Genomic DNA, 56648 nt, shown 5'->3' on the forward strand with positions numbered 1-56648 from the left:
CGTTGGCGACGGATCATGGGGGTTTTGAGACGCGGGGTCAGGATCTGGGTATCGTTAATGAAGTCCCAGCCATAATAGCCTTTCAGACACAGGGTGCCCTGATTGTTTTTCCCCATGGCCGCTTCGGCGCCGACGACCATGCCGTCGTCCGTAACCAGCCGCAGCTTACAGCCAGCGGCGCAGTAGGGACAGACGGTGGTGACTTTTTCCATCGTGTGACTCCTTAAAAATAGTACGGCAACAGATAGATAAAACGGCTGTTAATTCCGAGGGTAATGGCGTCCTGGATGGCGGGAACCGCCATCAGGGCCATCATCAACAGTGCAAAAAGCAGACGTTGCGACATAGACATAATCACTCCTGGCCGTCAGCGGCGGTTTGACCTTTCTGTACCTTGCGCAGCAGCAGCCACATGCGCACCGTACGCACGGCCATGTTGCGGGCAGCCGCGCTCGGCGGCGCCGGGTCCGGTTCCGGGACATCGTGAGAAATACGGAACGGCACGCTGCCGTTCAGCGTCAGGTTGGCGACAATCGCCGTCAGGGTGCCGATAGTGATGCCGCTGTGCAGAAACAGCTGCATCATTGGCGGGAACTGGGTAAACAGATTCGGCACCAATACCGGCATCATGCCGAGACCAAGGGTGAGTGCGACGACCATCCCGTTGTTATTGTTGCGATAGTTGACCTGACCAAGAGTACGAATACCGGAAACGGCAACCATGCCGAACATAACGATACCGGCGCCGCCGAGGATCGGTTTCGGAATCAGTACCACTAGCGCCGCCATTTTGGCGAAAATGCCCATCAGCATCAGAATGACGCCGGAGACCGACACCACGAAGCGACTGCGTACGCCGGTCAGGCCAATCAGGCCGACGTTCTGCGCGAAGGCCGCGTAGGGAAACAGATTGAAGAAACCGCAGATTGTCGTCGCCAGTCCGCAGGTATTCAGGCCATTACGCAGCATGCTGGCCGTGACCTGTTTACCAACGATATCGCCGGTGGCCATGATGGACGACATGGTTTCGACCATCACCACCACCATCACCATCGACAGCAGGGCGACCGGCACGATATGAAATTCAGGCCGGGCGAACTGCATCACCTGTGGCAGATGCAGCCACGGCGTAGCATTGACGAGGTTAAAATCCAGCGGCTTGAAGAAGCTCCATAAAATAGTGCCAATCACCAGACCGATCAGCACCGAGGTGTTTTTGACCACGCCGGTGGCGAAAGTATAAAGGTTAAGAATAATGACCAGCGTGATGGCCGCCATCAGCAGCGAGAAGAGATCGCCGAAACCGGCCATCTCGCTACTGCCGCCGCCGATCCACCCCCCCGCGACCGGCATAATCGAGAGGCCGATCAGCGTTACGATGCCGCCCATCACCACCTTCGGAAAGAAGCGAATGAGACGGCTAATCCACGGCGCGCAGCAGAGGATAAAAATACCCGAGACGATAACCGAGCCGGAGATCGCCCCGATACCGTACTCTTTACCGATAAGCACCATCGGGATCAGCGCGGCGAAAGTACAGCCCTGGATCAGCGGTAGGCGGCAGCCCAACCACTGCTTGATGCCCATCGATTGCACGATGGTCGCGGCGCCGCAAATAAACAAATCGGCGCTGATTAACAAAATAATATGCTCCGCAGGCAAACCGACTGCGTTACCCACCACGAGCGGTACCGCCACCGCCCCGGCGTACATCACCAGCACGTGCTGCAATCCATAGAGAATCATTTGCGTAATTGGCAGGACCTCATCGACCGGCGCGACAGTCGCCGTATTGCGTGAGGCCGGAATGGCAAAATCTTTCATGAAGTAGTTGTCTCCTTTACGACTTCCGCCCGTGCCGAACTGAAAGGGGAGAAGTTACGATTCGAAGGCCATTGCCTCCCTCTGCTGATGATGTTCACCAGCGTATAACGCGCACGGAGTTGCTTATGCGTTAGGAGGGTTATGCGTAAGCTGTGCCAAAAATGAGCGATGCGGCAGTGGAATAATATATTTGTGAAATCAATCACGGGTTGGCATGTTTATTTCTTGCTGGCCTGTTTAGCGCTGCGAGCGGGCATCAGAAATAAAAATGACGAATATCAGTTTGAGATATATGCAGTCTCATTTTGGTAGGCGAAATAAGCGCTAAGAAGATAAAAATGATAAAAAGTCAGGGCTGGCTTGAGATGCCATCCCGGTGATTTGATGAGCTTTTATTTATTCGAAAGTAACAGGAGAGTAATAATTTGAGCTGACTCGCAAAAATGAATAGCAGCAGAAGGTGAGCGCCCAATATCGCCCGAATATTGCAATCCATCCCTAAGACTATTCCAGAAGAATAAAAGGGAAGCAAATGAATCGATTTATTGTGGCCGATGTTGCGAACTGTATTGGATGTCATGCCTGCGAAGTGGCCTGCGTCACGGCGCATCATCAGGATGCCTGGCCGGCACAGCGCAGCGCGTTTGTTCCGCGCATCCATGTTGTCTTCCACCGGAATACCAGTACTGCGACCACTTGCCACCATTGCAACGACGCGCCTTGCGTCACCTCCTGCCCGACTCAGGCGCTGTATGTCGCCAACGACAGCATCCAGTTTACCCAGTCCGAGTGTATCGGTTGCAAAAACTGCGTTGTCGCTTGCCCATTTGGCGCAATTGAGATGGTGGCCAGCGGGGAAGATGGCCCGCACCTGGCGCAAAAATGCGATCTTTGTCGCGAGCGCCCCTCCGCAGAACAGGCCTGCGTGGCCAGTTGCCCGACTCAGGCGCTGCGCGTAATGGACGAGAGCGGGCTGAAACGGTTGCAGCGGGAAAGACAAATCCGCTCTGCCCAGGGGCAGCCGCTGGCCGAGCGTCGTGGCGCAAGGCGCGAAGCGTTCCTGGATAAAGCGCCGCGGGTGGGGGCGAAGAAGCTTGCCGCGGAGGAGCGAAAAGGGCATTTTGCCGAGATCTACCAGCGCCTTAGCGAATGTGATGCCGAATATGAAAGCGAGCGTTGCCTGTACTGTGCGCAAAAAGCCTGGTGCAACTGGACCTGCCCGTTACACAACCACATTCCCGATTTCATCAAACTGGTACGTGAGGGAAAAATTATTGAGGCCGCAGAACTCTGTCATCAAAGCAGTTCGCTGCCGGAAATTTGCGGCCGGGTCTGCCCACAGGACAGGCTATGTGAGGGCGCCTGTACGCTGAAAAACGAAGGCGGCGCGGTGGCGGTTGGCAATCTGGAGCGTTATATCACCGATACCGCGCTGGCGATGGGCTGGCGGCCAACCACAGGCGAGGTCGCGCGGCGTCGGGAGCGTGTGGCTATTATCGGCGCCGGCCCGGCGGGACTGGGCTGCGCGGATATTCTTGCGCGCGCTGGGGTGCAGGTTGATGTTTTTGATAAACATCCTGAAATTGGCGGGCTACTGACTTTCGGCATTCCGTCTTTCAAGCTGGAAAAAACGGTAATGGCGCTGCGGCGCGAGATCTTCAGCGACATGGGGATTCGTTTCCATCTCAATCAGGAAGTGGGGCGCGACGTGGACTTTAGCGAACTGCTGGCTAACTACGATGCGGTCTTTTTAGGTGTCGGCACCTACGGACTGATGGGCGCGGGTCTCGATGGCGAAGACGCGCCGGGTGTTATTCAGGCGCTGCCGTTCCTGATTGCCAATACCCGTGAGGTGATGGGTCTTGAAGAGAGCGCCGAATATCCGTTAACCGACATTAAGGGGAAGCGGGTGGTGGTGCTGGGCGGCGGCGATACGGCGATGGACTGTTTGCGCACCGCGGTGCGTCGCGGAGCCGAGAGCGTGACCTGCGCCTATCGTCGCGATGAGTTAAGCATGCCGGGCTCGAAAAAAGAGGTGGTGAACGCGCGAGAGGAGGGCGTGGCGTTTCAGTTTAACGTTCAGCCGCAATATATCCTGCGTAACCGTAAAGGCCAGGTCAGCGCCGTCGGGATGATCCGTACCGAAATGGGTGAACCAGGGCCGGATGGCCGCCGCCGCCCGCGGCCAATTGCCGGTTCAGAATTCGAACTCCCGGCCGAAGTGCTGGTGCTGGCGTTTGGTTTCCAGGCCCACGACATGCCTTGGCTGCGGGGGCACGGCATCAAACTTGACCGCTGGGGGCAGATTGTGACGGGCGGCAAAGGTCGCGGCACCACGCAGACCAGCCATGACAAAATCTATGCCGGCGGCGATGCGGTACATGGCGCCGATCTGGTGGTGACGGCAATGGTTGCCGGGCGCCAGGCCGCAAGCGAAATGCTGGCGCGATTTGACCATAAGGAGCGGTGATGACCCATTTTATTCTTGCCAGTTCACAGGCCTGTATCGGCTGTCGTACCTGCGAAGTCGCCTGCGCACTGGAGCATGTAGCGGAAGGGGCGGAATTTCATCCGCGATTGAAGGTGATGCGACTCGATGCGTTGAGCGTGCCGGTGATGTGCCATCAGTGTGAGAACGCGCCATGCGTCGGGGTCTGTCCGACCGGCGCATTAGCGATGGGCGCCGAGCGGGTCGAGGCCGATGCCGGGCGCTGCATTGGTTGCCAGAGCTGCGTCGTCGCCTGCCCATTTGGCGCGATTACTATCGAGACATCGGCGGCGCATCCGCCGGTTATTGTGAAGTGCGATCTCTGCGAGCAGCGAGAAGATGGCCCGGCCTGTGTATCGGTGTGCCCAACGGCGGCAATATCGCTGATGACCGGTGAGGCCCTGGCGGCGCTGCAGAAACAGAGAACTATCGCCAGCGCTAGCTTGTTGAGCTTGTAAGCGACCCCCGGATGGCGACGCGCTGCGTCTTATCCGGGCTACCCAACGATGTTCCTGCGCTATTTATAGCCCCGCTAGAAGCCAAAAAATAAACCCGGTACAGCGACCGGGTTTTGTTTTTGCGTGATGGGTTTACGGCAACGCATCCATCCGCTGCCACATCTTCTTCGCCACCTTCCGCGCTTCGGCGAAAATCGTATCGCAATCAATAGCGAACTGCCGATCCTCATAGACCATGACGCCATTTACCATCACGCTATGAACGTGGCTGGCCCCCAGACCGAAGGCGATATGCCCGGCGAGATTCGCCGCCAGCAGCGGCGTCGGCGGAATATAATCGCTGATGGTTAAATCCGCCTTATAGCCTGCCTCAATACGCCCAAAACGGTCGTTAAAGTTGCGGCTAAGCAGCGTGTTACCGTTGCTTAATGCCCGCGCAAAGCTATCCGGCCAAAGCGGCCCGCCGGCATCGCGGTGTTTAAAGAAAGCGAACTTGAGCTCTTCGAACATATCGGAGCCGATGCCGTCGGTGCCCAGCGCCAGGTTGCGAAACGCCGTCAACTGCTGGTTATAACCAACGTGGTTGTTCATGTTAGAGCGGGCGTTATGGACAAGGAAACCATCACGCGCGTTCAGCAGTTCAATATCAGCTTCCGACAGATACAGCCCGTGCGCTACCAGCGTTTTACTATCGATGAGATCGAACTCCGCCAGACGTACCAGCAGATCTTTACCGTAGTGATGGTGGCTATGAGAAACGTCGTAACGGTCTTCCGCCATATGAATATGCAGGCCGCGCCCGGTTGTTTTTAATGCTTCGCGAAGCATTAATAGCCCCTCATCAGGAACCGTAAACGGCGCATGGGCGCCGATATGCGCTTCTACCAGATACGGCTCGTCGCCGCTTTCCCGCGCCCGATCGATTTCGCGGGCAAAACGGATATTTTCCTCCACGCTTGCCTGAAGTTCCTGCAGGCCGCCGTTACGGTCGGTGGTTTCAAAGCAGGTCATGCCGCGCAGGCCTACCTTGATGAAAGCGTTACGTAACTGACTTAATGACCCAGCGATATAGTTTGGCGACGCGCTGTGGTCAATGACGGCGGTGCAGCCGCTGCGAATGGCCTCCAGCGAACAGATAAGCCCGCTGTAGTATAAGGATTCCTCATCCAGCGCGCGGTCGAGCCGCCACCACAGATTTTTCAGCGTCGAGATGAAATCGGGACTCGGCGCAATATTGGCCTGAATCCCGCGCGACAGGCCGGAATAAAAATGGTTATGCGAGCAGACCATCCCCGGCATCACCAGCCGGCCGCGCATTTCTTTAATACGCGCCTGCGGATAACGCGGGCTCAGGTTCGCGCCTGTTTCGAGAATTCTGTCATTTTCGATGACGATATCGACACCTTCTTCCACTTTTGCCGGGTGAAGCTGGGCAAGAGTGGCATTTTTAAGCACTAAGATACTCATACTTCGACGGCTCCCAGCAAATAGTGATGATGTTGATGAACGTGGCTGATGATGCGGCACATGGCATCCAGCTGCGGCGGTACTTCAGCGAACTGACCCTGAGTATCGATTTCCAGCTGCCAGATCAGATCGTCCTGGCGGACATGAACCCGCAGCTGTTCCACGAGGAAACCCGGATTACTGCTGTTGTTGAAATCCTGTTCGAGGCTAAAAACGGTGACTTTGTCTTTATAAGGCTTGCCTTGCCATGGGCAGAACTGCGCGCAGTTGCCGCATTCGTTGCAGTACGCATCGAGGTGCAGCGTCTGGAAGCGGTTGTCGAACCCCGGTACCGCAATTGAGACATTGGCGCGGTTCGGGCAGACATCAACGCACTTGCTGCAGACGTAATTACATTCGAGGCAGCGTTCCGCCTCCTGCGCGACAAAAGCATCGCGGTCGTCTTTATCAACCTGAGCGATAGCAATGGTCCCTTTGCGGCGGTAGATGTCCGCGGGATCGACGTTATTCCACTGTTTATCGCCGAAGTGGCTGCGGATATTCTCGCGCTTAAGGATTGCATCGCTGGCGCGACGGGCGTTGCCTATCGCCGAGACGATTGAAGAAGGGCCACGCTGTACGTCGCCAATCAGGAAGACGTTAGCCAGACGGCTTTCGCCATCAGCGTTAACTTCAGGCCAGCCGTGGTCGTTGAGCGGGATCCCCATAGCCGCCAGCGCTTCGCCATCCTGCTGTTCACCGATGGCGGTAATCAGCGTATCGACCTGCAGCGTCCAGGTTTCATCGGTGGGCATTGGGCGACGTCGACCTTGTTCATCAGGCTCACCGAGGGCCATGGTGCGGACGGTCAGCGTGCCGTCAGCGGCGAAATGCTCCGGGTTACTGAGAAAACGGAACGTAACGCCATCCTGGAGGGCTTCTTCGTACTCCTCGCGCCATGCCGGCATCTCCTGCTGGGAGCGGCGATAAATCACCGTCGCTTTCTCAACGCCCGGGATGCGCAGCGCCGCGCGGGCGCAGTCCATTGCGGTGTTACCCGCGCCGACAATGGCCACGTGTTTACCTACTTTCAGGCGATCGCCGTGGTTGAACGCCCGCAGGAAGTTGAGCGACTTATGAATATTCGGATTGTCGCCGCCAAGCTTCACGCCGCTGTTTTTGTCGGTGCCGGTGCCGATCAGTACATAGCGATAACCCTCCTGACGGAGTTTTTCGACGGTGAGATGCGGGTCGCAGCCGTAGACAATGTTGACGCCGTGATTAACAACGAACTCAATATCCTGCTGGATAAGTTCAGCGGGAATGCGGAAATGCGGAATGATATTTTTTACCACTCCGCCCGCGTTGGCTTCGCGTTCAAAGAGCGTGACCGGGTGGCCGGCGCGGGCGAGGAAGTAGCCCGCCGCCAGCCCCGCCGGGCCTGCGCCAATCACCGCAACCGGATTTCGGCTGCCGGAACCTGCCGGTTTATGCCAGCGGCGTTGGTATTCCGGCCAGCCTTTCTCAAGGGCGATTTTTTTCAGCTCGCGGATATTTAACGCGCTGTCATAATCAAGACGCGTACAGTTGTACTGGCACTGGTGATCGCAGATGTGACCGGTAATCGCCGGCAGCGCGTTACGTTGATAGATAAGCTCCAGCGCATCGGCATAGCGCTGTTCGCCCATCAGGCGAATGTATTCCGGAATATCCTGTTTGATGGCGCAGGCGCTGACGCAAGGGGCGACGTAGCAGTCGGTTAACGGCAGCGGCTCGCCAACGTCGATGCGATCGTCAGGCTTCCAGTGTTTTTGCGTGTACTCCATGCTGACCGCTTTTTCCGCCAGCGCGTTCAGGCGCTTGACGTCGACCTGATTCATCTCCCAGCCATCGGCCTGCTCCAGCTCGCGCATGCACTGGCTAAGACGCAGATAACCACCGGGTTTTAGCAGATCGGTCGCCATGGTAATGGGGCGGATCCCGGTTTCAAAGATATCGCGAATATTGAGCTGGCTGGCGCCGCCGGAGTAGGAGATCGGGAGTTTGCCGTCGAATTCACGCGAGAGCAGCGCCGCAACGTTGATGGAGAGCGGGAACAGCGCGCGGCCGGACATATACATCTCATCGCCGGGCAGTGCGCCTTTATTGTTGACCGTGCCGAGGGTGTTGGTCAGCTTCACGCCGAAGCCAAGTTGTTTACTTTTCGCCAACGCCATCAGGCGCGTCAACATTTCCAGCGCCTGGCCGATTTTAAGATCGTGTTCAAAAGATTCTTCATTCAGACCGATATAGTCAAAGCCGCAGGTGTCGAGAATTTCGCGTACCCGCGGGTAGCCCAACAGCGTCGGATTGAGCTTCACGAAGGTGTTGAGCTGTTTCTCTTCCAGCATATAGCGGCAGATGGCTTCGATTTCATCTGGCGGGCAACCATGCATGGTAGAGAGGGTAACCCCTTGTACCAGTTTTGCAGGAATGCGTTCCGCGAGCGTCGCCAACCGTGGGCGAATATCATCCAGCGACAAGCGGGTGAGGAAGGCGTCATCATGCAGCCAGCGGTTCAGCGTGTCGCGGTACTGGGTAAATTTTGGCTGCCCGGCGGCGTTCATCATATTATCGATAAACTGCTGCATCGGCGGTTGCTTGATCCCTTCCAGGTTATAACCGACGCTCATATTGAAAATAAAGGACTTACCGTTCTTCGCCGGCGTGAACGGGAAAACCTCTTCCAAAAGATGCAGAATAAACCATGCTTTAAGATACTCATCCCACGCTTTTTGCAGCGTAAATTCCGTAGACCATTCGGTGTTAAAGCATTCGTCTTCAGCATCGATGCAGGGTTTTTCCAGCTCAAGCCGGTCGAGGATCTGTACGGTTTTCAACTCGATAAATCGCCCACCGGTGAGCCAGGCGGTGATGATGTTCTGCGCCAGTTGGGTATGTGGCCCGGCGGCGGGGCCGATTGGGGTGGCGCAGCTTTCGCCGAAGACGCTTACCCGGCGTTGGTTGGCAGGCGAATAGAACTGCTGCTCAGGAATACCAAAAATGGAATGGTGTTGTTGATACTCATCGAAAATGCGCGTCAATAATTCCTCAAACGGGACGGGACGCATGATATCCCCCATAACCCTCTCCTTTATTTGTGCAATCAAATTTGCCGGTTAGTAGTGCTTATTCCGACGGATAGTCAAGGAGGAGCAACAATCGAACCAGTTATTAAAGGCAGAAGGTTTGAATAATTAAAAATGTGAGAGAGATCTAAAGAACACCTGGCTTTGTGAATAGGCTCACGCTATGGTAATGAGAATTAAAATCACTCTATATTTTTATCCGGCGGGATTTCTCAAAATAAACGGCGAAATATCACAATGATAATTTCCCGACAAAGGCATGATTAATCCTGGTTTTGCAGGCGAATAAAATCAGCAGGGGTATCGATATCCCAGACCATTTGCGGAAAATCTAACTCCAGGCAGCGATGGCGGCTTTGTAATAACCGTTTGCGCATTGAGTCTGGTCCATCGAGAGTGATAAGTTGGCGCAAGTGCGTGCCGGCAATAAGAATGGGATGGCCCGGTACGCCTTGATATTGCGGAAGAAGAGCGCTGTCTCCGCGATGTTGCCACAGCCGCTGGAAAAGTGCAGCCGGCAGGCAGGGTAAATCGCCGAGGGTGATAAAACAGTAGTTGTTTCGCACCTGGCTTGCGCCGGCGCAAACAGAAGTAAACAGACCCTGCTGATAGTTGGGATTATAAACCAGGGTTATTTGCGGATGCGCCGAATAGCGTTGATGTAACTCCTCTGCGCGAAAACCGCTCACCAGAATAATACGCGAGCAGAATTGCAGGGCATTTTTTATACTTGCATCAAGTATTGTCGTTCCGCGCCAGGGTAACATCATTTTCCACTGTCCCATCCGGGAGGACAATCCGGCGGCGGTAATAATACAATCGACCTGTCTCATACTCCTCCCTGAATAATGGAATCCTGGCCAGCGCATGGAAAATATACCGCATATGCAATCGCTGTTTTGTGATTTAGGCGTAAATGATGGTCCGCTGCTCATTTCCGCCGTCGGCGCGGGAGGCAAAACCAGTACCTTAATGTGGCTGGCGCAGCGTTTTCTTGAGTCTGGCCGGCGAGTTCTGCTCACCACGACCACCCATATGTATCTCCCGGCATCACTACCTGTGGTGATTTGCCGCGAACCGCTGGCGCTGCCTGTCGAGGTTTGGCAGCGGCCGCTGCAGGCCTGTTACGCCTCATGGCTCGCCCCTGCGGGTAAGGTTCGTGGGTTTAGCCCGCAACAGCTTGATGCGCTGGTTGCCGCGGGGCGCGTGGATGTGGTGCTGGTAGAAGCTGACGGGGCTCACGGTTTCGCCTTAAAAGCGCCAGCTGAGCACGAACCTTGCATACCTCAATCCTGTTGCTGCGTTATTGCCGTCATGGGGGCCTGGAGGCTCGGGCAAAACGTTGGGCCAGCGACCGTTCATCGCTGGCCCCTTTTTTCCCGGATCACCGGCGCGGCGCCGGATACGGCGCTGAGTTGGCCAATGCTGCATCGCTTAATTACGCATCCGCAGGGAGCGTTTAAAGGCGTTCCGCCATCCAGTCGCCGGATCCTGCTGCTGAATCAGCTTTCTCAAAATGAGAATTTACCGGAGGAGGCGCTGTTGCAGCAGTGGGGGATTAACGCCCTGTGGGCGGGAGCGGTACAAGAGCAACCCGCGATAACGCGACGACGAACAACAGAGTGACGCCCCGGCTTGGGCGCATAGCGGATATCCATTGAGGTTGTTATGAATATTTTCTCTGAAGCGGCAAAACTCGAAGCACAGAATCGCCCGTTTGCGCTGGCGCAGATTGTCGATAGCCGCGGCTCAACGCCGCGCCATTCGGCGCAGATGTTAATTCGTGAAGATGGTTCGATAGTCGGCACCATCGGCGGCGGCATGGTTGAGCGCAAAGTGATTGAACAGGCGCTGGAAGCGCTCAGCGAAAAAGCGTCGCGCATGTTTCATGGGCGGATGGCGCGCAGCGGCAGCGATGCGGTCGGCTCCGATTGCGGCGGGGCGATGTCGGTCTATATTAGCGTACATGGCCTGCGCCCGCGTCTGGTGCTGATCGGCGCCGGGCACGTGAACCGCGCGGTGGCGCAAAGCGCGGCGCTGCTCGGTTTTGAGGTGTCGGTGGCCGATATCTATCCAGAGAGTCTGAACCCCGACTATTTTCCGCCGGCAACGCAGTTGCTGCATGCCGAAACCTTCAGTGAGGCGGTGGAAAATCTGGCGATCCGCGGCGATGACTTTGTGTTAATCGCCACCAATAACCAGGATCGTGAAGCGCTGGATAAACTGATTGAACAACCGGTCGCCTGGCTTGGGCTGCTGGCGAGCCGCCGTAAAGTCCAGGTGTTTTTACGCCAGCTGCGGGAGAACGGCGTTGCCGCAGAACATATTGCCCGCCTGCACGCGCCGGTCGGCTATAACATTGGCGCCGAAACGCCGCATGAGATAGCGATTAGCATTCTGGCGGAAATCCTGCAGGTAAAAAATCGTGCGCCAGGCGGCCTGCTGATGGCGGCTGCCACGCCTGCGCAGCAGCAGTTGGTCGCTATTCGCGGCGCCGGCGATATCGCCAGCGGCGTGGCTCTGCGCCTGTGGCATGCCGGGTTCAAAGTGGTGATGCTGGAAGTGGCGAAGCCGACGGTTATCCGCCGTAGCGTCGCTTTTGCCCAGGCAGTCTTCGACGGTGAAATGACGGTAGAAGGGGTGATGGCGAAGCGGGTGTCATCCGCTCAGGAGGCCATCCGGGTAATTGAAAATGGCGTGATTCCGGTATTGGTGGATCCGCTGTGCGAATCGCTGACTGAACTGCGCCCTGTCTGCGTGGTGGATGCCATTCTGGCGAAAGAGAATTTTGGTACGCAACGAGAAATGGCGCCAGCGGTTATTGCGCTGGGTCCTGGTTTTTGCGCCGGCGTGGATTGCCATGCGGTGATTGAAACCAATCGCGGTCATTGGCTGGGGCAGGTGATTTACGATGGCAAAGCGCAGGAGAACACCGGGGTTCCAGGTAATATTCTTGGGCATACTTCCCGGCGGGTGATCCGCGCGCCGGGGGCCGGGGTGATGCGCGCGATGGTGGCGCTGGGTGATATTGTTAACGAAGGCGATATCATCGCCACCGTCGGCGAGGCCGAGATTATTGCGCCACTAAGCGGTATGGTGCGTGGTTTGCTCAGCGATGGGTTAGTGGTTGATAGCGGCTTTAAAATTGGCGATATCGACCCGCGCGGCGCCAGCGCCGATTTTACCAGCGTCTCCGATAAGGCGCGCGCCATTGGCGGCGGGGTGCTTGAGGCGCTGATGACGCTGATGAATAAAAGAGTAAAAGAGAAGAGTGAGTTATTGTCGGTGGCGTAGATAGCAGCACGAAACCGGTGTTGATGGCCTCAAAATCCCCGGTGGCGCTACCGCTTACCGGGGCTACATTCGGTGCCTTTTTACCCTTCAATGACCGTTCCGGTTTTTCCTTCAATCCCTTCTTTGGCTTTATTTAATACGGTGATGAGCGCTTTGCGTCCCGGACGTGAACGGGCGAATGACGCGGCGGCCTCAACTTTCGGCAGCATTGACCCCTTAGCGAAGTGGCCTTCACGAATGAACTGCTCGGCATCGCTGAGCGACAGCTTATCCAGCCACTGCTCGTTGGGTTTGCCAAAGTTGATCGCCACTTTCTCGACCGCGGTCAGGATGATCAACATGTCGGCGTCGATCATCGCCGCCAGTTTAGCGCTGGCCCAGTCTTTATCAATTACCGCGCTGGCGCCGCGCAGATGATTGCCTTCGCGGATTACCGGGATCCCGCCGCCGCCCGCGGTGATCACCACGTGGCAGGCGTCCATTAGCGCTTTGACCGTCTCTTTCTCAATAATATCAACCGGCTGCGGCGAGGCGACAACCCGGCGATAGCCGCGTCCGGCATCTTCTTTCATGATGTACCCCTGACGCGTCAGCTGTTCCGCTTCCTGTGCCGTGAAAAAAGAGCCGATAGGTTTGGTCGGATTTTTGAACGCCGGGTCGTTGGCGTCGACTTCCACCTGGGTGATGATTGTCGCCACCGGGATATGCATCGATCGCGACAGCAGCTCCTCGCGCAGGGCGTTTTGCAGGTCATAGCCGATATAACCCTGGCTTAGCGCCACACAGACCGACATGGGCAGCATCGGGGTATGGGCCTCGGTTTTGGCAGCGGCTTCGAAGGCAAGGTTAATCATCCCAACCTGCGGGCCGTTGCCGTGGGTCACGACTACCTGGTGGCCCTGGGCTATCAGGTCGACGATGGCCTGCGCGGTTTGTTTGACGGCCTGCATTTGCCCGGCCAGATCCTCGCCAAGCGCGTTACCGCCGAGGGCGAGTACAATTTTCTTACTCATGAATGCCTCACTTAAGATGTGGTTCCGCTGACCGGAAGGTGAGCGGTAGAAAAGGGATCGCGGCGTAAGAAGCGCCCTTGGCCAGCGCTGCCGGTAAAGGTGCCATTATCAAAAATGACCCGACCATGCGATAAGGTCTGGCGAATCGCGCCCTGGCAAATAAAGCCCTCCCAGGGTGAATAGTCGGCGTTGTCATGCAACATCTCATGGCGGATCGTGGTGGTGCGCTGTGGATCGATAATGACGACATCGCCGTCTGCGCCGGGCGCTAATCGTCCTTTTTTCGGCCACAGGCCAAACAGCTTCGCGGGAGTGGCGCTGGTTAGCGCGACGAAACGCTGCGCTGAGATCCGCCCGGTCATGACGCCGTGGGAAAACATGAGCAACAGGCGGTTTTCCACCCCCGGTAGGCCGTTCGGACAGCGGCTGAAATCGCCTCCGGAGAGCTGCTGGCGTTGGGCCATCGAGAAAGTGCAGTGATCGGTCGCCACCACGTCGATCGAACCATCGGCGATACCACACCACAGCGCATCATTGTTGCTGGCGTTGCGCAGCGGCGGGCTTAACAGATATCCCAGCGCGTCTTCGCGTTCATAGCACCGGTCGTCAAGCAGCAGATATTGTGGACAGGTTTCAATCCACACCGGCTGGCGCCGCCGCTGGGCGAGACGCAGATAATCCAGCCCCAGGCCGTTGGAGAGATGAACGATATACAGCGGCGCGTTGTCGGCGAGCTGGGCGAGGTTGATCATTCGCGCGATAGCCTCCGCTTCACACTCCAGCGGGCGGCTAAGGGCGTGGTAGCGCGGCGCGGTTTTACCGGCCGCCAGAAATTCGGCCCGTTTACGGGCGATAGCGGCGTCGTTTTCCGGATGAACGGTGGTTAGTGCGCCGGCGCGGTGGAGATGGCGCATCGCCTGAAGCACTTCATCATCGTTCAACTTATACTGGTAGGTCAGGTAGAGCTTGAAGCTGCTAATCCCGGCTTCAACCATCATCGGGATTTCATCGAGGATGGCATGGTTGATATGCTGGATAACGCCGTGAAAACTGTAGTCGATCACCGCTTTGTAGGCAGCATATCCGTGATAGGCCTCTAGCTGATGACGAAGGCGGCAGCCGGCGGGGCCGAAGCCCATATGATCGACGATAGTGGTGGTACCGCCGCAGGCGGCGGCGCGGGTGCCGGTGAAGAAATCATCGCAGCTGCGGGCATGCCCGGTATCAATATTAAAATGAGTATGAACGTCAATGCCGCCGGGCATGACATAGCAACCTGCGGCATCGATAGTCTGGCAAGGTTCGGTCGGGGTAATCCGTTCGGCGAGCTGGCTGACCAGGCCGTTTTCAATGAGCAGATCCTGTTTTGCCTGGCCGTCGGCGTTGACCACGATGCCGTTTTTAATCAGTACGCGCATAAAAACTCCAGACTCCCGCCGACGCGCGGCGGGAGGAATAACCGAACGAACTTACTCCGTTGCCAGCCAGCTCAGCGGGATTGCGGCGTACATCGCGGCGCAGGTCACCAGATGCTGTTTCCAGGTTTTTTCATTTGGCGCATGGGCTTCCGGCTCTTTACCCGGACCGAAACCGATAACCGGGATGCCGTGACGGCCCATGATGGAAACGCCGTTGGTGGAGAAGGTCCACTTGTCGACCACCGGCGCTTTACCGAACAGCCCTTCATAAGCGTTGCAGAGCGCGCGCACGGTGAAATGATCCTCTTCCACTTTCCAGGTCGGGAAGTAGCATTCCGTTGGATAAACCAGCCCGGTCCATGACGGACGCTCATAGTTGTACATTGAGACCACGGCGCCGGCCTTCTGCACGGCAGGCAGGGCGCGGATTTCATCCAGCGCGCCTTCCCAGGTTTCGCCCCAGGTCAGACGGCGGTCGATAGAGACCGCGCAGCTGTCGGCAACCGCGCAGCGGCTTGGCGAGGTGAAGAAAATTTCTGAAACGGTGAGGGTGCCTTTACCCAGGAACTCATCGTTGCCCAGGTTATGGGAGAGCTCCTGCAGCTCGTTAAGAATCGGCCCCATTTTGAAAATCGCATTATCGCCGCGCTCCGGCGCCGAGCCGTGGCAGCTGACCCCCTGAACATCGACACGAATCTCCATACGCCCGCGCTGGCCGCGATAGATTTGGCAATCCGTCGGCTCGGTACTGACCACGAATTCCGGGCGAATGCCGGACTGTTCGATGATGTACTGCCAGCACAGACCGTCGCAATCTTCCTCCTGAACGGTACCGGTCACCAGCAGGGTATATTCATCTTCCAAACCGAGATCTTTGATGATTTTTCCAGCGTAGACCATCGACGCCATCCCGCCTTCCTGGTCAGACGCGCCGCGCCCACCGATCAGTTCGTCGGTTTCCATTCCCTGATAGGGGTCAAAGGTCCAGTTCTTGATGTTACCGATGCCAACGGTATCGATATGCGCGTCCATGGCGACCAGTCGCGGGCCGTGGCCGATATAGCCCAGCACGTTGCCCATCGGGTCGATCTCGACTTTATCGAAGCCGACTTTTTCCATCTCTTCTTTAATACGATGCACGACGCGTTTTTCGTCACAGCTTTCGCTGGGGATGGCGATCATATCGCGCAGGAAGCGGGTCATATCCTGCTGGTAGTGGTTTGCTTTTTCGACAATCAGTTTGAAAGGAATGTGCTTAGCCATGAATTAACTCTCCGGTCCTGGTTTCCCGCTTCGCGGGATGAATATGTTGAATAAGTTGAACGTTTATTGTGCTGCCGGCAGTTTGCCTTCCCAGACGACCTCGCGGTAATGCTGCACGTCGGTGTCGCCTTCAGTGCTGATGACCAGCACCACGGAGTGAGTATCAAGCCCCAGCTTGTTCATTAGCGCCTGGCGCTCGGGATGGAAGTGGACGGCGGCCAGCGTCCCGAGCCCGACGGCGCCGGATTCTCCGGAGATAACCCGGTGGTCATTGCCGACAGGATTACCGAGTACGCGCATACCGAGGGCGGCAACGGCATCCTGGCAGGAGATAAATTGGGTGGCGCAGTTGCGCAGAATTTCCCAGCCCAGCGGGTTAGGTTCGCCGCAGGCTAGTCCTGCCATGATGGTGGCCATGTCGCCGCCGACGTTGACGATGTCGCCTTTTACCCCGGAGCGATAGATGCAGTCCGCCAGTTCAGGTTCCACAATCACCGAGTGCAAATCGCGGGCGCCGAAGACGTCGACCAGATAGCCGAGCACGCCGCCTGCCATCGCGCCGACACCCGCCTGCAGGAAGACGTGGGTAGGGCGAGCAATGCCCATCGCCGCCATCTGTTCTACCGCTTCATCGGCGAGGGTGGCGTAACCTTGCATAATCCAGGTCGGGATTTTGGTGTAGCCTTCCCATGCGGTGTCCTGTACCACTTCCCAGCCGTTTTTCTGTGCGGTTTGCATGGTAAAACGCACGGTATCGTCGTAGTTCATATCAGTAACGATACATTCCGCGCCGAGGCGCAAAATGGCATCCACGCGTTCCTGCGCTGACCCTTTCGGCATGTACACCACCGCGTTTTGCCCTAGCTGCTGGGCGGCCCAGGCGACGCCGCGCCCGTGGTTGCCATCGGTGGTCGTGGCGAAAGTCATCTTCTCTTTGATGGTGGATTTGAGGGTATCAAACGAGAAAGCGTTAATATCGAGATGGTATTTTTCGCACAACAGTTGAGCGATGGCGTAGGCGCCGCCGAGCATTTTGAAGGCGTTGAGGCCAAAGCGCTGGGATTCATCTTTTACCAGGATGTTCTTTACGCCGAACAGCGTCGCCAGTTCCTTCAGGGCATACAGCGGCGTCGGTTGGTAACCGGCGATTTTTTGATGAAAATGGCGCGCCTGTTGCGCCTGCTGACGAGAGAACAGCGGCGAAGTTTCACCGGTAAAGAAACGGTTGTCGGCAATATCCATTTTCAGCGAAAAAGCAGACATATTCTGTCCTTATCCTTCTTTGGAGTCGGGGAAGCCGGCCCGCAGACCGGCTCGCGAAGTTATTTGATGCGTTTTTGCGCGTCCTGCAGCAGTTGCTCCAGCAACTGACCGGGTTTGGCATATTTGCGACAGAGGATCATGGCGGCGATGATGTATGGCTTCCAGCTAGCCTCTTTATAGGTGGCGATACGGTATTTCTCGAACACCGCTTCGGTGACTTCGCCCTCCTCGCAGGAGACGCCGGTAATATCCGCCGGCAGGCAATGCATATACAGCGCGTCACCGTCTTTGGTGTGCTTCATCATCTCTTCTGTACAGTGCCAGTCTTTGTGATTGGCGTTCTGGGCGAGACAGGCTTTTTCCAGCGCTTTCAGCCCGTCATGGTCGTTGGCGCGCAGTAGCTCGGTGCGCTGTTCCATCACTTTGTATGGTGCCCAGGATTTCGGGTAAACGATATCGGCGTCTTTAAAGGCTTCCGCCATATCGGTGACCTGACGGAAGCTGCCGCCGGATGCCGCGGCGTTTTTCTTCGCCACTTCGATAACATCCGGGATCAGATCGTAGCCTTCCGGATGGGCGAGGGTGACGTCCATACCGAAGCGGGTCATCAGACCGATGATCCCCTGCGGAACGGAAAGCGGTTTGCCGTAGCTTGGTGAGTAGGCCCAGGTCATGGCAATTTTTTTACCTTTCAGATTTTCCAGCGAGCCGAAGTGCTCACGCAGCCAGGCCAGGTCGGCCATCGCCTGCGTCGGATGGTCAATGTCGCACTGCAGGTTAATTAATGCCGGGCGCTGCGGCAGTACGCCCTGTTTGTGACCGTCATCCAGCGCTTCGCCGACTTCACGCATATAGGCGTTGCCGGCGCCGAGGTACATATCGTCGCGGATACCGATAGCGTCAGCGCAGAAGGAGATCATATTGGCGGTTTCACGTACCGTTTCACCGTGGGCGATCTGCGACTTGCCTTCGTCGAGGTCCTGCTGCGCCAGGCCGAGCAGGTTTAACGCCGAGGCATAAGAGAAGCGGGTGCGGGTCGAGTTATCGCGAAAGACCGAAATACCCAGTCCGCTGTTAAAAACTTTGGTCGCGATGTTTTCCGCCCGCAACGTTTTCAACGCCGCGGCGACATCCAGCACCTGCTTCAGCTCGTCCGGCGATTGCTCCCACGTCAGCAGGAAATCTTTTTCATGCAGGTTAGAGTTGAGCTTATTGATATCCTTGATCAGTTCGTTAACAGTTTTCATATTTCGATCCTGGTAGTGAATGACGGCTTATTGATTGCTGTGCAGTCGAAATGACATTGATGTAAGTGGCGACGGCCAGCGCTGTATTACCACTAACAATAAGCGTGCCAGTTATAATTGAGTCGCGGTGGCTGAGCAGAAAAGCCGGAAATTATGCGAGGCGGGTCACGAAAAATGGCTTGTAACGCTCACTTGATGGAAATGAAATTCATTTGCCAGTTGTTACGGCAAATTAAATTTGAACCATCAGACAAGCGTAGATATCGATCTGCGACGATGAGTTTGTCACCAAAATGATAATTTTGACCTGCGGATTATCATATTGAGAGGAAAATGTGATACCTCTTCCATATTTTCTTTAAGCTGTAAAAAAGCGCAGGGTTGGCACCTTTTTTCAGGTCGGCCGGCGGTAGTATGATAAACGCAGAATAAAAAGAGTCGATCTTCAGCATTTTCTTTCGGCTACTGATATTAAAAGGTCAATTATGATTCCCTCCAATTCGCTATCCGTTTTAATGCAGATTCAGCCAACGATTCAACGTTTTGCCCGCATGCTCTCCAGCGTGTTACAACTCGAAGTCGAGATTGTCGACAATACGCTGTGCCGGGTCGCCGGTACCGGCGCCTACGGTAAATTCCTGGGGCGAAAATTAAATACAGATTCGCGACTTTTACGTTACATAATAGAAACAAAAAAAGAAAAGGTCGTGACTCATTCGCGTTTTGATCCCTTGTGTAAAGGTTGTACCAATAAAGAGAACTGTAAAGAGAAGGCATTTCTGGGTACCCCGGTGATTTATCAGGAACAGTGTGTCGGGGTTATTAGTCTGGTCGCCTTAACTCGCGAACAGCAGGAGCGCATTAATGACAACCTCCACGAGTTCTCAGATTATGTACGCCACGTTTCTTCAATATTTGTCTCCCGCCTGTTAGAAGACCAGGGTGGGGGAGACAATATGCTTAAAATGTTTTCCACCATGATTGAAAACATGGATCAAGGCGTGCTGGTGGTTAGCCAGGATCAAAAAGTTAAATTTGCCAATCAGGCGGCGATGAAAATCCTTGGTGCGAATCACGGCAGTATGATTGGCAAAACTATTCATTTTCGCCCGCTGACTTTTGCGCAAAATTTTATTCGCGGCCATGTTCAGCACGTGATTTCATTTGATGATAAGAAAGAACTGATTATCGGTCAGCTGCACGCTATTCAGGATCAATGGCTGTTCTTAATGGCCTTCCACCAGTCGCATTCGTCAGCCGATCTGGCGCCGTCGCAGGATGGCCCGCAGATTGAACAGATGGTTGGCGAATGTCGGCCAATGCGTCAGCTGAAAAAACTGATTACCCGCGTGGCGCCAAGCCCGTCGAGCGTGATGATCGTCGGTGAAAGTGGGACCGGCAAAGAGGTGGTCGCTCGTGCGGTGCATAAGCTGAGCGACAGACAGGCGAAGCCTTTCATCGCGATCAACTGCGCGGCCATCCCCGAGCAGCTACTGGAGAGCGAGCTCTTTGGCTATGTCAAAGGCGCATTTACCGGGGCCTCGGCCAACGGTAAGACCGGTCTGATTCAGGCGGCTAATCACGGCACGCTGTTTCTTGATGAAATCGGCGATATGCCATTAACCCTGCAGGCCAAGCTGCTGCGGGCGATTGAATCGCGCGAAATTCAGCCGGTGGGCGCCAGCCACCCTGTACCGGTCGATATCCGCATTATTTCGGCCACCAACCAGAACCTTGAGCAGTTCATTGCCGAAGGGAAATTCCGCGAGGATCTGTTCTATCGGCTTAATGTCATCCCACTGCGCCTGCCGCCGCTGCGCGAGCGTCAGGATGATATCGAATTGCTGATTCACTATTTCCTGCATCTGCACACCCGTCGGCTGGAGCTGGTCTATCCCGGCGTGTCCCCGGAAGTCATCGCCTTACTGAAGAACTACCGCTGGCCGGGCAATATTCGCGAGCTGAGTAACCTGATGGAGTATCTGGTTAACGTGGTTCCCTCCGGCGAGGTGATTGATCTTTCTCTGCTGCCGCCAAATCTTATCAGCAGCGGCAAAGTCACCGAGCGGGAAAGCACCCGGGCAGCGCCAGCCAGCGTTGCGAAAGAAGAAGAGGGGGGAACGGCGCTGGAGGAGATGGAAAAACAGATGATCCGCGACGCCCTGACGCGCTATAGCAATAAAAAGCAGGCCGCCGATGAGCTCGGGATCGGCATTGCGACGCTGTATCGCAAAATCAAAAAGTATGAGCTGGTCGGGGTTTGATAAGCCGTATCACTCTGAGAGCAACGTTTATCAAAATCGCCGATCGTTATTGATCTGGCAACGAAAATGCCCTTATACGCGGAAAAGAGAAAATCACTACCGCTGATTTTCTCTTTTTTTACGCCTTTGAACTTCATCTCATTAGTCCTTATCCGCTCTGCTTGCTCGCTTCAGTCACCATTTTCTGTTCGTTTTTTCAGCGGCTGGCATTGTTCTTGCCTTTACCGTTTGCCATCGGCTGCTGCGATAGCCGGCAAACAAACATGATAAGGACAGGAACATGGTGCAGATAAATGAGAATCTCGCGACTCCGCCCGTTTCATCGTTGAGTCGTTTTTTTGCTAAGCCCCGCATTATTGCTAAACCTGGATTTAACCGCTGGCTGGTCCCACCCGCGGCGCTGGCGGTGCATTTGTGCATTGGTATGGCCTACGGCTTTTCCGTCTATTGGCTGCCAATGTCGCAGCTGATCGGCGGCAGCGCGCCGCTGCAGTGTCCGGTCGATATGTCGTTCTGGCAGCAACTGGTTACCCGCCAGTGCGACTGGAAAATTTCCCTGCTCGGCTGGACCTATACGCTATTCTTCGTTTTTCTCGGCTGCTCCGCGGCGCTCTGGGGAAGCTGGCTGGAGAAGGTTGGCCCGCGTCTGGTGAGTTTTGACGCCACCCTCTGCTGGTGCGGCGGCCTGCTGCTGGCGACCGCGGCAATCTATTTTCATCAGCTGTGGCTACTGTGGTTGGGCGCCGGCGTGATTGGCGGCATTGGCCTGGGGCTTGGCTATATCTCGCCGGTCTCAACGCTGTTGCGCTGGTTCCCTGATAAGCGAGGGATGGCCGCGGGAATGGCGATCATGGGCTTCGGCGGCGGGGCGCTGGTGGGAGCGCCGCTGGCGAATTGGCTAATCAATTTTTTCGCCGATGGTCAGGAAAGTGGGGTATGGCAAAGCATCCTGGCGCTGGCGGTGATTTATGCGCTGTTCATGCTCTGCGGCACTTTTGGTTACCGTCTGCCGCCAATGGGCTGGCATCCGCGCGGCGCGAAGGCGCAGCAAGCCATCAGCAAACAGCCAACTATTCAGGTTCACGTCAGCGTCGCGTGGCGTACCCCGCAATTCTGGCTGCTGTGGCTTGTGCTGTGGCTCAACGTTACCGCCGGGATTGGCATTCTCGGCATGGCCTCGCCGATGCTGCAGGAGATTTTTGCCGGAAAGCTACTATCCCTGGATCTGGGCTGGCAGGAACTCAATGCAGAACAACTGAAGCGCATCGCGACAATGGCGGCGGGATTTACCGGCCTGCTCAGCCTGTTTAATATTCTGGGGCGCTTTTTCTGGGCTTCTGTTTCCGATATGTGCGGCAGGAAAGCCACCTTCGCGCTGATCTTCTTTCTGGGAACCCTCCTTTACGGCACACTGCCGTTGATTAACCACGGCGGCTACGTGGCGTTTTTTGTCTGTGCGCTCTGCGTGATTATCTCTATGTACGGTGGCGGTTTCGCGACCATCCCGGCATATCTTGCCGATGTATTTGGCTCACAAATGGTTGGCGCGATCCATGGTCGTCTGCTGACTGCCTGGTCGGCGGCCGGGATCAGCGGCCCGGTGCTGGTCAACTATTTGCGCGAGTACCAGCTGGCGCAAGGCGTGGAACCCGCGAGAATTTATGACATCACGCTGCTGGCGTTGACCGGGTTGCTTATCATCGGCTTTATTTGTAATCAGCTGGTTCGGCCGATTCCGCAGAAATATGCCATGACCGCGGAGCAACAGCAGCAGGCGAGGGGGCTGTATACTATCAATAAAGACGCGCAGCTGAGCTGGGAACCGACGCCCGCGCCGCTGCTGCTGACGCTAAGCTGGCTGGCCGTCGGTATACCTTTGCTGTGGGGAATGGGCACCACCTTGCAACAAGCGGTTAAGTTCTTTATGTAGACCATCAGAGGCAAGCACCCAACGGGCAGGTTGGGTGCTTATTGCACAGCTATTATCAATTACGATTCCCATTCTGCGCTTCGGTGATACACTAGCTAAATGTGATCTTTGTCATATCGTAATTACTACAGAGAAAAGAGACACTGCTATGCAACATATCATTGAGGGCTTCCTCAACTTCCAGAAAGAGATTTTCCCGCAACGCAAAGAGCTCTTCCGCAGCCTGGCGTCGAGCCAAAACCCAAAAGCGTTGTTCATCTCTTGTTCTGATAGCCGCCTGGTCCCGGAGCTGGTTACCCAGCAGGAGCCAGGGCAGCTGTTCGTTATTCGTAATGCCGGTAATATTGTTCCCTCTTTCGGGCCGGAGCCGGGCGGCGTGTCTGCAACTATTGAATATGCCGTTGTCGCCCTCGGTGTGACGGATATCGTTATTTGCGGTCACTCTAACTGCGGCGCGATGAAAGCCATCGCCACCTGCCAGTGTCTGGAACCAATGCCTGCCGTTTCCCACTGGTTACGCTACTCCGACGCGGCGAAAGCGGTGGTAGAGAAGAAAACCTGGGCCAGCGAAACCGATAAAGTGAACGGTATGGTGCAGGAAAACGTTATTGCCCAGTTGAACAACATTAAAACGCATCCGTCGGTTGCGGTTGGCCTGCGCGACAAAACCCTGCGTCTGCACGGCTGGTTCTATGATATTGAAAGCGGCGATATTCGCGCGCTGGATAAAGACACCAAAACCTTCGTCTCACTGTCGGAAAACCCGGAAGTCTACTTCGAATAATATCCCCCAGGGCAAGGAAGCCCTGTGCATCGTTATAAATAATTCATGAACCCATCTCATAGGTCTGTTCGTTTTTGCCTGGCTAATCAATCCCCTGCCAACTTTCTATAATCTTTTTCTCCTGTCGATACTTTCCGTTTGGAGAACAAACGATGCAAAACCCATTGAACTCGCGCCAACAGGCGCTGATCCCGGTTGCCGCCCTGGCCGCTGAAGGCAATATCGAGTCGCTGGGCCCGGCGCTGGAGACCGCGCTGGATACCGGCCTGACGATAAATGAATTAAAAGAGACGCTGGTGCAGCTGTACGCCTACTGCGGCTTTCCGCGTAGCCTGAATGCGCTCTCCTGCCTGATGAGGGTGATAACCGAGCGCCAGGCGCGAGGCGTTATTGATAACGAGGGTGCGACAGCGGCCCCGTTACCGGAGAACTGGGATAGCCTGCAGGCCGGTAGCCGTAATCAGACACAACTGGTAGGGCAGACGGTCAGCGGGCCGCTATTTGATTTTGCGCCAGCCATCGACTGCTATCTGAAGGCGCATCTGTTTGGCGATATCTTCCAGCGTGACGTCCTGGATTGGCCTACGCGCGAGCTGGCGACGATCTCAATGCTGGCCGCACTAACAGGCGTGGAAAGCCAGCTGAAGAGCCATTACGCGATTAGCCTGCACAACGGGCTGACGGCGCAGCAGCTGCGTGGATTTATTGACGTGCTGGAGACAAAAGTCAGCGCCGAAATAGCGGAAAAGGCCTCGGCGGTACTGGAGCAAGTGGCAGGTAGTTGAAGCATCGGGGGAGAGGACAACGACATTGTCGTAGCTGAAAAACAGCGCGGCGCGCCAGAGATAAAGTCTGGCGCGTCACACTCGCACTCGCACTATTATTTGCTCAGTTCCGCAGTCATATAGACGCGGTTATTGAACTGGGCGCTGGTAATCTTATAAGACGCGCCTTGCTCGGCAGCCTGGGCGGCAATTTTCGCTTCCGCACGGTCGAGGGTTGAAGCGGTTGCCGTCACGCTCTGGGCAAAAGCACCGAATGACATCAGGGACAGCACGGTAACTGCAGCAAAAGTTTTGATGGATTTCATGGTCATATTCCTTAAAGATTTTGTTTGGTGAGGAGCGCTGTTGCTCCGATGTGATAAGAATAGAACCAATGATGATTGTTTAAAATCGAAACAATTTGCCTATCTTGTTCAAAATCACTGATGTTGTGCTTGATAGCGTAGTGGATACTCCGCAAGTGGATGGGGCAGGTTCATATTGTGGCTGCCCTCAATCTCGGCAACGATGGTTTGATAACCGGCGATCCAGCGTTGCCCCTGAGCTTTGGCCTGCTGGTGTTGCAGATGGTTCATCATCATTTCCATAGACTGTCGGTCGCGCCAGTAGTAGTTGTTGATGATTCGGCCGCTGGCAGCATCATGATAGCTCTCCATACCGATAAATCCCTCCAGCGACTGGGTATAGCGCTCGATCTCGCCGTCCAGTTGATAAAAGTCATCGTCGTACTCTCTCTTCTCAAAGATAAAACTGGTTAAAAATAGTGACATTACCTGCTCCTGTGTCTGACTTTATAGGCTGATTAGCGTGGACTGGTGGCTCAAACCGGGCATCATCTGCTCCAGCCCCCCGGTAAGCATGCGGCCGGCCTCATGCAGCGCTTCGAGCGGCATCTCTGGCAGGCTTTCCAGAATAAACCACATCTGCGGGTCGCGAGCGCTCAGGCGGGTACGAACTCCCTGTCGCCAGTTCCAGCGGCGGCAGGTCACGCCGCGATCGTCACGCCAAATGACCTCTCCCGGTTCCGGTGATTCAACGGCGGCTAAGCCTTCCTTCATCGTATCAAAGGGCTCAGAGCCGTCGGCGATGACCAGACGCGGCGCGCCGCAATAGGCGGCGATGTTCTCGCCGCCGACTGGAACGGCATACCGCAGGCTGACGGCATTGTAGAGGTCAACGACCGGGTCAATTGCCGGCATGTCGCCATCGCGAAGTACGCGTTTACGCAACGCCTCTGCGGAACAGGGCGTGCGTTTCGGTTTAGCGCCAAACGCTTTGAATACGGTAGACCATGCCGCGAGATGGTCCTCCGCCCATGCGGGATCTCCGGCTAATACCGCCTGACAGGCTGTCGCCAGTGCGGCTTCACCGATAGAAGCATCACGTAGCGGCGCAGCGTTGACGGTAATACTCAGCGCCCGAAACCCTGGGGCGATCGCGGCTAACTGTGGGCTAATTGACGGTAATGGGTGAGACATTGCATAATCCTGTAATGACTGATTTAGAGCATAATATCGACCGATGAACGATAAAGTCAATATAACGACCGATAACAGCAACGATCTAAGCCGCATTAATGAGGCAGTATCGCGGCGTATTAAGCAGTTTCGACGCGAAAAGAAGATCTCTCTCGACGAGCTTTCCCGTCGCGCCGGCGTCAGTAAAGGGATGCTGGTGGATATCGAAGGGTGTAGGGCGAATCCCAGTATCGCGCTGTTGTGCAAAATCGCTGCGGCGATGGGGGTATCGGTGGCGGAGTTTGTCAACGTTGCCAGTGAGCCGATGGTTCATCTTATCGACCGTGATGCGATTCCGGTATTATGGCGCGGCGAGCAGGGCGGCAGTGCCAGGCTGCTGGCCGGCACCAGCGGACCAGATATGCTTGAACTCTGGCAGTGGCGGATGTTGCCTGGCGAATCGTTCCGTTCACCGGGGCATCCGGCCGACACCTACGAACTGCTATACGTGACCGAGGGAGAACTCACCTTGACGGTGAATAATGACCCATATCAGGTGGCTGAAGGGTGTTCTGCGGTAGCACGTACCGATGTGCCACATGAATATTGTAATTTCAGTCAGTTGCCCGTCGTCTTTACCATGACGGTGTATGAGAAAGGGCGCTGACGCGGACTCTGGCGTAATTCTGGCTTCACCACTACGCTGAATAATTCACGCCCTGGATAGATATAGCCTCCAGGGGAATACGGTGAGCCAGAGGAAACCTTATGAGTGAAGTCAAAATTGTTGCCACGCTAACTCCCCATCCTGAATATATCGATACCATCAGAGAGGCGGCATTAGCCATGGTGCCGCCGACGCACAGAGAAGCAGGGTGCCTGCAATATGACCTGCACGAAAGCCGGGAGATCCTTGATGTCAGACAGCTTTCCCGGCAAGGAAAGATCTCATTTGTGTTTATTGAGCGTTGGCGTTCGGAAGACGATCTGAAACAGCACGTTGCGATGCCCTATCATGACGATTTTCTGGCGATTCTGGAGGGGAAACTGGAGAGTATTCAGGTACAGCGACTGATGGCGTTATAGATAAAAGCAAGAGGAAATAGGAGAAGTGCGCACCAAATCAATAATGATTGAAATGGTGCGTCCGAGTGGACTCGAACCACCGACCCCCACCATGTCAAGGTGGTGCTCTAACCAACTGAGCTACGGACGCAAATGGTGCGTTTAATTGGACTCGAACCAACGACCCCCACCATGTCAAGGTGGTGCTCTAACCAACTGAGCTATAAACGCAAATGGTGCGTTCAATTGGACTCGAACCAACGACCCCCACCATGTCAAGGTGGTGCTCTAACCAACTGAGCTATGAACGCAATGTTGTGGTGACAACGGGGACGCATATTAACGGCAGGGAGGCCGTGTGGCAAGAGGCAAACGTCACTTTTCTTGCAGAATAGACGCGTTTGCAGAACTTTTATCCATGTCGCCCATATTTTACTGATGATAAAGGATATTTCTTCAACAATCTCCTGCTCCGTTGCGTTTTTCTGCCCGGATTGGCAGGGGAGACGCTCACCGACTTTATGCTAGAGTGTGCGGCAAATAAACGACGGAGCGCAGTAATGAAAGCAATTGGCATTTTTTGTGGTTCTTCTACCGGGGAAAACCCGATTTATCAGGTTTACGCGCAACAGGTTGGCAAGGCGCTGGCGCAAGCCGGGGTGGAGCTCGTATATGGCGGCGGTAAAGTAGGACTCATGGGCGCCGTGGCAGACGCCGCATTAGAACACGGCGGGCGGGTCATTGGCGTAATGCCGCGCGGGCTGGTGGAGCGTGAAATTGCGCATAGCGGATTAAGCGAGCTGCATGTCGTTGAGAATATGCATGAGCGCAAAAACAAAATGTCGCTGCTGGCGGACGGCTTCATTGCCATGCCGGGCGGAGCCGGAACGTTGGAAGAGATTTTTGAACAGTGGACCTGGGCGCAGCTTGGTATTCATGAAAAACCCTGCGCATTTCTGAACGTGAACGGCTATTACAATCCACTGCAGGCAATGGCGGAAAAAATGGCCGCCGAAGGGTTTATGCACCGCCGCTATGCTGAGATGCTGACTTTTAGCGATGATGTACAGGAGATTTTAACCGCATTCCATCGCTATACGCCGCCGCAGCGCAAATGGCTTGAGAAGTAGCGCTATTAAAGGGCAAACCGTTTTATCGGCTTGCCCTTTTTTTTAGCGTTTCTGGTTAGCGCGCGGCGCGCTGCAGGATCACGCTTGACGGCTGACGCTGCAGGAAGCGCATGCGCAGCATCATCATGATGGCAGCGGAGGTCAGGCCGATGATAAATCCGCACCAGAATCCCGCAGGCCCCATCCGCGGCACCACAATATCGGTCAGCGCCAGCAGATAACCGCTTGGCAGGCCTAGCACCCAGTAAGCGGTAAAGGTAATAAAGAAGATCGACCGGGTATCTTTATAACCGCGCAGAATACCGCTGCCGATCACCTGGATGGAGTCGGAAATCTGATAAATCGCCGCCAGCAGCATCAGCTGTGAGGCCAGTAACACGACCTCCGGGTTATCGTTGTAAAGCAGGGCAATCTGCTTACGCATCAGGATCGTGAAAATCGCGGTGATCATCGCCATGCAGACGCCCACGCCGACGCCGGTACGCGCTGAAGTCTGGGCATCCAGCGTCGAGCCCTGGCCGAGGCGAAAGCCAACGCGGATGGTCACCGCCGCCGCCAGTGAGAGTGGCAGAACGAACATCAGCGAACTGAAGTTAAGGGCGATTTGATGCCCTGCGACATCGATAATCCCCAATGGCGAAACCAGCAGCGCCACAACCGCGAACAGCGTGACTTCAAAAAACAGCGCCAGCGCGATCGGCAGGCCTAACTGTACCAGCCGTTTTAATACCGAAAAATCAGGTTTACTGAAACGCTCAGCGCAGCGGATATCGCGCATTGAGCGCGCGCGGCGCACCCAGGCCAGCATGCTGGCAAACATGACCCAGTAGACCGAGGCGGTCGCGACGCCGCAGCCGATGCCGCCAAGTTCCGGCATACCGAAATGACCATAGATAAAAATGTAGTTCACTGGAATGTTGACCAGCAGGCCGATAAACCCCATCACCATTCCGGGCTTGGTTTTTGCCAGCCCTTCGCACTGGTTACGCGCGACCTGGAAGAACAGATAGCCCGGCGCACCCCATAGCAGAGCACGCAGATACCCCACCGCTTTGTCGGCAAGCTGTGGGTCGATGTTGTGCATCGAGCTGATGATATAGCCTGCGTTCCACAGCACCACCATTACCAGTACGGAGACAAAGCCCGCCAGCCAAAAACCCTGGCGTACCTGCTGGGCGATGCGATCGCGGCGACCGGAACCATTAAGTTGGGCGATAACCGGCGTTAACGCCAGCAGCAGACCGTGGCCAAACAGGATGGCAGGTAGCCAGATCGAGGTGCCGATAGCCACGGCGGCCATATCGGTTGCGCTATAGCCGCCGGCCATCACCGTATCGACAAAACCCATCGCCGTCTGGGCGACCTGCGCCAGAATGACCGGGATAGCCAATGCTAATAACTGACGCGCTTCTATAAAGTACTTCTGCACGTGAACACCTTTATATTGTTGTTATTTTGAGACTAAAAAAGCCGCCTTAAATGGCAGCAAGAAGAAAATACAGGAGGAATTTCCAGTCTATTGTAGCGAGGATTAGCCATTAAGCCAGTGAAAAAATGGTGGGGGCACGATGCGCGCTGGCAACCTGTTTGGTCAACTGTTATTGTTCCGCGTATATATAACGGTAATGATACCGTCACGATTCTCAACAGGAGCAAAGTATGTTTACTGGTATTGTACAGGGGACTGCGAAAGTGGTGTCCATCGATGAGAAACCGAATTTCCGCACCCACGTGGTGGAGCTGCCGGCGCATATGCTCGACGGCCTGGAGACCGGTGCTTCGGTGGCGCACAATGGCTGTTGCCTGACCGTTACTGAAATTGACGGCCCGCGAATCAGCTTTGATTTGATGAAAGAGACGCTGCGTATCACTAATCTTGGCGCTATCCATGAAGGTGATATGGTCAACGTTGAGCGAGCGGCGAAATTCAGTGATGAAATTGGCGGTCATTTGATGTCGGGCCATATTATGACCACCGCCGAGGTCGTTAAAATCCTCACCTCGGAAAACAATCGCCAGATTTGGTTTAAGGTGCAGGACCCGGCGTTGATGAAATATATCCTGTATAAAGGGTTCATTGGCGTCGACGGTATTAGCCTGACGGTTGGCGAAGTGACCCCGACTCGTTTCTGCGTGCACCTGATTCCGGAAACGCTGCAGCGCACGACGCTTGGCGTGAAAAAACTCGGCGATAAAGTGAATATCGAAATCGATCCGCAGACTCAGGCGGTCGTGGATACCGTGGAGCGCGTGCTGGCGGCAAAAGAAGCGGCGCAAAAAACCGCCGAGGAATAATTAAAAAAGCCCCCGTAGAAGCGTATTTCTGCGGGGGCTTTTTTGCGAGTCTAGCGGGCTACACGCAGGCCGTGTTCAACACCGCGCGAGAAGACGACCTGCCAGAGCTGAATATCGCGGGCGCGGAAGGCACCGGCGCAGGCATTCAGATAATAGGTAAACATGCGTTTGAAACGGTCTGAATAGTTATCGGCAATATCCGGCCAACTGGCAAGAAAACGCTCGTACCAGGCCATCAAAGTGGTGTCGTAATCGGCGCCAAAGTTATGCCAATCTTCCATCACAAAATGCTTCTCGCTGGCATCGGCAATATGGCGTACCGACGGCAGGCAACCGTTAGGGAAGATATATTTATTAATCCACGGGTCGACGTTGTGATCGGTAATTTTTGAGCCGATGGTGTGAAGCAGAAAACGACCGTTTGGTTTTAAATTGCGATCGACAACTTCAAAATAAGTGGCGTAATTTTTAGGCCCCACGTGCTCGAACATCCCGACGGAGACGATACGGTCAAAACTCTCATGGAGATCGCGATAGTCCTGCAGCAGAATATTGACATCTAATCCTGCACAGCGCTCCTGCGCCATTTTTTGTTGTTCGGCCGAAATAGTCACGCCCGTCACGCTGACGTTATAGTTTTTGGCCATGTAATAGGCCAGCCCGCCCCAACCGCAACCGATATCCAGCACTTTCATTCCCGGCTCAAGCTGCAGTTTGCGACAAATAAGATCTAATTTATCCTGCTGCGCCTGCTCCAGATTTTCGGCCTCTTTCCAGTATCCGCAGGAATATTGCATATAGGGATCGAGCATGCGGTGGAAAAGGTCGTTGCCTAAATCGTAGTGTTCTTTACCCACAATCCAGGCGCGTTTTTTACTTTGCAGATTGAACAGGCGAGCGCCAGCGATACGTAGCGTATCTTTGAAATGGTGGGGGAGTTGCTTATCCAGCCCGGCGCGCAATACCTTGTGAAAGAATATATCCAGGCGTTCGCATTCCCACCAGCCGTCCATATAGCTTTCGCCTAATCCGAGAGACCCTTCCTGTAACACACGTTTAAAAAAGAGCGGGTTTTTTACCCGGATATCGGAGGGTGCGGAACCATTGATTTCAATTCCGGCACGGCCCAATAATTCAGCTGCAATCCGGTACCAATCATCGTTTGGTACACTTACTTCTTCTATACACGATGAACTCATAGCTTCTCCATCACGCCCAAGTGATCAGAACCTTAAAACAGCGTAGACGCTTTTTTGGCTTTGTGAGAAATCTCACGAAAAAATCGTGAGGGTGCTATCCGACGTAGAACAGAGGAAGGGAGATAACCCTTGCCGAAAGGCCTTCCATGGTGAAACGGGCTGCTTCCTGCCCCCGTTAATATCTAAAAAACTTTCTATTTATGTGATGCCGGACCCAGTATAGGCCGCTAAAAACCGCCTTTCAATAAAAATATATTAGCAGGCTAATGACTGGTCCGGGATTTCCTTTAAAAAATCATCAAGCGTGAGAGGATTCGTTCACTAACTGCACGCGTCGTTGCTGCATCCAGAAACCGATGCCTGCCAGGACGATGGAAATCAACATCACGCTGGTGGTGGTCAGAAGCGGAGTGGCGATAAGGCTTGATACCAGCAGGCTTGCCAGGAAGCACAGGCCAAGCTGCAGCGTATTCTGCAGGGCGGCGGCGCGGCCGGTCGCTTGTGGAAAAGGTTTCAGCGCCTGGGCGACGACGATAGGGTAAATGCCGCCATTCACAATCGCCATGATGCAAAACGGAATCATTAGCGCAACCAGCGACGGATGAGCCTGCATTCCGGCAAGCCAGGTCGCCGCCACGCTCAGCGCAAAAACAACCAGCAGCCAGGGCAGCATCTGATGACCCTGCCATTTTTGCAGCGCCGCGCGGCAGCCGTAACCGCCGATCAGGAAGGCGATAGTTTGCGGCACGTAGCTGAGACCAATCACCGTTGGGCCATAACCCATTTCATGAAGGATAAACGGCGAGCCGGTGAGCCAGGCGAAGAAGCTGGCGGAACACGCCGCATAAATGAGCACGTTACCGCTATATTCACGTGAACGCAGCAGGGCCATAAAGGTGAGTTTTTGCGGCGTTTCGCCAGCAGGTTTGACCACCGCCTTCAGACGAAAAGCCGGCAGCATCAACAGTAAGGTGATAGCGAACAGGGTGGCGAAAATAGCCTGCCATTCCAGATGAACTAACAGCCAGCTGCCGAGTAACGGCGCCAGCGCCGGAGAGAGCCCGACCAGCGGCATGATCGTCGCGAAAATGCGGTTGGTGCGCTGGGCTGGATAGTAGTCGGTCACCATCGCCTGCCAGGTCACCGCGGCGGCGCATACGCCAATAGCCTGGATAAAACGCAGTACCAGCATCAGCGTCGCGTCGCGTACCCACAGCATCCCAAGACAGCCAAGAGCGAAGATAGCCAGCCCGGCGAGCAGAATCGGTTTTCGGCCATAGCGGTCCGACAACGGCCCCCAGAACAGCTGGCCGATCGCGAAACCCGCGAGGAATAAGCTCAGGCTGGCGCTAACCGATGCAGCAGAGGTGTTGAGGTCTTGCTGAATGGCGGCAAAGGCCGGTAGATACATGTCGGTGGCCAGAAAACCAAGCACGCTCAGGCCGCCGAGCCACACTAAAAATCCTTTCCCAGGTTGTTGCATAACGTTCTCTTTCTACTGATGCAGGTACGATGCCGCAGAGTGTAGGGAGTGTAATTCGCCTTGTGAAACGCTATTATTTGTCACATGCATTCAAAAATTTTGCAGGCAGAATATGTGGTCTGAATATTCCTTAGAAGTGGTTGATGCTGTAGCGCGTAACGGAAGTTTCAGCGCCGCGGCGCAGGAGCTACACCGCGTTCCTTCGGCGGTGAGCTATACGGTGCGACAACTGGAGGAGTGGCTGGCGGTTCCGCTTTTTGAACGTCGCCATCGTGATGTTGAATTGACCCCTGCCGGGCACTGGTTTTTGCAGGAAGGGCGTTCTGTTATCAAAAAAATGCAGATCACCCGCCAGCAGTGCCAGCAGATTGCTAACGGCTGGCGTGGCCAGTTGTCCATTGCGGTGGACGATATCGTTAAACCCGCGCGTATGCGCCAGATGATCGTTGATTTTTATCGCCATTTTAGCGATGTCGAACTGATCGTTTTTCAGGAAGTTTTCAACGGCGTCTGGGATGCGTTAGCCGATGGGCGGGTAGAATTAGCTATCGGCGCGACGCGTTCGATTCCGGTGGGCGGGCGTTACGCTTTCCGCGATATGGGGATGCTGAACTGGCACTGTGTCGTTGCCAGTAGCCATCCGCTGGCGCAGATGGATGGGCCGCTCAGCGATGATGTGTTGCGCAACTGGCCGTCCCTGGTGCGCGAAGATACCTCGCGCTCGTTGCCGAAGCGCACAACCTGGCTGCTGGATAACCAGAAGCGGGTGGTGGTGCCGGACTGGGAATCTTCAGCCACCTGTCTTTCTGCGGGATTATGCGTCGGGATGGTGCCCGGCCATTTCGCCCGCCCGCATATCGATAGCGGGGAGTGGACGGCCTTGACGTTGGAAAACCCATTCCCGGATGCTGCCTGCTGCCTGACCTGGCAACAGAGCGATGCTTCACCCGCTTTAAGCTGGCTGCTTGACTATCTTGGCGACAGCGAAACGTTGAATCGGGAGTGGCTGCGGGCGCCGGAATAACCGGCGCCGGAGGAGGGCGTTAGCGGCGATAATCGACGAACGGGCCGTCGGCTACCGAGCGGCGCTCGATAAGACGTGGATGCACCTCGATGGACTGCGACTCTTCACGTTTATTAACGATACGATCGAGCAGCATATTGAATGCCGCTTCCCCGAGCGAGTCCTTCGGCTGGTGAATGGTGGTCAGCGCCGGGCTGAAGTAGCGGGCGTTACGCACGTTATCATACCCGATCAGCGAAATGTCCTGCGGCACGCGCAGGCCCATTTCGTCGGCGGCGCAGATAGCGCCCATCGCCATGATGTCGCCGCCGCAGAACACGGCGGTTGGGCGATGCTGCTGATTAAGGATCTGCTGCATGGCGCGGTAGCCGGATTCCGGTTCAAAGTCGCCCTGCACAATCCAGTTTTCCGGCACATTGATATGCGCTTCTTTCATTGCCTGCATGAAGCCTGCCAGGCGTCCGGCGCCGGTGTTGCGTTCAAGCGGGCCCGGAATAACGCCAATTTCGCGATGGCCGCGTTCAATCAGGTAACGGCCGGCGATATAGCCGCCTTCAAAGGCATTATCGATAACCGAGTCGGTAAAGTCCGCCTTGGCTTCGCCCCAGTCCATCACCACCATCGGAATATGACGATACTCTTCCAGCATGCTGAGTACGGACTCCGGGTACTCGGAACACATCACCAGCAGGCCGTCGACGCGCTTTTGCGCCATCATAGACAAGTAGGCGCGCTGTTTTTCCGGATCGTTCCAGGCGTTGCCCAGAATTAGGGTATAGCCTTTCTGGAAGCAGCTCTTTTCTACGGATTCGATAATTTCAGCGAAATAGGCCGCTTCGCTGCTGGTGGCCAGCAAACCGATCGATTTAGTGTGATTGACTTTCAGGCTGCGAGCCACGGCGCTTGGCGAATAGTGGAGTTCTTTAATTGCCGCCCACACCGCATTGCGCGTCTCTTCCGCCACGAAACGGGTTTTGTTAATCACATGTGATACAGTTGTAGTGGAAACGTTTGCGCGTTTCGCTACATCTTTAATAGTTGCCATTACTTCTCACTCCAGACCTTGACCTGATCGTCTGATTATCGATACGTAAACGTTTGCCTATACACACCCTGTATACAATGCTCAACATTGCAACACCTGGGAAAACGACACAGAACGACAGGAAGGGGTCAATGGCCGATACGCTTTCAAATTAGCGTGGGATTTTGTCCTATCTCGAAGCAAAGGGGAAGAGCAAAAATGTGCATCACTCTAAATCCGGGAAGATTTTTGCATATTTTTGTGCAAAAATGAGCAAGCTCACTTTCTATGTGGGGATAATCAGGGGAGAAAATTGATGGACACAAATTTAAAGTTTTCGCTGACAACGACGGTTATTGTTTTGGGTCTGATCGTCGCCGCCGCGTTGACCGCGGTACTGCACTGATTCCAGCAGGGAGGGGGCTTCCCCTCCCATCCCGCCATTATTAGCAAATCTGCAAAAATCTTTTGTCATTTCGTTTACTTCTGTTTTTCTGTGATTGATGTCATGCTTTTGGCTTCTGATGTAATGCCGAGTCCTGAATCGGCCTGATGGAGTCTCTGAATGAAAATCAACTTTCCCTTACTCGCGTTGGCGATCGGTGCCTTTGGTATCGGTACCACCGAGTTTTCCCCGATGGGACTACTGCCGGTTATCGCCAAAGGCGTAGATGTTTCTATTCCGGCCGCGGGGATGCTGATTAGCGCCTATGCCATTGGCGTGATGGTCGGCGCGCCGTTAATGACGTTACTGCTGTCGCATCGCGCTCGCCGCAATGCATTGATCTTCCTGATGGGGATCTTCACCCTCGGCAACGTTCTCTCTTCAATTGCGCCGGATTACACGACGCTACTGCTGTCGCGTATTATCACCAGCCTCAATCATGGCGCGTTCTTCGGCCTCGGCTCGGTCGTTGCCGCAAGCGTGGTGCCAAAACACAAACAGGCCAGTGCGGTCGCGACCATGTTTATGGGGCTGACCATTGCCAATATCGGCGGCGTACCGGCGGCTACCTGGCTTGGCGAAACCATCGGCTGGCGAATGTCTTTCCTCGCCACGGCGGGTCTGGGATTAATTGCGATGGTCAGCCTGTGGTTCTCCCTGCCGAAGGGTAGCGCCGGCGAGCGTCCGAACGTGAAGCGCGAGCTGTCGGTGTTGATGCGTCCTCAGGTACTCTCCGCGCTGTTGACCACCGTGCTGGGCGCCGGGGCGATGTTCACGCTGTATACCTACATTTCTCCGGTACTGCATACCATTACCAATGCTTCACCGCTGTTTGTTACCGCCATGCTGGTATTAATCGGCGTCGGTTTCTCACTTGGCAACTATCTGGGCGGTAAATTTGCCGACCGTTCAGTCTCCGGAACGTTGAAAGGGTTCCTGTTGTTACTGATTGCCATCATGTTGGCCATTCCGCTGCTGGCGCAATCGCAGTTGGGTGCTGCCGTCAGCATGGTCGTGTGGGGCGCGGCAACCTTCGCGGTGGTTCCGCCGCTGCAGATGCGCGTAATGCGCGTGGCGCACGAAGCGCCGGGTCTGTCATCGTCGGTGAATATTGGCGCTTTTAACCTCGGTAACGCGTTGGGTGCGGCGGCAGGCGGCGCGGTGATTTCCGGCGGTCTCGGTTATGCTTTTGTGCCGGTAATGGGGGCGATTATTGCCGGGCTGGCGTTGGCGGTAGTGCTGTTTGGCGGGCGTTCTCAACCAGAAGAAGCGTTAGCGAATCACTAAGTTGTACTAAGAAAAAACCGCAGCGGGGCAAGCCTGCTGCGGTTTTGTTTTATGCTGCCAGGTTGGCGGCAACAAATTTCCAGTTTACCAACGCCCAGAAGTGTTCCAGATAATTAGGACGGGCATTGCGGTAGTCGATGTAGTAGGCGTGTTCCCAGACATCAACGGTCAGCAGCGGCGTCGCATCGGTAGTCAGCGGAGTGCCGGCGTTGCTGGTGGAGACGATAGCCAGGCTGCCGTCTGCGTTTTTAACAAGCCAGGTCCAGCCTGCGCCGAAGTTTTTCGCCGCGGCATCGGTGAATTTCGCTTTAAAATCAGCGAAGCTACCGAAAGATTTGCTAATCGCTGCGGCCAGTTCGCCTTCCGGCTCACCGCCGGCGTTCGGCGCCAGGCAGTTCCAGTAGAAAGTGTGGTTCCAGACCTGCGCTGCGTTATTGAAGACGCCACCTTCAGAAGAGCGAACGATCTCTTCCAGAGATTTGCCTTCAAAAGCGGTGCCTTTGATCAGGTTGTTGAGGTTGGTCACATAGGCCTGGTGATGCTTACCGTAATGGTATTCCAGGGTTTCTGCGGAAATGTGCGGCGCCAGGGCGTCTTTTGCATATGGTAATGCAGGTAATTCGAACGACATTGCTACTCTCCTTATAACTTTTTGTTTTTTCTCACATTAATTAGGTGAAAGTTCACCTGAATACAGTATTTACTGTGTAACGCTGTCGCGAGTGTTACATGTTATTGTGTTGAGAATGTTAACATTTGCTGAAGTCAGTTAAAAGACTTACAACAACAAAGGTTATTCATTGCTAACGCGACTGATTAAGCCTTCGCCAGTCTGGCGCATGACGAGCGATATGATTCGTAAAGTCCCCATCGACGCTCCTGCATACGACTAAAACGCTGCATATCCTCACCGCTTGTTATCTTTTTAAAATGCGATAAATCATTAGCTTGTTAGCATTATGCGTAATAGGAATGACTTTCATGCCCAATAATCATTGGGATCTATTTTAATTGTATGACAAATATAATTGTCTCTGCAGGCAACGGACCTCGGAGTAAGAAATCGTTATTGAACAAGCATAAAGCTCATAATTGATGGATGAAAAGAGATGGCGCACAAACATGAAATGGTCAGCGGACATATTATCCCGATCGTCATAGATATTATCGAATGGATCGAAGACAACATTTTTACCGCGCTCCCCGTTACCGCGATCTCGAGGAAATCGGGTTATTCGCACTGGTACTTTCAGCGCCAGTTTGCGCTGATTACCGGTTATACGCTGGGAACGTATGTTAGCCGACGCAAAATGACTATTGCCGCCGGTATTCTCAAACAGACGAAGGATTCGGCGTTGAGTATCTCATTGCTGCTCGGTTTTGAAGGCCAGGCGACATTCTGCCGTACTTTCCGTCGTCATTTTGGTATGTCGCCGACCAGTTATCGCCGCCACCCCGCGCAACTGGAGGAGCGAATGCAGTATCCGCTGAATCTGGAAGAGGGGGGGGATGTACAGAAGAGCGGTTTGCCGGCGCAGCGGCAAACCGAGGCCAGCGTCTCTTAACGAATGGTTTTTGGCGTCATTACGCGGCGCGCGCCGACGTAGTGGCGAACCCAATAATCTTCGCTTAAGGAGGTTATCTGAATATCACGACCGGTACGCGGCGACTGGATAAACTTACCGTTTCCAACGTAAACGCCTACATGGTCGGCGGTGCCGCGTCCACGGGTACGGAAGAAGACCAGGTCGCCGCTTTGCAGTTCATCGCGGTCAACCGGGCGGGCATCGCGCAGGTGGTACATTTCGTTAGCGGTGCGCGGAATATGAATTTTTACCAGATCTTTATAGGCGTAATAAACCAGCCCGCTGCAGTCGAAACCGGTACGCGGTGAGGAGCCTCCCCAGCGATAAGGCTTGCCCAGCTGATCCATGAGTTTATTCATTGCGGTACTTTGCGCTTTTTGCACGCGGGCTTTGTGTGCGTCGGCAATCGTCAGATTCGGCTCGTCGACAACGGGCTTACAGCGTTTTTTGTAGCCTTTACGCACTACGCATTTGCTTTTCACGTTGTTCAACGCCAGCGTCGATGCTTCGCCGGATTTTACCGTTTTCGCACACTGTTTTTTATAACCTTTGCGCAACACGCATTTTTTGGTGGCGCCGGCGGCTTGACGATTAAGCGCGGTTTGGCTTGCTGCGGTAGTGCGGGTAGGGAGCTTAGAGCTGGAGGTTTTTTTACGGGTAGTTTTAGCGGTGGATTTGGATTTATTCTGTGCCGCTTTCTTCTTACGCTCGGCGGTGGAGCCTTTTGCCGGATGCGCCTTCGGCGTAGCCGAAGCGTGCGTATGCCCTGAAGCATGCGCCAATGGCGTAAGCGAGATAGATGTAAACAGTAATGCACAGAGCGATATCGCGATTTTATTGAGCCGCGCCACTGAGCAATCCCCTGATTAAATTACAGACATATACTAATGCCTGACGGTGAATGACAAACCGGAATGATTCTAAAGCATAAAAAGCCAGAAAGTTAATACTCTTTTGTATCTAAAATGTCGTTTGGTTAACGATTGCAAAAAAATAAGTCAGAGAATCGCCGCTGCGTACAAAAAATGCGCAATCCGCCCCGCGCTGACGTCACAAAGTGATATTTTTAAGGCAACTTCAGACGACAGAAGATAAAATGTGGCGAGTGAAAAAAATGTTATTATCGGTCCTGCGTCCAGGACGCTACAATGACAAATTACTGCCGTAAAGATGTTTAAGGAAGCACGACAATGAGCACCACTTTAGAAACAATCCAACGTCAAATCGCTGAAAACCCGATCCTGCTGTATATGAAAGGTTCTCCGAAGCTGCCGAGCTGCGGTTTCTCCGCTCAGGCTGTACAGGCGCTTTCCGCTTGCGGCGAACGTTTTGCCTACGTAGACATCCTGCAGAATCCGGATATCCGCGCTGAATTACCGAAATACGCTAACTGGCCGACCTTCCCGCAGCTGTGGGTTGACGGCGAACTGGTTGGCGGTTGCGACATCATCATCGAAATGTATCAGCGCGGCGAACTGCAGCAGCTGATCAAAGAAACGGCAGCCAAGCACAGCGCTGACGAGCCGAAAGCAGAGTAATTCTTTGCAGCAAAGAAAAAGCGACTTCCCCGGAAGTCGCTTTTTTTATCGCTTATGCTTCAAGCGCAGGTAACGGCCAACCGCCAAGGCGCTTCCAGCGGTTGACGATTTCGCAGAATAGCTGGGCGGTTTGCTCGGTATCGTACAACGCAGAATGAGCCTTGCTGCCATCAAACTCCATTCCCGCGGCAATGCAGGCTTTAGACAATACCGTTTGCCCTAAGGCCAACCCGCTCAGCGCGGCGGTATCGAAGGTCACGAAAGGATGGAACGGGTTGCGTTTCAACCCGGCGCGCTCGGCGGCGGCCATCGTAAAGCTATGATCGAAAGTCGCATTATGCGCCACCATAATCGCGCGGCTACAATCGCTCTCTTTCATCCCTTTGCGGACCATTTTAAAAATGGCGTGCAGCGCATCGTATTCGCTTATCGCGCCGCGCTCAGGATCGTTTGGGTTAATTCCATTGAAAGCCAGCGCTTCCGGCTGCAGGTTGGCCCCTTCGAAGGGAGCCACGTGAAAATGCAGCGTTTCGTCCGGCATCAGCCAGCCCTGCTCATCCATCTTCAACGTAATAGCGGCGATCTCCAGCAGGGCGTCGGTTTTGGCATTAAACCCGGCGGTCTCAACATCAATCACCACTGGGTAAAAACCGCGAAAACGGCCGCACAGACCATTAAGTTGAGCGTTCTCGGACATCAGATTCTCTTAGCTGGAAAAAAGTAGCGCGCATTATGGCAAATTTTGCCGCGGCTTGCAGCAGGTAGGGATAAAACATCGGGCGCGAACGCGCCCGAATTAGCTTAGTTGCCGAGACCTTTTCCGGCATCTTTCTCTTCGATCAGCTCAATTTTGTAGCCGTCCGGATCTTCAACAAAGGCGATAACCGTGCTGCCGCCTTTCACCGGGCCGGCCTCGCGAGTGACATTGCCGCCGTTCTGGCGAATACGTTCGCAGGCTTCCGCCGCGTTGTCGACGCTCAGCGCAATATGGCCATAGGCGGTACCGAGCTCGTAGCTATCCACGCCCCAGTTATAGGTCAGTTCGATAACCGCGGTATCGCTCTCTTCGCCGTAGCCGACGAAAGCCAGCGAGTATTTATATTCAGGGTTTTCGCTGGTACGCAGCAGCTTCATGCCCAGCACGTTGGTATAAAACTCGATAGAACGTTGCAGGTCGCCAACGCGCAGCATGGTGTGAAGTAAGCGCATAATTTCCCCTATGCAGTTTGTTTTGATACATCAGAGTCTTGAGTATAGCGGCGTTGGTACGCCGCTATCAATGGAGGGATTACAGGGTTGGATAATCGGTATAACCTTCCGCGCCGCCGCCGTAGAAGCTTTCCGGGCGCTGCGGGTTTAGCGCCGCTTTCTTCTGCAGACGGGCCACCAGATCCGGGTTGGCGATGTAATCGCGGCCAAAGGCCACGGCATCGATCAGCCCTTTATTAATAAGGTCGTTGGCTTTCTCCACCGTATAGGCGCCAGCGCCGATAATCGCGCCAGGGAAACGATCGCGGACTTTCTGACGGAATTCGTCGCTATACGGCTGGCCGCCGGCCCAGTCTGGTTCGGACATGTGCAGATAAGCGATACCGCGTTTTGCCAGTTGCTCAATAAGATAGAGCGCATCGGCTTCTTCGTTCGGGCCGTTATCGACGTTCTGGAAACTACCGATTGGCGACACGCGGATACCGATACGGTCGGCGCTCCACTCTTTGCTGACGGCATCGACCACTTCGAGCACCAGGCGGGCGCGGTTCTCAACGCTGCCGCCGTACTGGTCGGTACGCTGGTTAGAAGAAGGCGACAGGAACTGGTGCAGCAGATAACCGTGCGCGGAGTGCAGCTCTACCAGATCGAATCCGACATCACGGGCATTGCCTACCGCCTGACGGAAATCATCAACGATGCCTGGGATTTCGTCCGTTTCCAGCGCGCGCGGCATTGACGTATCAACGCGAATTGCATGGCCGTTTTCATCACGCAGCGAAGTACGCGTGCCTGCGCTCAGTGCCGATGGCGCGACCGGCGCTGCGCCGCCCGGTTGCAGGCTGTTATGGGAAATCCGCCCGGTGTGCCACAGTTGCACGGCGATATGACCGTTTTCAGCATGAACGCCAGCGGTGATTTTTTGCCATGCGGCCATTTGCTCTGCGCTATGCAGGCCCGGCGCGCCGGCATAACCTTTCGCCTGGGCGGAAATTTGCGTCGCTTCGGTGATAATCAGGCCGGAGCTGGCGCGCTGACGATAGTACTCAGCCATCAGCGGAGTAGGGATGTCGCCAGGTTCGATGCTGCGCAGACGGGTCAGCGGAGCCATAAATACGCGGTTAGGTACGGTCACAGCACCGACTTTTAACGGGCTGAACAATTTAGATTCTGACATAATGACTCCTGAGTAGACCGGTCGTCTTGTAACTGGTTAAATAAAAACGCCTGTTAAACCGCAGGCGCTGCAATGATCTGTTTGGCGTGAGCAAGGGCGCTTTCCAGCGGCGTTGCGCTACGCGTAATTTTGGCCTGTAGATTGGCCCCCAACCACAACGAGTACAGCACCTGTGAAAGGGTGATAGCTTCCCCCTCAAACAGCAGGCTACCCTCCAGACGGCCTTTTTCCAGTGCTTCGCCCAATAGGGCGATAATCTGACTGGCGCCTTTATCCATGGCGGTACGCATATCTTCCGACAGGTCGCACACTTCCGCCGACAGCTTCACGGTTAAGCAGCCGCTGATAATGCCCTGTTGGCAAAACTGATTCAGCGTGTGCTGATAGTAGGCCAGCAGCCGGTCGCGGTAGTTGCCTTCGCCATGGTCGAAGTGGTCAACCAGGCGCTGCAGATAGCCGGTGTAGTGATGTTCAAGCAACGCGACGCCGAAGGCTTCTTTTGAGCGAAAGTAATGATAGAAAGAGCCTTTCGGCACTTCCGCCGTTTTCAGAAGTTCACTTAAGCCCATTCCGGTAAAACCACGATGCATGCATAGTTGTTCGCCGGTGACGAGGATGTGTTCTCGGGTATCGCATTCGCTGTGTCTGTTCATGCGGCACACTGTAGTAGACCGATTGGTCTAATGCAAGCAAAATGATCATTCTGCGAGGATAACAAACTAACAAAAGTTGCGCGCGAGCGGCAGAGCGTCTTCAATGAGAAGCAGAGAGAACAAACAGGAGATCGGTTGTGGCAGAGCAGCTTGAGTTTTTCCCGGTACAAAGTCCGTGTCGGGGAATATGTCAGTCCGATGAACGCGGGTATTGCCGTGGCTGTTTTCGTAGCCGTGATGAGCGCTTCAACTGGCAAAAACTGAGCGATGCGCAAAAACAAGAGGTTCTGCGCCTGTGCCGTCAGCGATTACTGCGTAAAATTCGAGCGGCTAAGCCGGAGCCGGCGGAAGAACCGCAGCAACCCTCACTGTTTTGAAGATAAATATGCGTATACTCAGAGCACTTTTTTGTCGAGGAAGCGTTTATGGTTCAGCGTATTGCTATGGCTCCGCAGGGGCCGGAATTTTCACGTTTTGTTATGGGTTACTGGCGGCTAATGGACTGGAATATGTCCGCCGAGGCGCTGGTCGGCTTTATTGAGCAGCACCTGGATCTGGGAATTACTACCGTCGACCACGCCGATATCTACGGCGATTATCAATGCGAATCTGCCTTTGGCGAAGCGCTTAAACGAGCTCCGCATCTACGTAGCCGAATGGAAATCGTCAGCAAATGCGGCATTGCTACCAAAGCGCGTGCGGAAAATACCATTGGCCACTATATTACTGACCGTGACCATATCATTCTCAGCGCCGAGCAATCCCTGCGCAACCTGGCGACCGATCATCTCGATTTACTGCTGATTCACCGCCCGGATCCATTGATGGATGCCGACGAGGTCGCTGAGGCTTTCCTCGCGCTACATCATAGTGGGAAAGTGCGCCACTTTGGCGTGTCTAACTTTACGCCGGCGCAGTTTACGCTTTTACAATCGCGCCTGCCTTTCACCCTGGCGACTAACCAGGTCGAGCTCTCGCCGGTATATCAGCCGCTGCTGCTTGACGGCACCCTCGATCAACTGCAGCAGCTACGCATTCGCCCGATGGCCTGGTCCTGCCTCGGCGGCGGACGCCTGTTCAACGACGAGAGCTTCCAGCCGCTGCGCGACGAACTGGCGCAAATTGCCCAGGAGCTTAACGCCGAAAGCATCGAACAGGTAGTTTACGCGTGGGTGTTGCGCCTGCCGTCGAAACCGTTGCCGATTATCGGCTCGGGGAAAATCGAGCGCGTGCGCTCGGCGATTGTCGCGGAAAAACTGCATATGACGCGCCAGCAGTGGTTCCGCATTCGCAAAGCGGCGCTGGGATACGACGTCCCATAAGCCAGATTACGCCTCCGGATGCCGCTGCCTGGTTTACACTTATCAGGGAAACAGCCAATCCGGAGGTGTTATGCAACGATGTTTACTCGCTATTTTCACTCTCGCATTTTGCGCTGGCGCTCAGGCCGCCAGTGAAGATGTCACCCTCAATCTTGTCACCAGCCAAAGCGTTGGCCAGGCCGTCGGCAGCGTTAAAATTACTGAAACCGACAGGGGACTCGAATTTGCTCCTGATTTACGCGCGTTACCGCCGGGTAAACACGGTTTTCATATTCATGCTGAAGGGAGCTGCCAGCCGGCGATAAAAGACGGTAAAGCGGTCGCCGCCGGCGCGGCGGGCGGGCATTTCGACCCGCAACATACCGGCAAACATGAAGGGCCATTAGGGGCGGGGCATCTCGGCGATCTCCCTCTGCTGGTGGTGAACGACGATGGCGTGGCTAATCAACCAGTTATTGCCCCGCGCCTGAAAACGCTCGCGGAAGTGAAGGGCAAAGCGCTGATGGTGCATGTCGGCGGCGATAATATGGCCGATAGCCCGCAGCCGCTGGGCGGCGGCGGCGAGCGTTTTGCCTGCGGGGTGATTAAGTAGCCCGTTCGGTAATGGTGCCGGCAATCGGCGCTTGTTCTAATTGCGATAGCGAGCAGTATAACCGCCAGATAATCGCCGCCAGCTCTTTAGCCGCCGGCTGATGATGGTGATTAAGGGTGTCGCAAATCCGCTGCAGTTCCAGCAACGTCGAGGCAAGTGGGCGTTGCTGGACGCCGCGTTCGCTCATGACGTCGCGTAGCAGGCTAATACACAAGTCGCGCACTTGTGAAAGCGGATCGGAGCGTGTCTCCCAATCACGTAGTTGCCACACGACATGCGAGCAGTTGAGCAGCACCACGCCCCAGCGCAGCAGCCAACGTCGCGCCAGCGCGTCCTGGCTGCTGCTTAACTGGCTAATGTGGTGATACACCAGTGACTCAAATTCGTGCTCGCTATGCTGCGGGCGGCGGCTCAGCTGATCGACGAAGTGACGCCGTAACGCACGAATATGGCGGCGGCTTTTCCGCGCATCCGAACCGGGACTGATAATCGCAAAGGCAAGCCATGCAAGACCGACGCCGATGATTTTGCTGAGATTATCATTAAGAAACGAGGCGAAGTCATAGACCGGAGGGTTGGTGACCGAAATAAACGATCCCATAAAGACGATTAACTGCCCCCATAGCCCTGCGAACTTCGGCATTTGAAGTTTTAATAATTGCATGGTGGTGAGCAGCGGGAACAGAAACAGTAAAAACTGCCACAGGTCGGTTATCTGCACCATTAAGCCAAACTTCACCACAAAGCTGAACAGCGACAACAGCACCAGGGTACGCATCAATAAGGTGAGCGATTTAAAAGGCGAAGGCGACACCGAGTACAGTACGCAGCTAATGGCGGCAAGGGTGAGCGCGGCGGCGCAGGCCTGCCATTGGGTGCTGATGCCCCAGGCACCCACGGCCACCAATGCGCAGAAGGTACGCAAGCCGTTCCATAACGCCTCCGCCTGATCGGTATGACGCGACAACGCAGGCGCCGAAGGGACGTTAAACTCGGTGATAGCGCTGGCATTCTCGATGCGGCGGATCCAGCGGCTGCTTTCGAGATAGATACGACAGAAATAGCGCAGCCGTTTCCAGAACGCCAGATGGCGATAGTCGGCGTTGGGGCCAGGAGCAAGCGGCACCAGTATCCGCGCCACGCTATAAGCAGTCGCGTGCGGGTTGGCGAGCTCGCTGAGTAGCGTTTCGAGCACCGCCCGCGTATTGCCTGGCGCATCCGGCCAGTTCAATAACATTCGCCGCAGGCTGGAGATGACGCTGGTCATTCGCAACTGCTGGTGTAGCAGATAATTCAGCAATGGATTTTGCCGTCTGAAACGGTAGTGGCTCCAGAAGGCCTGGATACGCAGCAGATTCATGGTCAGGATCTGGCCGATGACGCTTTCATGAGCGCTACGAATCGCATCGGTGGTTTCCGGCACCCACAGCAGGCTGGCATGCTCTAATAATCGGGAGTGCATATTCTTCAGTGCCGTCAGCAGCGTGACGCCATCCGAGGTACTGGGCAGGATCATCATCATGAACCCGCCGGACAATATCCCCACAATCACTTCACAGACACGCGACTGAGCGATAGTCCACAGTTCATTCGCGTCGGTAACATTTATAACCGGGAAGGCGATGATTGCGCAGGTATAGCCCGCCAGTTGAAAAGCGTAGGCGACGTTATTGGTAAACATCGCGCAGGCCCAGGTACAGAGCGCAATCCAGGCTGAGATACTGAATAAGAATAGCCACGGGTCGTTAAGGGTATGGCCCGCAAGTAGCAGGGCGGCGCAGGCGCCGAGCAGGCTGCCGGCGATACGGCCAAAACTCTTACTGATAACGCCGCCGACGGTCGGGAAGCTCACGACTGCGGCTGAGGTCATTGCCCAGTAGGGTTCATCAAGGTCCAACGCATAGGCGATGCTGAGCGCCAGACACATGGCAATGCCGTTGCGCAATGCGTAGCGCCATTGCGGGCGACTGGCCTTAAACCACGGCAGTGATTGCCAGCGCAAAGCCTGCAGCTTCATTATTGTCCGCCAATTGACACGGTACAGGTGGTACCTGAAACCAACGTGACATCCGCAGGGAGTTTATCGAACTCGATACGTACCGGTACGCGTTGCGCAAGGCGTACCCATGGAATGTTGGGTTTAATATTAGCGACCAGCGCCGAACCGCCTTCAACGCTCTGGTCAACGATGGCGCGGCCGATACTGGAGACGTGACCCTGTAACGTTTGTTTGCTGCTATAGAGAACGACCTGAGCGCTATCACCTTCGCGGATGTGACGCAGTTTGGTCTCTTCAAAATAACCCAGAACATAAAAAGAATGACTATCAACCAACGCAAATACCGGATGGCCGACGGAGGCGTAATCCCCGACTCGCGTTGACAAATTAGTGATCCAGCCATCAACCGGGGCTTTGACCACGGTTTGCGCCAGCTGCCACTGCGCATGCTCCAGCGCGGCTTGCGCTACGCCAACCACCGCTTTTGCCGCTTCATAAGTCGTATTGGCGGTATTCAGAGTGGTATTAACGGTTTCCATATCTTCAGCAGATATGAAGTTTTGCGAAAGACTGCGGCGACGAGCGACATCGCTGGCGGCTTTAGTCTGCTCGGCTTTGGCTTTAGCCAGTTCGGCTTTGGCTTTTGCCAGCTGCGCTTGTGCGTTTAATACCGAGATGCGATACGGCGTATCGTCAATACGGAACAAAACGTCGCCGGCTTTGACCAATTGGTTATCTTTAACATTCAACTGCAAAATACTGCCGGAAATCTGCGGGGTGATACCGACCTGTTCGGCGCGAATTTTGCCATCGCGCGTCCACGGAGACTGGGTGTAGTAGTTCCATACCAGCCAGGCGGCGATAATCGCAATAGCGGCAATAATTAAGGTTGAGAGATATTTTAGTTTCTTCATGAAATGAGCATCACAGGAGAGTCAGGAGAACCAGCGCCAGGCAAACGGCCAGCGCAAACAGGGAAAGGTCCATCAGCAGGGGATGCCAGATTTCGCCGGCATACATCCAGTCGCGTAGCTGACGATGAACGATTAACCAGATAAAGAAACCAAGCACGACGGCTTTAAATAACGGGGGAAAATAGATAGAAGCGCCGAACACCAGGTCCTGTAGCGACAATCCGGGAGTGTTAAGACTCAGTTTCACAAGCAAAAATCCTTTGCCGTTGCAGGGATAATGTTCTTGGTGATGAATTAGTTCACATTGTAAATCATTGTCTTGAATTTAGTGAATCAAGTAATTCATTTGTTTTGGTAATTTAAATGCTGCACACTATTCTAAAAGCAGTATAATAACTTAGCAAGCTAATTATAAGGAGATGAAATTGGAATCGCCACTTGGTTCTGATCTGGCACGTTTGGTACGCGTTTGGCGCGCGCTGATCGACCATCGCCTGAAACCTCTGGAGTTAACGCAGACGCACTGGGTCACGCTGCATAACATTCATCAGCTACCTCCTGAGCAGTCGCAAATCCAGCTGGCCAAGGCCATTGGTATCGAACAGCCCTCTTTGGTGCGCACGCTGGATCAACTGGAGGAGAAAGGGCTCATTTCTCGCCAGACTTGTGCAAACGATCGCCGGGCGAAACGTATTAAGTTAACGGAAAAGGCTGAACCGCTGATCAATGAAATGGAAGCGGTGATTGGCAAAACGCGTGATGAAATCCTTGCGGGTGTCTCAAAGCAGGAAGTCGAAACGCTACTCAACTTAATCCGTAAACTTGAAAACAATATCCTCGATCTTCAGGCAAAAGACTAGCCGGGAAAAGGGCTTTGCGTTCGCAAAGCCCTTTCTATTATTCCTGCCAGACCACCACGCGGTCGCGGCCACCGTTTTTCGCCGCGTACATAGCCGTATCCGCGCGCTTGACGCATTCCTCAGCCCCAATGCTTGAGCTTGTAACGGTGTAAACACCCATGCTAATGGTCATTCGTTCCGGCAGCGATGTCTGTCCGGCGCTGACCATCTGACGAATTCGCTCGGCTATCGCCAGCGCATCATCAGCATGGGTATTTACCAGCAGCAGGGCGAACTCTTCGCCGCCGATGCGCGCGGCAATATCATCATGGCGCACGTGCGTCCGTAATACGTCGGCGGCAAACTGAATCACCTTGTCACCCTGAACATGACCGTAGTTGTCGTTGATACGCTTAAAGTGGTCGAGATCGCTGACGATAACCGACAGCGGTTGTGTTGCTGAAACTTGCGGCAGCAGACCGTTGAGCGTGTCGTAAAAGTAGCTGCGGTTGTACAGTCTGGTCAGCGGATCGCGGATAGAGTTCTGATATGAATTGATGTATTTGTTGTTAGAGTCGCGATAGAGAAGAAAAACGTCGCTTAACAGGACGAACAGCATAAATAAGGTACTTAAGGTTTCGAACAGGCGTGCCTGATTCCATGCGATGATATGTTGGCTATTTGTCGCTGTGAGTAATACGTTTAGCGTAAACAAATAGGCGGCGCAGAAAAATGCCCCGCTGTACCAGAATATATTTCTTAGCCGGGTGAGAGTAACCAATAATACCAATGTCACTACCCAGACTAAAAAAAGCAACCAGCCCATCCAGTTATGCCATAACGGAGTAAAAGTGCTGGTGAGATCGTCGATGAAATCGATGCTTAATAATGGACTATTACTGGAATGTAGCCACGACAAAATAAGAGTGATAGCACTAAAAAGAAAACACCCCGTCAGTACTATAGTATGTGCGCCGGACGCTTGATTAAGATACTGACGAAAACGGTATATAACAATAGCGGTGATGAACAACACCGCCATCAGGATATTACGGAATGAATAAAAGATCAGTGCGTCATTTTGTTTAACAATATATTCGCTGTTGTACAATAGCCAGCCGGGATAGCTGCTCAGGGTACCCAGCATCAGCAGGGCGGAGCTGGCAAAGGCGATGGCGATAGGCATTAGATACAGGCGGTTTTTATCACACCAATATTTCATGCTCATGAAACAGGCAATAGTAATATGAAAAATCATTAATATTATTGTCAACAAAGGAAAAAGTGGTGATGAAGTCGTAGGAATACGATTAACGACTGAATGAGATAGTAAATCAATCGTAATAATTGCCAGGCTGCAGGCAAAGATATAAGCAAATAAGCGGTGCGATAACCGGTTTAAATTCAGAGGCACAGGCAAACTCCCGCGATAAAAGGGCGGATAAAAACGACGCGCTGGTCGCTAAATGAAAAACATCTTCAGGCTAACGAATTAATCAACGGGAAATATTGCGCAAACGCAAGTTGCTGTGCAGAAACATCAATAATATTGATATATGTATGATGAATGTTTTGGTGATAAATAATGAATCTGGGGAATTAATGCGACCAATTAAGGCCGCATTAGGGAGGCTTAACGCGGGGAAACCGTCACTTGACTACCGCTGCCGGCAATGGCTACGCGCTGGCCGACGGAGAACGGGGTGCTGCCCTGTTTCTGAACCACCATGATGGTATTACCGTCATCTTTGCGGATCTCCAGCTCAACGCCCTGCGTTTTGTTCATCGCGCCCTGTACGCCCTGACCGGCTACGCCGCCGGCAACCGCGCCTGCAGCAGTTGCAAGAGAACGACCGGTACCGCCGCCGATGGTATTACCAAGGAAGCCGCCGAGTACCGCGCCGCCAATCGCGCCGATAGCATTGCTGTCATCGCCGCTTTGGATCTGGACCGCACGGGTATGTACGATGGTACCGTAGGTCACGCTTTGCACCTGCTTGGCTTCTGATGCTGTGTAAACATCGCCGGATAGACCGCTGCTGCTGACGCAACCCGCCAGGGTTAAGCCAATCATCGAGACAGCCAAAACACGTAAAATCATTTATGAATCTCCTGTGTACCAAAATGTTCCAGTGAACTTCCATGTGGTCAATTATATGGCATTTAAGCGTTCGCTGGCATAGCTTCCTTATGGACTGTTTAAAAATAATAAGGTTCGCTTTAACGACGGATAAACGTAAGTACTTTACATAACAAATTGTCGCGGCAGAACTATTGTTAAAAAGTATTAGTGCGCCATAGCATTGCACGCTGCTTTATGATGCACTGATGGCACTGCAAAAGTCATGGAATGAGGGTAGGCGTATGAAATCAGGTCGTTTTATTGGCGTAATGTCTGGCACCAGCCTTGATGGCGTTGATGTTGTTCTGGCGGCAATAAATGAAAACATGGTGGCGCAGCAGGCGAGCCTCTCGTACCCCATCCCGGTCAATCTGAAAGAAGATATTTTAGCGATTTGCCAGGGGCAACAGCTGACCTTGTCGCAACTGGGGCGACTCGATACCCGTTTGGGACGGCTTTTTTCGGATGCAGTATTAGCGCTGATGCGCCAGCAAAATCTTCAGCCTGAGGATGTTGTCGCTATCGGTTGCCATGGCCAGACGGTGTGGCATGAACCGACCGGCGATGCGCCGCACACGATGCAAATAGGCGATAACAATCAGATCGCAGCGCATACCGGCGTGACCGTGGTGGGGGATTTCCGCCGCCGCGATATGGCGCTTGGCGGCCAGGGCGCGCCATTGGTTCCGGCTTTCCACCAGGCGCTGCTGGCGCACCCGGTTGAAAGACGTATGGTGCTTAACATCGGCGGCATAGCCAACCTTTCCTTGCTGGTTCCAGGGCAGCCGGTACGCGGTTACGACACCGGACCGGGAAATATGTTGATGGACGCCTGGATTTGGCGCCAGTGCGGTAAACCCTACGATAAAGACGCGCAATGGGCCAGTGAAGGCAAAGTATTGCTACCGCTGCTGCAGGATATGCTAAGCGACCCGTGGTTTGCGTTACCCGCGCCGAAGAGCACCGGTCGCGAGTATTTCAATTATGGTTGGCTGGAAAAACATCTGGCGCGTTACGCTAATCTGCGAGGGCAGGATGTTCAGGCCACGCTGACTGAACTGACGGCGGTGACCATCAGTGAGCAGGTTTTGTTAAGCGGCGGCTGCGAGCGTTTGTTAGTTTGCGGCGGCGGGGCGCGTAATCCGCTGTTGATGGCGCGTCTGGCGGCGCTGCTGCCAGGAACGGAAGTCACGACCACCGATGATGCCGGTATCAGCGGTGACGATATGGAAGCGTTGGCTTTTGCGTGGCTGGCATGGCGTACGCTTGCCGGCCTGCCGGGTAATCTTCCTTCCGTCACCGGCGCCAGCGAAGCGACCATTCTTGGCGCCATTTATCCCGCGAATCGAGCGCAGAATCAGAGTTAACTGAAGTCGCTATTTTTTATTTACCGGTAAACTGGACGAAATTCCGGGAGGGCGGTTTGCCCTCCTGACCGGGAAAGTCGAAGGCATACTCATGAAAAAATTTCTTATTGCGGTAGTTCCTTTTATGCTGGCGGGGTGTAGCTATTACAACCAATTCGTTGAACGGATGCAGACCGACACCCTTGAATATCAGTGCGATCAAAAACCGCTGACCGTCCATCTGAACAACGCTCGTCAGCAGGTGAGCTTTATCTATGATAATCAGCAACTCAATCTGACCCAGGGGCTCTCGGCTTCCGGTTCTCGTTACACTGATGGCGTTTATGTCTTCTGGTCGAAGGGCGACAGCGCCACCGTGTATAAGCGCGACCGCGCCGTACTGGACAACTGCCAGTTACAAACCGCCAAACGTTGAGATTTCCGTAGCGGGGGCGCACAATAACGCCACCCTATGACAACGATCTCAATGGTTATGTCTGATAACGACGAATTGCAGCAAATCGCGCATCTGCGCCGTGAATATACCCGTGGCGGCCTTCGTCGCCACGATCTTCCCGCTGAACCCCTGACGTTATTTGAACGTTGGTTGCGTCAGGCCTGCGACGCTAAGCTCGCCGACCCGACGGCGATGGTAGTCGCGACCGTTGATGAAAACGGCCAGCCCTATCAACGCATCGTATTGTTAAAACACTATGATGAAAAAGGGCTGGTGTTTTATACCAACCTGGGCAGCCGTAAGGCGCACCAGATCGAAAAAAATCCCCATATCAGCCTGCTGTTTCCCTGGCATATGCTGGAGCGCCAGGTGATGGTAATAGGCCAGGCAGAGCGTCTGTCGACGCTGGAAGTGGTTAAGTATTTCCACAGCCGACCGCGCGATAGCCAGATTGGCGCCTGGGTCTCCCAACAGTCCAGCCGTATCTCCGCTCGTGGGATCCTGGAAAGTAAATTCCTCGAGCTTAAACAGAAATTCCAGCAAGGCGAAGTCCCGTTGCCAAGTTTCTGGGGCGGTTTTCGCGTCAGTATTGAACAAATGGAGTTCTGGCAGGGCGGTGAACATCGTCTGCACGACCGCTTTTTATACCAGCGGCAAAATGATGGCTGGCAAATCGACCGTCTGGCGCCATAAAGGACGCAAAATGTTGTTTTAAGCGCTGGTGCTACGTGCTCCGGCGCTTTATTCTATGTACCTTTCGCGTCTGGCGAAAAGTCGTGTACCGGCAAAGGTGCAGTCGTTTATACATGGAGAATTTGATGGCAAGCAGTAACTTGATTAAACAATTGCAAGAGCGGGGGCTGGTAGCCCAGGTGACGGACGAGGAAGCGTTAGCAGAGCGACTGGCGCAAGGCCCGATCGCGCTCTATTGCGGCTTCGATCCTACCGCTGACAGCTTGCACTTGGGGCATCTTGTTCCATTGTTATGCCTGAAACGCTTCCAGCAGGCAGGCCATAAGCCTGTGGCGCTGGTCGGCGGCGCGACCGGTCTGATTGGCGACCCGAGCTTTAAAGCCGCTGAGCGTAAACTCAATACCGAAGATACCGTGCAGCAGTGGGTGGATAAAATCCGTAAACAGGTTGCGCCATTCCTCGATTTCAACTGCGGCGACAACTCGGCGATTGCCGCGAATAACTACGACTGGTTCGGCGGCATGAACGTGCTGACCTTCCTGCGTGATATCGGCAAGCACTTCTCTGTGAACCAGATGATCAACAAAGAAGCGGTGAAGCAGCGTCTGAACCGTGACGATCAGGGGATCTCTTTCACCGAGTTTTCCTATAACCTGCTGCAGGGTTATGACTTTGCCTGCCTGAATAAACTGCACGGCGTGGCGCTGCAAATCGGCGGCTCCGATCAGTGGGGCAACATCACTTCAGGTATCGACCTGACTCGTCGTTTGCACCAGAATCAGGTCTTTGGTTTGACCGTTCCGCTGATCACCAAGGCCGACGGCACCAAGTTCGGTAAAACAGAAGGCGGCGCGGTATGGCTGGATCCGAAGAAAACCAGTCCGTACAAATTCTACCAGTTCTGGATTAACACCGCCGACGCAGATGTTTATCGCTTCCTGAAGTTCTTCACCTTCATGGACATTGCCGAGATCAATGCGCTGGAAGAAGAAGATAAAAACAGCGGTAAAGCGCCGCGCGCGCAGTACGTGCTGGCAGAGCAGGTGACGCGTCTGGTCCACGGCGAAGAAGGCCTGGAAGCGGCTAAGCGCATTACCGAAAGCCTGTTTAACGGTAATCTGAGCGACCTGAGCGAAGCAGATTTCGAACAGCTGGCGCAGGATGGCGTGCCGATGATCGAAATGGAAAAAGGCGCCGATCTCCTGCAGGCGCTGGTGGATTCCGAGCTGCAGCCGTCCCGCGGTCAGGCGCGTAAAACCGTAGCCTCTAACGCGGTGACCATTAACGGTGAAAAACAGTCCGATCCGGAATATGTATTCAGTGATAGCGACCGCCTGTTCGGCCGCTACACCTTACTGCGTCGCGGTAAGAAGAATTATTGCCTGGTCTGCTGGAAATAAAAAATAAAACCAGGGCGTGGGAAACCACGCCCTTTTTTCTTTTTAGGGTTGTGGTAAGAAAATGAAGAACATCCTCGCCATTCAGTCTCACGTTGTGTTTGGCCATGCGGGCAACAGCGCCGCTGAATTTCCGATGCGCCGCCTCGGCGCCAACGTCTGGCCCCTCAATACCGTTCAGTTCTCCAACCATACGCAGTACGGCAAATGGACCGGCTGCGTCATGCCGCCTTCGCATCTGACCGAAATCGTGCAGGGGATTGCCGACATCGATAAGCTGCAGAGCTGCGATGCGGTACTGAGCGGCTATCTTGGCTCCGCCGAGCAGGGCGAACATATTCTCGGCATCGTGCGTCAGGTTAAAGCGGCGAATCCGGCAGCGAAATATTTTTGCGACCCGGTGATGGGCCACCCGGAAAAAGGCTGTATCGTCGCCCCCGGGGTGGCTGAATTCCACGTACGCTATGCGCTGCCGGCCAGTGATATCATCGCGCCGAATCTTGTCGAATTGGAGATCCTGTGCGGCCATCCGGTAGCCAACGTTGACGAAGCCGTTAGCGCGGCGCGTGAGCTGATAGCACTAGGGCCACAGGTGGTGCTGGTGAAGCATCTGGCGCGGGCCGGTATGAGTATGGATCGCTTTGAGATGTTGCTGGTGACAGCGGATGAGGCCTGGCATATCAGCCGCCCGCTGGTCGATTTTGGCAGCCGTCAGCCGGTCGGCGTGGGCGATGTGACTAGCGGCCTGCTGCTGGTTAAGCTACTGCAGGGCGCCAGCCTGCGCGATGCCCTTGAGCACGTTACTGCGGCAGTGTATGAAATCATGCTGGCCACCAAAAATATGCACGAGTATGAATTGCAGGTGGTGGCGGCGCAGGACCGCATTGCCAAACCGGAGCATTACTTCAGCGCTACGCAGCTGTAAGCGCGATGGCATGCCCGCAAGCGGGCATGCCACTGGTTTACTTCAGACCTTCCGCCGACAGCGCCGCCGCAACGGACGGCCGCGCCGCGACGTGCGCCATCCAGGCGCCAATATTAGCGTACGCTTCCATATTCAGTTTCACCGCATAGCCCCAGCGCAGGACCGTAAACAGGTAGCCATCGGCGATGGTGAAGCGATGCCCATTCAACCACTGTTTATCCTGCAGCGACTCATCGACATACTGCAGCTTTTTCTCCAGCAGCGCGCGCACCGTCGGCTTGTAGTCTTCCGGGGTGTCCGGGCGGAACAGCGGGGTAAAGCCTTTATGTAATTCGGTGGCGACGTAATTCAGCCATTCCAGCGTCTGATAGCGGGCAATGGTGCCCACTGGGGCCAGCAACTGACGGTCAGGTACGCGGTCGGCAATGTACTGCATGATGGCCACGCCCTCGGTCAGCAGCATGTCGTCGTCAAGCAGCAGCGCGGGAACCTGACCCTTAGGGTTAATCAGCAGGTAGTCATCGCCGTTTTCGAGGCGTTTCTTCGCCAGGTCGACGCTATCGATGGTAAAGTCGAGGCCGCTTTCGCGCAGGGCGATATGAGAGGCAAGGGAACAGGCGCCGGGCTTGTAGAACAGTTTCATCAGTAACTCCTCGTGGCTGCAGTTTCCTGTATGTTAGTCCCCCGTGGGGCAAAAAAAAAGCCGCTAACAAACGTTAGCGGCCTAAATTTATTGGTTTTCCCGGAGCATTTAAGCGGTTGCGGTTTCGCGCGCTTTGGCGACAGCGTCGTCGTCCAGCGTCATGCGGTTCAGCTTCGGCGCGGTCAGCAGCATCAGGAAAGCGATGACTGCGGTCGCGATACC

The 56648-nt window shown here is 54.6% G+C and carries 57 protein-coding genes and 3 tRNA genes (1 of these 60 running past the window's edge); 26 read left to right on the forward strand and 34 right to left on the reverse strand.

Annotated features, from left to right (window positions below; all coding sequences use genetic code 11):
* From PGR79_RS21320 to PGR79_RS21330, 3 genes are all read right to left on the reverse strand, one after another.
* On the reverse strand, window positions 1-212 hold a 212-nt coding region (locus tag PGR79_RS21320; RefSeq protein WP_430922471.1), incomplete at its 3' end, for a hypothetical protein.
* An 11-nt stretch (window positions 213-223) separates the two neighbouring features.
* Complete coding sequence (locus PGR79_RS21325; RefSeq protein WP_015366915.1) at window positions 224-352, reverse strand: hypothetical protein; 129 nt, start codon at window positions 350-352, stop codon at window positions 224-226.
* A gap of 2 nt (window positions 353-354) precedes the next feature.
* The gene (locus PGR79_RS21330) at window positions 355-1824 is read right to left on the reverse strand and encodes a nucleobase:cation symporter-2 family protein (RefSeq protein WP_015366914.1); all 1470 of its coding nucleotides are present in this window, start codon (window positions 1822-1824) and stop codon (window positions 355-357) included.
* 532 nt (window positions 1825-2356) lie between these two features.
* On the opposite strand from PGR79_RS21330, the gene ygfT reads away from it, so the two are divergent.
* Complete coding sequence (ygfT, locus tag PGR79_RS21335; protein WP_113374654.1) at window positions 2357-4294, forward strand: formate-dependent uric acid utilization protein YgfT; 1938 nt, start codon at window positions 2357-2359, stop codon at window positions 4292-4294.
* Window positions 4294-4770 carry a 4Fe-4S dicluster domain-containing protein gene (locus PGR79_RS21340; RefSeq protein WP_113374655.1) on the forward strand — a complete coding sequence of 159 codons (477 nt, stop codon included), beginning with the start codon at window positions 4294-4296 and terminating at the stop codon, window positions 4768-4770. Before ygfT ends, PGR79_RS21340 begins: the two co-directional genes overlap by 1 nt.
* A gap of 132 nt (window positions 4771-4902) precedes the next feature.
* Here the strand turns inward: PGR79_RS21340 and ssnA are convergent, their stop codons facing one another.
* From ssnA to PGR79_RS21355, 3 genes are all read right to left on the reverse strand, one after another.
* A complete protein-coding gene (ssnA, locus tag PGR79_RS21345) occupies window positions 4903-6237 on the reverse strand; it encodes a putative aminohydrolase SsnA (RefSeq protein ID WP_430922474.1) in 1335 nt (444 codons plus the stop codon).
* The gene (gene ygfK / locus PGR79_RS21350) at window positions 6234-9338 is read right to left on the reverse strand and encodes a putative selenate reductase subunit YgfK (RefSeq protein WP_430922476.1); all 3105 of its coding nucleotides are present in this window, start codon (window positions 9336-9338) and stop codon (window positions 6234-6236) included. Before ygfK ends, ssnA begins: the two co-directional genes overlap by 4 nt.
* A 269-nt stretch (window positions 9339-9607) precedes the next feature.
* Window positions 9608-10177, reverse strand: coding sequence for an NTP transferase domain-containing protein (locus PGR79_RS21355; protein WP_113374658.1), 570 nt, complete (start codon window positions 10175-10177; stop codon window positions 9608-9610).
* Between the two features lie 34 nt (window positions 10178-10211).
* On the opposite strand from PGR79_RS21355, the gene yqeC reads away from it, so the two are divergent.
* Both yqeC and yqeB read left to right on the forward strand, forming a co-directional pair.
* Window positions 10212-10970: a selenium cofactor biosynthesis protein YqeC gene (gene yqeC / locus PGR79_RS21360; protein ID WP_087858452.1), complete on the forward strand. Its 759-nt coding sequence runs from the start codon at window positions 10212-10214 to the stop codon at window positions 10968-10970.
* A gap of 42 nt (window positions 10971-11012) precedes the next feature.
* On the forward strand, window positions 11013-12638 hold the full coding sequence (gene yqeB, locus PGR79_RS21365) for a selenium-dependent molybdenum cofactor biosynthesis protein YqeB (RefSeq protein ID WP_113374660.1): 1626 nt from the start codon (window positions 11013-11015) through the stop codon (window positions 12636-12638).
* Window positions 12639-12718: 80 nt separating this feature from the next.
* Here the strand turns inward: yqeB and arcC are convergent, their stop codons facing one another.
* From arcC to ygeW, 5 genes are all read right to left on the reverse strand, one after another.
* The gene (arcC, locus tag PGR79_RS21370; RefSeq protein WP_087858454.1) at window positions 12719-13651 is read right to left on the reverse strand and encodes a carbamate kinase; all 933 of its coding nucleotides are present in this window, start codon (window positions 13649-13651) and stop codon (window positions 12719-12721) included.
* Between the two features lie 11 nt (window positions 13652-13662).
* Window positions 13663-15069, reverse strand: coding sequence for a dihydropyrimidinase (hydA, locus tag PGR79_RS21375; protein ID WP_087858455.1), 1407 nt, complete (start codon window positions 15067-15069; stop codon window positions 13663-13665).
* 51 nt (window positions 15070-15120) lie between these two features.
* Entirely contained in the window at window positions 15121-16332 is a 1212-nt protein-coding gene (locus PGR79_RS21380; RefSeq protein WP_087858456.1) for a YgeY family selenium metabolism-linked hydrolase, read from the reverse strand.
* Window positions 16333-16395: 63 nt separating this feature from the next.
* The gene (gene dpaL / locus PGR79_RS21385) at window positions 16396-17595 is read right to left on the reverse strand and encodes a diaminopropionate ammonia-lyase (protein WP_087858457.1); all 1200 of its coding nucleotides are present in this window, start codon (window positions 17593-17595) and stop codon (window positions 16396-16398) included.
* Window positions 17596-17654: 59 nt separating this feature from the next.
* The gene (gene ygeW / locus PGR79_RS21390; RefSeq protein ID WP_015366901.1) at window positions 17655-18842 is read right to left on the reverse strand and encodes a knotted carbamoyltransferase YgeW; all 1188 of its coding nucleotides are present in this window, start codon (window positions 18840-18842) and stop codon (window positions 17655-17657) included.
* Window positions 18843-19327: 485 nt separating this feature from the next.
* Here ygeW and PGR79_RS21395 point away from each other — a divergent pair, with 485 nt between their 5' ends.
* The 4 genes from PGR79_RS21395 (at window position 19328) to PGR79_RS21410 (ending at window position 24605) form a co-directional block, all read left to right on the forward strand.
* Window positions 19328-21106, forward strand: coding sequence for a sigma-54 interaction domain-containing protein (locus PGR79_RS21395; protein ID WP_113374661.1), 1779 nt, complete (start codon window positions 19328-19330; stop codon window positions 21104-21106).
* Window positions 21107-21386: 280 nt separating this feature from the next.
* Window positions 21387-23036, forward strand: a complete 1650-nt coding sequence (locus PGR79_RS21400) for an OFA family MFS transporter (RefSeq protein ID WP_430922480.1) — start codon at window positions 21387-21389, stop codon at window positions 23034-23036.
* Between the two features lie 148 nt (window positions 23037-23184).
* Window positions 23185-23820, forward strand: coding sequence for a carbonic anhydrase (locus PGR79_RS21405; RefSeq protein ID WP_015366898.1), 636 nt, complete (start codon window positions 23185-23187; stop codon window positions 23818-23820).
* 110 nt (window positions 23821-23930) lie between these two features.
* Window positions 23931-24605 (forward strand): carboxymuconolactone decarboxylase family protein, encoded by a 675-nt coding sequence (locus PGR79_RS21410; RefSeq protein ID WP_430922511.1) that lies wholly within the window; start codon window positions 23931-23933, stop codon window positions 24603-24605.
* A gap of 95 nt (window positions 24606-24700) precedes the next feature.
* On the opposite strand, the gene PGR79_RS21415 is transcribed toward PGR79_RS21410, so the two are convergent.
* The 3 genes from PGR79_RS21415 to PGR79_RS21425 all read right to left on the reverse strand — a co-directional run bounded on the left by PGR79_RS21415 (window position 24701) and on the right by PGR79_RS21425 (window position 26083).
* Window positions 24701-24910 (reverse strand): YdgH/BhsA/McbA-like domain containing protein, encoded by a 210-nt coding sequence (locus tag PGR79_RS21415; RefSeq protein WP_015366896.1) that lies wholly within the window; start codon window positions 24908-24910, stop codon window positions 24701-24703.
* Window positions 24911-25024: 114 nt separating this feature from the next.
* Window positions 25025-25375 carry an antibiotic biosynthesis monooxygenase family protein gene (locus PGR79_RS21420; RefSeq protein WP_430922482.1) on the reverse strand — a complete coding sequence of 117 codons (351 nt, stop codon included), beginning with the start codon at window positions 25373-25375 and terminating at the stop codon, window positions 25025-25027.
* Between the two features lie 21 nt (window positions 25376-25396).
* Window positions 25397-26083, reverse strand: coding sequence for a B3/B4 domain-containing protein (locus PGR79_RS21425; protein ID WP_113374664.1), 687 nt, complete (start codon window positions 26081-26083; stop codon window positions 25397-25399).
* Window positions 26084-26126: 43 nt separating this feature from the next.
* On the opposite strand from PGR79_RS21425, the gene PGR79_RS21430 reads away from it, so the two are divergent.
* Complete coding sequence (locus PGR79_RS21430) at window positions 26127-26729, forward strand: cupin domain-containing protein (RefSeq protein ID WP_087858464.1); 603 nt, start codon at window positions 26127-26129, stop codon at window positions 26727-26729.
* Window positions 26730-26830: 101 nt separating this feature from the next.
* On the forward strand, window positions 26831-27148 hold the full coding sequence (locus PGR79_RS21435) for a putative quinol monooxygenase (RefSeq protein ID WP_113374665.1): 318 nt from the start codon (window positions 26831-26833) through the stop codon (window positions 27146-27148).
* A 53-nt stretch (window positions 27149-27201) separates the two neighbouring features.
* Here PGR79_RS21435 and PGR79_RS21440 read toward each other — a convergent pair.
* The 3 genes from PGR79_RS21440 to PGR79_RS21450 all read right to left on the reverse strand — a co-directional run bounded on the left by PGR79_RS21440 (window position 27202) and on the right by PGR79_RS21450 (window position 27438).
* Window positions 27202-27278 (reverse strand) — tRNA-Val (locus tag PGR79_RS21440).
* Window positions 27279-27281: 3 nt separating this feature from the next.
* Window positions 27282-27358, reverse strand: a tRNA-Val gene (locus tag PGR79_RS21445).
* Between the two features lie 3 nt (window positions 27359-27361).
* Window positions 27362-27438: transfer RNA gene (locus PGR79_RS21450), tRNA-Val, on the reverse strand.
* A 249-nt stretch (window positions 27439-27687) separates the two neighbouring features.
* Here PGR79_RS21450 and PGR79_RS21455 point away from each other — a divergent pair.
* Window positions 27688-28257, forward strand: coding sequence for a TIGR00730 family Rossman fold protein (locus tag PGR79_RS21455; RefSeq protein WP_047058352.1), 570 nt, complete (start codon window positions 27688-27690; stop codon window positions 28255-28257).
* Window positions 28258-28312: 55 nt separating this feature from the next.
* On the opposite strand, the gene mdtK is transcribed toward PGR79_RS21455, so the two are convergent.
* Window positions 28313-29686 (reverse strand): MdtK family multidrug efflux MATE transporter, encoded by a 1374-nt coding sequence (mdtK, locus tag PGR79_RS21460; protein ID WP_087858465.1) that lies wholly within the window; start codon window positions 29684-29686, stop codon window positions 28313-28315.
* 230 nt (window positions 29687-29916) lie between these two features.
* Here mdtK and PGR79_RS21465 point away from each other — a divergent pair, with 230 nt between their 5' ends.
* Window positions 29917-30552, forward strand: a complete 636-nt coding sequence (locus PGR79_RS21465; protein WP_087858466.1) for a riboflavin synthase subunit alpha — start codon at window positions 29917-29919, stop codon at window positions 30550-30552.
* Window positions 30553-30602: 50 nt separating this feature from the next.
* Here the strand turns inward: PGR79_RS21465 and cfa are convergent, their stop codons facing one another.
* Together cfa and punC are read right to left on the reverse strand one after the other, a co-directional pair.
* Entirely contained in the window at window positions 30603-31751 is a 1149-nt protein-coding gene (gene cfa, locus PGR79_RS21470; RefSeq protein WP_015705219.1) for a cyclopropane fatty acyl phospholipid synthase, read from the reverse strand.
* 298 nt (window positions 31752-32049) lie between these two features.
* Entirely contained in the window at window positions 32050-33234 is a 1185-nt protein-coding gene (gene punC, locus PGR79_RS21475; RefSeq protein ID WP_113374666.1) for a purine nucleoside transporter PunC, read from the reverse strand.
* A gap of 112 nt (window positions 33235-33346) precedes the next feature.
* On the opposite strand from punC, the gene punR reads away from it, so the two are divergent.
* Window positions 33347-34258, forward strand: a complete 912-nt coding sequence (punR, locus tag PGR79_RS21480; protein WP_087858468.1) for a DNA-binding transcriptional activator PunR — start codon at window positions 33347-33349, stop codon at window positions 34256-34258.
* Window positions 34259-34277: 19 nt separating this feature from the next.
* Here punR and purR read toward each other — a convergent pair whose 3' ends face one another.
* Complete coding sequence (gene purR / locus PGR79_RS21485) at window positions 34278-35303, reverse strand: HTH-type transcriptional repressor PurR (RefSeq protein ID WP_015366884.1); 1026 nt, start codon at window positions 35301-35303, stop codon at window positions 34278-34280.
* A 295-nt stretch (window positions 35304-35598) separates the two neighbouring features.
* On the opposite strand from purR, the gene PGR79_RS21490 reads away from it, so the two are divergent.
* Window positions 35599-35688, forward strand: a complete 90-nt coding sequence (locus tag PGR79_RS21490; protein WP_032705726.1) for a YnhF family membrane protein — start codon at window positions 35599-35601, stop codon at window positions 35686-35688.
* A 159-nt stretch (window positions 35689-35847) separates the two neighbouring features.
* Window positions 35848-37014 carry an MFS transporter gene (locus PGR79_RS21495; RefSeq protein ID WP_087858469.1) on the forward strand — a complete coding sequence of 389 codons (1167 nt, stop codon included), beginning with the start codon at window positions 35848-35850 and terminating at the stop codon, window positions 37012-37014.
* A gap of 49 nt (window positions 37015-37063) precedes the next feature.
* Here the strand turns inward: PGR79_RS21495 and sodB are convergent, their stop codons facing one another.
* Window positions 37064-37645, reverse strand: a complete 582-nt coding sequence (sodB, locus tag PGR79_RS21500; protein ID WP_045373530.1) for a superoxide dismutase [Fe] — start codon at window positions 37643-37645, stop codon at window positions 37064-37066.
* Window positions 37646-38123: 478 nt separating this feature from the next.
* Here sodB and PGR79_RS21505 point away from each other — a divergent pair, with 478 nt between their 5' ends.
* Window positions 38124-38579 carry a helix-turn-helix domain-containing protein gene (locus PGR79_RS21505; protein ID WP_087858470.1) on the forward strand — a complete coding sequence of 152 codons (456 nt, stop codon included), beginning with the start codon at window positions 38124-38126 and terminating at the stop codon, window positions 38577-38579.
* Here the strand turns inward: PGR79_RS21505 and PGR79_RS21510 are convergent.
* Window positions 38576-39451 carry a C40 family peptidase gene (locus PGR79_RS21510; RefSeq protein ID WP_087858471.1) on the reverse strand — a complete coding sequence of 292 codons (876 nt, stop codon included), beginning with the start codon at window positions 39449-39451 and terminating at the stop codon, window positions 38576-38578. The two genes, PGR79_RS21505 and PGR79_RS21510, sit on opposite strands and share 4 nt — an antisense overlap.
* A 339-nt stretch (window positions 39452-39790) precedes the next feature.
* Between PGR79_RS21510 and PGR79_RS21515 the strand changes: the two genes are divergently transcribed.
* Complete coding sequence (locus tag PGR79_RS21515; RefSeq protein WP_045392486.1) at window positions 39791-40138, forward strand: Grx4 family monothiol glutaredoxin; 348 nt, start codon at window positions 39791-39793, stop codon at window positions 40136-40138.
* A gap of 52 nt (window positions 40139-40190) precedes the next feature.
* On the opposite strand, the gene rnt is transcribed toward PGR79_RS21515, so the two are convergent.
* The 4 genes from rnt to PGR79_RS21535 all read right to left on the reverse strand — a co-directional run bounded on the left by rnt (window position 40191) and on the right by PGR79_RS21535 (window position 43177).
* Window positions 40191-40835, reverse strand: a complete 645-nt coding sequence (rnt, locus tag PGR79_RS21520; protein ID WP_047040933.1) for a ribonuclease T — start codon at window positions 40833-40835, stop codon at window positions 40191-40193.
* A gap of 104 nt (window positions 40836-40939) precedes the next feature.
* Complete coding sequence (gloA, locus tag PGR79_RS21525) at window positions 40940-41347, reverse strand: lactoylglutathione lyase (protein WP_045373539.1); 408 nt, start codon at window positions 41345-41347, stop codon at window positions 40940-40942.
* 79 nt (window positions 41348-41426) lie between these two features.
* Complete coding sequence (locus PGR79_RS21530; RefSeq protein ID WP_015366875.1) at window positions 41427-42524, reverse strand: alkene reductase; 1098 nt, start codon at window positions 42522-42524, stop codon at window positions 41427-41429.
* A gap of 53 nt (window positions 42525-42577) precedes the next feature.
* On the reverse strand, window positions 42578-43177 hold the full coding sequence (locus PGR79_RS21535; RefSeq protein ID WP_045392477.1) for a TetR/AcrR family transcriptional regulator: 600 nt from the start codon (window positions 43175-43177) through the stop codon (window positions 42578-42580).
* 137 nt (window positions 43178-43314) lie between these two features.
* On the opposite strand from PGR79_RS21535, the gene PGR79_RS21540 reads away from it, so the two are divergent.
* The 3 genes from PGR79_RS21540 to sodC all read left to right on the forward strand — a co-directional run bounded on the left by PGR79_RS21540 (window position 43315) and on the right by sodC (window position 45091).
* The gene (locus tag PGR79_RS21540; protein WP_087858472.1) at window positions 43315-43554 is read left to right on the forward strand and encodes a DUF1289 domain-containing protein; all 240 of its coding nucleotides are present in this window, start codon (window positions 43315-43317) and stop codon (window positions 43552-43554) included.
* Between the two features lie 48 nt (window positions 43555-43602).
* Window positions 43603-44499 carry an aldo/keto reductase gene (locus PGR79_RS21545; protein WP_113374667.1) on the forward strand — a complete coding sequence of 299 codons (897 nt, stop codon included), beginning with the start codon at window positions 43603-43605 and terminating at the stop codon, window positions 44497-44499.
* 70 nt (window positions 44500-44569) lie between these two features.
* Window positions 44570-45091: a superoxide dismutase [Cu-Zn] SodC gene (gene sodC / locus PGR79_RS21550; RefSeq protein WP_113374668.1), complete on the forward strand. Its 522-nt coding sequence runs from the start codon at window positions 44570-44572 to the stop codon at window positions 45089-45091.
* On the opposite strand, the gene PGR79_RS21555 is transcribed toward sodC, so the two are convergent.
* Genes PGR79_RS21555 through PGR79_RS21565 form a run of 3 tightly spaced genes read right to left on the reverse strand, consistent with a single transcriptional unit; the run spans window position 45084 to window position 48251 of the window.
* Entirely contained in the window at window positions 45084-47108 is a 2025-nt protein-coding gene (locus tag PGR79_RS21555) for an FUSC family protein (RefSeq protein ID WP_113374669.1), read from the reverse strand. The two genes, sodC and PGR79_RS21555, sit on opposite strands and share 8 nt — an antisense overlap.
* Entirely contained in the window at window positions 47108-48004 is an 897-nt protein-coding gene (locus PGR79_RS21560; RefSeq protein WP_087858476.1) for an efflux RND transporter periplasmic adaptor subunit, read from the reverse strand. The genes PGR79_RS21555 and PGR79_RS21560 overlap by 1 nt, the downstream gene beginning before the upstream one ends.
* A 10-nt stretch (window positions 48005-48014) precedes the next feature.
* The gene (locus PGR79_RS21565; RefSeq protein ID WP_015366868.1) at window positions 48015-48251 is read right to left on the reverse strand and encodes a DUF1656 domain-containing protein; all 237 of its coding nucleotides are present in this window, start codon (window positions 48249-48251) and stop codon (window positions 48015-48017) included.
* Window positions 48252-48423: 172 nt separating this feature from the next.
* Here PGR79_RS21565 and slyA point away from each other — a divergent pair, with 172 nt between their 5' ends.
* Window positions 48424-48864, forward strand: coding sequence for a transcriptional regulator SlyA (gene slyA / locus PGR79_RS21570; protein WP_087858477.1), 441 nt, complete (start codon window positions 48424-48426; stop codon window positions 48862-48864).
* A gap of 37 nt (window positions 48865-48901) precedes the next feature.
* Here the strand turns inward: slyA and PGR79_RS21575 are convergent, their stop codons facing one another.
* Both PGR79_RS21575 and slyB read right to left on the reverse strand, forming a co-directional pair.
* Window positions 48902-50257 carry a sensor domain-containing diguanylate cyclase gene (locus tag PGR79_RS21575; protein WP_113374670.1) on the reverse strand — a complete coding sequence of 452 codons (1356 nt, stop codon included), beginning with the start codon at window positions 50255-50257 and terminating at the stop codon, window positions 48902-48904.
* Between the two features lie 219 nt (window positions 50258-50476).
* Window positions 50477-50944, reverse strand: coding sequence for an outer membrane lipoprotein SlyB (gene slyB / locus PGR79_RS21580; RefSeq protein WP_045392464.1), 468 nt, complete (start codon window positions 50942-50944; stop codon window positions 50477-50479).
* 263 nt (window positions 50945-51207) lie between these two features.
* Here slyB and anmK point away from each other — a divergent pair, with 263 nt between their 5' ends.
* The 5 genes from anmK (at window position 51208) to pdxY (ending at window position 55783) form a co-directional block, all read left to right on the forward strand.
* Complete coding sequence (gene anmK, locus PGR79_RS21585) at window positions 51208-52332, forward strand: anhydro-N-acetylmuramic acid kinase (RefSeq protein ID WP_087858479.1); 1125 nt, start codon at window positions 51208-51210, stop codon at window positions 52330-52332.
* Window positions 52333-52423: 91 nt separating this feature from the next.
* The gene (gene mliC / locus PGR79_RS21590) at window positions 52424-52747 is read left to right on the forward strand and encodes a C-type lysozyme inhibitor (protein ID WP_087858480.1); all 324 of its coding nucleotides are present in this window, start codon (window positions 52424-52426) and stop codon (window positions 52745-52747) included.
* A 57-nt stretch (window positions 52748-52804) separates the two neighbouring features.
* Entirely contained in the window at window positions 52805-53461 is a 657-nt protein-coding gene (gene pdxH, locus PGR79_RS21595; RefSeq protein ID WP_032706215.1) for a pyridoxamine 5'-phosphate oxidase, read from the forward strand.
* A gap of 125 nt (window positions 53462-53586) precedes the next feature.
* Entirely contained in the window at window positions 53587-54861 is a 1275-nt protein-coding gene (gene tyrS / locus PGR79_RS21600; protein WP_045392458.1) for a tyrosine--tRNA ligase, read from the forward strand.
* Window positions 54862-54922: 61 nt separating this feature from the next.
* On the forward strand, window positions 54923-55783 hold the full coding sequence (gene pdxY, locus PGR79_RS21605) for a pyridoxal kinase PdxY (RefSeq protein ID WP_087858481.1): 861 nt from the start codon (window positions 54923-54925) through the stop codon (window positions 55781-55783).
* 37 nt (window positions 55784-55820) lie between these two features.
* On the opposite strand, the gene gstA is transcribed toward pdxY, so the two are convergent.
* Together gstA and dtpA are read right to left on the reverse strand one after the other, a co-directional pair.
* Window positions 55821-56426 (reverse strand): glutathione transferase GstA, encoded by a 606-nt coding sequence (gene gstA, locus PGR79_RS21610; protein WP_087858482.1) that lies wholly within the window; start codon window positions 56424-56426, stop codon window positions 55821-55823.
* A 108-nt stretch (window positions 56427-56534) separates the two neighbouring features.
* Window positions 56535-56648, reverse strand: the final stretch of a protein-coding gene (gene dtpA, locus PGR79_RS21615) for a dipeptide/tripeptide permease DtpA (RefSeq protein ID WP_087858483.1). 1392 nt of this gene lie beyond the right edge of the window; the window shows 114 of its 1506 coding nt (coding positions 1393-1506); the start codon falls outside the window, past its right edge — the gene reads right to left on this strand; the stop codon is at window positions 56535-56537.

This window comes from Klebsiella sp. 141161 (assembly GCF_050600815.1).
GTDB lineage: Bacteria > Pseudomonadota > Gammaproteobacteria > Enterobacterales > Enterobacteriaceae > Klebsiella > Klebsiella aerogenes.

Coding starts and splice junctions, on each gene's coding strand:
- PGR79_RS21325 (WP_015366915.1), bottom strand. CDS start 352: ATGTCTATGTCGCAACGTCTGCTTTTTGCACTGTTGATGATGGCCCTG.
- PGR79_RS21330 (WP_015366914.1), bottom strand. CDS start 1,824: ATGAAAGATTTTGCCATTCCGGCCTCACGCAATACGGCGACTGTCGCG.
- ygfT (WP_113374654.1), top strand. CDS start 2,357: ATGAATCGATTTATTGTGGCCGATGTTGCGAACTGTATTGGATGTCAT.
- PGR79_RS21340 (WP_113374655.1), top strand. CDS start 4,294: ATGACCCATTTTATTCTTGCCAGTTCACAGGCCTGTATCGGCTGTCGT.
- ssnA (WP_430922474.1), bottom strand. CDS start 6,237: ATGAGTATCTTAGTGCTTAAAAATGCCACTCTTGCCCAGCTTCACCCG.
- ygfK (WP_430922476.1), bottom strand. CDS start 9,338: ATGGGGGATATCATGCGTCCCGTCCCGTTTGAGGAATTATTGACGCGC.
- PGR79_RS21355 (WP_113374658.1), bottom strand. CDS start 10,177: ATGAGACAGGTCGATTGTATTATTACCGCCGCCGGATTGTCCTCCCGG.
- yqeC (WP_087858452.1), top strand. CDS start 10,212: ATGGAAAATATACCGCATATGCAATCGCTGTTTTGTGATTTAGGCGTA.
- yqeB (WP_113374660.1), top strand. CDS start 11,013: ATGAATATTTTCTCTGAAGCGGCAAAACTCGAAGCACAGAATCGCCCG.
- arcC (WP_087858454.1), bottom strand. CDS start 13,651: ATGAGTAAGAAAATTGTACTCGCCCTCGGCGGTAACGCGCTTGGCGAG.
- hydA (WP_087858455.1), bottom strand. CDS start 15,069: ATGCGCGTACTGATTAAAAACGGCATCGTGGTCAACGCCGACGGCCAG.
- PGR79_RS21380 (WP_087858456.1), bottom strand. CDS start 16,332: ATGGCTAAGCACATTCCTTTCAAACTGATTGTCGAAAAAGCAAACCAC.
- dpaL (WP_087858457.1), bottom strand. CDS start 17,595: ATGTCTGCTTTTTCGCTGAAAATGGATATTGCCGACAACCGTTTCTTT.
- ygeW (WP_015366901.1), bottom strand. CDS start 18,842: ATGAAAACTGTTAACGAACTGATCAAGGATATCAATAAGCTCAACTCT.
- PGR79_RS21395 (WP_113374661.1), top strand. CDS start 19,328: ATGATTCCCTCCAATTCGCTATCCGTTTTAATGCAGATTCAGCCAACG.
- PGR79_RS21400 (WP_430922480.1), top strand. CDS start 21,387: ATGGTGCAGATAAATGAGAATCTCGCGACTCCGCCCGTTTCATCGTTG.
- PGR79_RS21405 (WP_015366898.1), top strand. CDS start 23,185: ATGCAACATATCATTGAGGGCTTCCTCAACTTCCAGAAAGAGATTTTC.
- PGR79_RS21415 (WP_015366896.1), bottom strand. CDS start 24,910: ATGAAATCCATCAAAACTTTTGCTGCAGTTACCGTGCTGTCCCTGATG.
- PGR79_RS21420 (WP_430922482.1), bottom strand. CDS start 25,375: ATGTCACTATTTTTAACCAGTTTTATCTTTGAGAAGAGAGAGTACGAC.
- PGR79_RS21425 (WP_113374664.1), bottom strand. CDS start 26,083: ATGTCTCACCCATTACCGTCAATTAGCCCACAGTTAGCCGCGATCGCC.
- PGR79_RS21430 (WP_087858464.1), top strand. CDS start 26,127: ATGAACGATAAAGTCAATATAACGACCGATAACAGCAACGATCTAAGC.
- PGR79_RS21435 (WP_113374665.1), top strand. CDS start 26,831: ATGAGTGAAGTCAAAATTGTTGCCACGCTAACTCCCCATCCTGAATAT.
- PGR79_RS21455 (WP_047058352.1), top strand. CDS start 27,688: ATGAAAGCAATTGGCATTTTTTGTGGTTCTTCTACCGGGGAAAACCCG.
- PGR79_RS21465 (WP_087858466.1), top strand. CDS start 29,917: ATGTTTACTGGTATTGTACAGGGGACTGCGAAAGTGGTGTCCATCGAT.
- cfa (WP_015705219.1), bottom strand. CDS start 31,751: ATGAGTTCATCGTGTATAGAAGAAGTAAGTGTACCAAACGATGATTGG.
- punC (WP_113374666.1), bottom strand. CDS start 33,234: ATGCAACAACCTGGGAAAGGATTTTTAGTGTGGCTCGGCGGCCTGAGC.
- punR (WP_087858468.1), top strand. CDS start 33,347: ATGTGGTCTGAATATTCCTTAGAAGTGGTTGATGCTGTAGCGCGTAAC.
- purR (WP_015366884.1), bottom strand. CDS start 35,303: ATGGCAACTATTAAAGATGTAGCGAAACGCGCAAACGTTTCCACTACA.
- PGR79_RS21490 (WP_032705726.1), top strand. CDS start 35,599: ATGGACACAAATTTAAAGTTTTCGCTGACAACGACGGTTATTGTTTTG.
- PGR79_RS21495 (WP_087858469.1), top strand. CDS start 35,848: ATGAAAATCAACTTTCCCTTACTCGCGTTGGCGATCGGTGCCTTTGGT.
- sodB (WP_045373530.1), bottom strand. CDS start 37,645: ATGTCGTTCGAATTACCTGCATTACCATATGCAAAAGACGCCCTGGCG.
- PGR79_RS21505 (WP_087858470.1), top strand. CDS start 38,124: ATGGCGCACAAACATGAAATGGTCAGCGGACATATTATCCCGATCGTC.
- PGR79_RS21515 (WP_045392486.1), top strand. CDS start 39,791: ATGAGCACCACTTTAGAAACAATCCAACGTCAAATCGCTGAAAACCCG.
- rnt (WP_047040933.1), bottom strand. CDS start 40,835: ATGTCCGAGAACGCTCAACTTAATGGTCTGTGCGGCCGTTTTCGCGGT.
- gloA (WP_045373539.1), bottom strand. CDS start 41,347: ATGCGCTTACTTCACACCATGCTGCGCGTTGGCGACCTGCAACGTTCT.
- PGR79_RS21530 (WP_015366875.1), bottom strand. CDS start 42,524: ATGTCAGAATCTAAATTGTTCAGCCCGTTAAAAGTCGGTGCTGTGACC.
- PGR79_RS21535 (WP_045392477.1), bottom strand. CDS start 43,177: ATGAACAGACACAGCGAATGCGATACCCGAGAACACATCCTCGTCACC.
- PGR79_RS21545 (WP_113374667.1), top strand. CDS start 43,603: ATGGTTCAGCGTATTGCTATGGCTCCGCAGGGGCCGGAATTTTCACGT.
- sodC (WP_113374668.1), top strand. CDS start 44,570: ATGCAACGATGTTTACTCGCTATTTTCACTCTCGCATTTTGCGCTGGC.
- PGR79_RS21555 (WP_113374669.1), bottom strand. CDS start 47,108: ATGAAGCTGCAGGCTTTGCGCTGGCAATCACTGCCGTGGTTTAAGGCC.
- PGR79_RS21560 (WP_087858476.1), bottom strand. CDS start 48,004: ATGAAGAAACTAAAATATCTCTCAACCTTAATTATTGCCGCTATTGCG.
- slyA (WP_087858477.1), top strand. CDS start 48,424: ATGAAATTGGAATCGCCACTTGGTTCTGATCTGGCACGTTTGGTACGC.
- slyB (WP_045392464.1), bottom strand. CDS start 50,944: ATGATTTTACGTGTTTTGGCTGTCTCGATGATTGGCTTAACCCTGGCG.
- anmK (WP_087858479.1), top strand. CDS start 51,208: ATGAAATCAGGTCGTTTTATTGGCGTAATGTCTGGCACCAGCCTTGAT.
- mliC (WP_087858480.1), top strand. CDS start 52,424: ATGAAAAAATTTCTTATTGCGGTAGTTCCTTTTATGCTGGCGGGGTGT.
- pdxH (WP_032706215.1), top strand. CDS start 52,805: ATGTCTGATAACGACGAATTGCAGCAAATCGCGCATCTGCGCCGTGAA.
- tyrS (WP_045392458.1), top strand. CDS start 53,587: ATGGCAAGCAGTAACTTGATTAAACAATTGCAAGAGCGGGGGCTGGTA.
- pdxY (WP_087858481.1), top strand. CDS start 54,923: ATGAAGAACATCCTCGCCATTCAGTCTCACGTTGTGTTTGGCCATGCG.
- gstA (WP_087858482.1), bottom strand. CDS start 56,426: ATGAAACTGTTCTACAAGCCCGGCGCCTGTTCCCTTGCCTCTCATATC.